At 67.5% G+C, this 42,735-nt stretch carries 14 protein-coding genes; 5 read left to right on the top strand and 9 right to left on the bottom strand.

What is annotated here, in order from left to right; translation table 11 throughout:
* Positions 1 to 77: 77 nt before the first annotated feature.
* Both PF66_RS16730 and PF66_RS16725 read right to left on the bottom strand, forming a co-directional pair.
* Positions 78 to 1,643: a DHA2 family efflux MFS transporter permease subunit gene (locus tag PF66_RS16730; protein WP_054063309.1), complete on the bottom strand. Its 1,566-nt coding sequence runs from the start codon at positions 1,641 to 1,643 to the stop codon at positions 78 to 80.
* A complete protein-coding gene (locus tag PF66_RS16725; RefSeq protein WP_054063308.1) occupies positions 1,640 to 2,761 on the bottom strand; it encodes an HlyD family secretion protein in 1,122 nt (373 codons plus the stop codon). The genes PF66_RS16730 and PF66_RS16725 overlap by 4 nt, the downstream gene beginning before the upstream one ends.
* A gap of 214 nt (positions 2,762 to 2,975) precedes the next feature.
* Between PF66_RS16725 and PF66_RS16720 the strand changes: the two genes are divergently transcribed.
* The 5 genes from PF66_RS16720 to PF66_RS16700 all read left to right on the top strand — a co-directional run bounded on the left by PF66_RS16720 (position 2,976) and on the right by PF66_RS16700 (position 8,575).
* A complete protein-coding gene (locus PF66_RS16720; RefSeq protein WP_054063307.1) occupies positions 2,976 to 3,356 on the top strand; it encodes a RidA family protein in 381 nt (126 codons plus the stop codon).
* A gap of 80 nt (positions 3,357 to 3,436) precedes the next feature.
* On the top strand, positions 3,437 to 5,428 hold the full coding sequence (locus PF66_RS16715; RefSeq protein WP_054059238.1) for a peptidase U32 family protein: 1,992 nt from the start codon (positions 3,437 to 3,439) through the stop codon (positions 5,426 to 5,428).
* Positions 5,429 to 5,576: 148 nt separating this feature from the next.
* Complete coding sequence (locus PF66_RS16710; protein WP_054063306.1) at positions 5,577 to 6,824, top strand: MFS transporter; 1,248 nt, start codon at positions 5,577 to 5,579, stop codon at positions 6,822 to 6,824.
* 37 nt (positions 6,825 to 6,861) lie between these two features.
* The gene (locus PF66_RS16705; RefSeq protein ID WP_054063305.1) at positions 6,862 to 7,902 is read left to right on the top strand and encodes a GSCFA domain-containing protein; all 1,041 of its coding nucleotides are present in this window, start codon (positions 6,862 to 6,864) and stop codon (positions 7,900 to 7,902) included.
* Positions 7,865 to 8,575: a hypothetical protein gene (locus PF66_RS16700; protein WP_054059241.1), complete on the top strand. Its 711-nt coding sequence runs from the start codon at positions 7,865 to 7,867 to the stop codon at positions 8,573 to 8,575. The genes PF66_RS16705 and PF66_RS16700 overlap by 38 nt, the downstream gene beginning before the upstream one ends.
* Positions 8,576 to 8,633: 58 nt before the next feature.
* Here PF66_RS16700 and PF66_RS16695 read toward each other — a convergent pair whose 3' ends face one another.
* The 7 genes from PF66_RS16695 to PF66_RS16665 form a co-directional block, all read right to left on the bottom strand.
* Positions 8,634 to 9,515 carry a TauD/TfdA dioxygenase family protein gene (locus tag PF66_RS16695; RefSeq protein WP_054063304.1) on the bottom strand — a complete coding sequence of 294 codons (882 nt, stop codon included), beginning with the start codon at positions 9,513 to 9,515 and terminating at the stop codon, positions 8,634 to 8,636.
* Positions 9,516 to 9,569: 54 nt separating this feature from the next.
* Positions 9,570 to 9,764 (bottom strand): MbtH family protein, encoded by a 195-nt coding sequence (locus PF66_RS16690; RefSeq protein ID WP_054059243.1) that lies wholly within the window; start codon positions 9,762 to 9,764, stop codon positions 9,570 to 9,572.
* A complete protein-coding gene (locus PF66_RS16685; RefSeq protein WP_054063303.1) occupies positions 9,754 to 10,494 on the bottom strand; it encodes a hypothetical protein in 741 nt (246 codons plus the stop codon). The genes PF66_RS16690 and PF66_RS16685 overlap by 11 nt, the downstream gene beginning before the upstream one ends.
* Positions 10,484 to 19,633 (bottom strand): non-ribosomal peptide synthetase, encoded by a 9,150-nt coding sequence (locus tag PF66_RS16680; RefSeq protein WP_054063302.1) that lies wholly within the window; start codon positions 19,631 to 19,633, stop codon positions 10,484 to 10,486. The genes PF66_RS16685 and PF66_RS16680 overlap by 11 nt, the downstream gene beginning before the upstream one ends.
* A complete protein-coding gene (locus PF66_RS16675; protein ID WP_054063301.1) occupies positions 19,633 to 23,772 on the bottom strand; it encodes a non-ribosomal peptide synthetase in 4,140 nt (1,379 codons plus the stop codon). Before PF66_RS16675 ends, PF66_RS16680 begins: the two co-directional genes overlap by 1 nt.
* A complete protein-coding gene (locus PF66_RS16670) occupies positions 23,769 to 34,181 on the bottom strand; it encodes a non-ribosomal peptide synthetase (protein WP_081009874.1) in 10,413 nt (3,470 codons plus the stop codon). The genes PF66_RS16675 and PF66_RS16670 overlap by 4 nt, the downstream gene beginning before the upstream one ends.
* Positions 34,182 to 34,284: 103 nt before the next feature.
* Positions 34,285 to 42,579 (bottom strand): non-ribosomal peptide synthetase, encoded by an 8,295-nt coding sequence (locus tag PF66_RS16665; RefSeq protein ID WP_152973040.1) that lies wholly within the window; start codon positions 42,577 to 42,579, stop codon positions 34,285 to 34,287.
* Between the last annotated feature and the right edge of the window lie 156 nt (positions 42,580 to 42,735).

Raw genomic sequence — 42,735 nt, 5'->3', positions numbered from 1 at the left:
AAACGCGCAAACGGATATGTACCCCACCTCCCACCTCCCCCGGAAAAAGCCGAACAGACAGCAGCTCCCGCACCTGATCAATGCCCATCCGCAGAAGGCTGCTGCGGCGGCTGAACCTTGCGCATCAACGGCACCAACACCGTCGCCAGAATAAAGCAGACCATGATCACCAGAAACGCATCGGCATAAGTCAGCGTCTGGGCCTCTCGCCAGGTCAGGGCCCAGAGCTGGCGCAACGCGATCTGACTCGCATCCAGACTGTTCTGGCCAAGCGCCTGGGCACTGCTGCTCAAGTGTTCGAGCCAGAGATTCATCTCTTCGTTACGGCTGTTCAGGTGCTCCGCCAGACGCAGGAAATGCAGGTTGCTGCGGTCGTTGAGCACCGTGGCGCAGGCAGCGATACCGATCGCGCCGCCGAGGTTGCGCATCAGGTTGAACAGCCCCGAGGCGAGCTTGAGCCGGGCCGGTGCCAGGGAGCCGAGGGTCAGCGTCACCGTCGGCGCGACGGTCAGTTGCTGGGCAAACCCGCGTATCGCCTGGGGCAGCAGCAGTTCCTTGCCACCCCAGTCATGGGTGATCGGCGCAAAATTCCACATCGACAGGCCGAACAACGCCAGGCCGAGCATGAGGATCCAGCGCAGGTCGATACGGCTGGCAAGGAACGCATACACCGGAATCGCCAGCAACTGGAAGATCCCCGTGGAAAACACCGCGATACCGATATCCAGTGCCCCGTAGCCGCGCACCCGGCCGAGGAACAGCGGTGTCAGGTAGATGGTGGCGAAGATGCCGATGCCGGTGATGAAGGAAAACAGGCAGCCGAGGGCAAAGTTGCGCTCGCCCAGGGCACGCAGGTCGACGATCGGCTCGTCGATTTCCAGGCAGCGCCAGATGAACAGCACCCCGCTGGCCAACGCCACCCAGGCCGTCAGGGTGATGGTGCTGTCACTGAACCAGTTCCAGCGCGGACCTTCCTCGAGGGTATATTCCAGGCAGCCGAGGAACACCGCCATCAGCACGATGCCCAGGTAGTCGGCGCCCTTGAGCAACGCCAGGTTCGGCTGGTCGACCCGGACCAGCAGCGGCACGCTGAGGGTCACGAACAGGCCCGGCAGCAGGTTGATGTAGAACAGCCAGTGCCAGGAGGAAATGTCGGTGATCCAGCCACCGACCGCCGGGCCGAGGGTCGGCGCGAGCGAGGCGATGGCACCGATGGTCGAGGCGGCGATGATGCGCTGCTTGCCGTTGAAATAGATGAAGGCGGTGGTGAACACCAGCGGAATCATCGAACCGCCGAGGAAACCCTGCAACGCGCGAAAGGCGATCATGCTCTGGATGTTCCAGGCCACCGCGCACAGCAGGCTGGTCAGGGTGAAGCCGGCGGCGGAGGCGGCGAACAGCCAGCGGGTGCTCATCACCCGCGACAGCCAGCCGGACAGCGGGATGACGATGATCTCGGCGATCAGGTAGGCGGTCTGCACCCAGGCGGTGTCATCGGCGCCCGCCGACAGGCCGCCGCCGATATCGCGCAGCGAGGCGGACACGATCTGGATGTCGATCAGGGCGATGAACATGCCCAGGCACATGCAGGCAAAGGCGGCGACCTTCTGCCGGGTGCTCAGTGTCGGCAGCCCGTCACTCATGACCGGCTGGCCTGGGCAACCGCCGGTTCGATGGCCGGTTGTTCGCGGGTGTTCACTTCGGTCTGAACCGACAGCCCCGGGCGCAAGGCACCGAAGTCGGCGTCGCTGCCGTCCAGGCGGATCCGCACCGGAACACGCTGGACGATCTTGGTGAAGTTTCCGGTGGCGTTTTCCGGCGGCAGCACGCTGAACTGGGCGCCCGTGGCGGGTGCCAGGCTTTCGATGTGCCCATGGAACTCACGACCCGGCAGGATATCGGCCTTGATGTTGACCGCTTGGCCGACCTGCATCCGCGCGAGCTGATCTTCCTTGAAGTTGGCGTCCACCCACAGGCCATGGGCCGGTACCACCGAAATCAGCTGACTGCCGGCTGCCGCATAGGCGCCGACCTTGGCCCGGCGGTTGCCGACATAGCCGTCCAGCGGTGCGCGCAGTTCGGTGTAGCCGAGGTTCAACTGTGCCTGGTCGCGCTCGGCCTGGGCCTGTTCCAGCATGGCCCGGGCCTGTTGCCGCTGGGTTTCGATCACCGCCAATTGGCGTTGCGCCGCCAGCAGTCCCGCCTCGGCCCGGGCCCGTTCGGCCTGGGCGGTTTTCCAGGTGGCATCGGCACGTTGGGCACTTTCGACGGAGACCGCTAGGCTGCGCACCAGCGTCTGGTAGCGGGCGTGGTCGTCGTGGGCGCGGCGGGCCTCGGCATCGCTGGCATCGATCTGCGAACGGGCCTGGCTGATCAGCGCCTGCTGCAACTGTTCGGTGGCATCGAGGTTGGCCAGGCTCGCCCGCTGGGCGGCCACGGCACCTTCGGCCTTGGCCAGGGCGATGCGGTAGTCACGGACATCGATGCGGGCCAGCAGGTCCCCGGCCCTGACGAACTGGTTGTCGCTCACCGCCACTTCGCTGATATAGCCCGGGACCTTGGCGCTGATCACCGTGACTTCGGCGCCGACATAGGCATCCTCGGTGTCCTCGACGAACCGTCCGGTCTGCCACCAGTGGCTGCCGTAAACGACGGCCGCGGCCACCGCTGCCGCGAGCACCGCCAGGCGCACCAGTGGCTTGCGCCGCGCCGGGGCCACAGCGGATGTACTTTCGGGGGCAATGTGGACTTGAGTGCCCATGACGGACTGACCTCTATCGCTGGCAACGAAAATTATGATCATAATATTCATGGCGGCTTTTATCATGCAAGTCTCTATTTTCCGGCAGCGAATCCACTCGTCGGGGCAATGCGGTACCGGTACCGGCGCGTCACGCCTATACTGCCGGGCTGATTCATCAACGGGCGTGCCAGGTGCGCGCCCTTCCCTGCGCAACTTTCAACAAGAGAACCCCATGGCCAATCATGACCTGACCTTCCTGCCGGATCCCGACGCGGACTCGATTTCCTCCGACGTGGCCGGCTTCGGCGGCCTGCTGGTGTCCACCCAGATCCCCACCCGTGCCGACGGCAGCCTGGAACTGGGCGATATCACCCGGCAGAGCGAATGCACCCTGCAGGCGCTCAAGGTGGCGCTGGAGAAGGCCGGCAGCTCGCTGGACCGCGTCCTGCACCTGACCATCTACCTGACCGATATCGCCGACCGTCCGGCGTTCAACGAGGTCTACAGGCGGTTCTTCGTCAAACCCTGGCCGGTACGTGCAGCCATTGGCGTGGCAGCCCTGGGGATCGAAGGCATGAAGGTGGAAGTCACGGCGATAGCGGCCAAGGCCTGACCGGTCAGCCGCAACGGGTGCCGGCGCGGCGTTTCGCCGGTACAATGCACGCCTTGACCGTGCAGCCTGACTAGAAAAACATGTCCCTACCCAAGCATCACCTGGAATTGCTCAGCCCCGCCCGCGACGTGGCCATCGCCCGCGAAGCCATCCTGCACGGGGCCGATGCCGTGTATATCGGCGGCCCGAGCTTCGGCGCCCGCCACAATGCCTGCAACGAAGTGAGCGATATCGCCCAGTTGGTGGAGTTCGCCCGCCGCTACCACGCGCGGGTCTTCACGACCATCAACACCATCCTGCACGACAACGAGCTGGAGCCGGCGCGCAAGCTGATCCATGAACTCTACGATGCCGGGGTCGACGCGCTGATCGTCCAGGACCTGGGCGTGATGGAACTGGATATCCCGCCGATCGAACTGCACGCCAGCACCCAGACCGACATCCGCACCCTGGAACGGGCCAGGTTCCTCGACCAGGCCGGCTTCTCCCAGTTGGTGCTGGCCCGCGAACTGAACCTCCAGGAAATCCGCGCCATCGCCGACGAAACCGACGCGGCGATCGAGTTCTTCATTCACGGTGCGCTGTGCGTGGCCTTTTCCGGCCAGTGCAACATCTCTCATGCGCAGACCGGCCGCAGCGCCAACCGTGGTGACTGCTCCCAGGCCTGCCGCCTGCCCTATACCCTCAAGGATGACCAGGGCCGCGTGGTCGCCTACGAAAAGCACCTGCTGTCGATGAAGGACAACAACCAGAGCGCCAACCTGCGCGCCCTGGTGGAGGCCGGCGTGCGCTCGTTCAAGATCGAGGGCCGCTACAAGGACATGGGCTATGTGAAGAACATCACCGCCTACTACCGCCAGCGCCTGGACGACATTCTCGAAGGCCGCCCGGACCTGGCCCGCGCTTCCAGCGGCCGCACCGCGCACTTCTTCGTGCCGGACCCGGAGAAGACTTTCCACCGCGGCAGCACCGACTACTTCGTCAGCGAGCGCAAGATCGATATCGGCGCCTTCGACACTCCGACCTTCACCGGCCTGCCGGTGGGCGTGGTGGAAAAAGCCGGCAAGCGCGACCTGCAGGTGGTGACCACCGAGCCCTTGTCCAACGGCGATGGCCTCAACGTGCTGATCAAGCGCGAAGTGGTCGGCTTCCGTGCCAACGTCGCCGAACCGCGCGGCGAGTTCGAGGAGGACGGTGAAAAACGCTACCGCTACCGCGTCGAACCCAACGAGATGCCGGAGGGCATGCACCGCCTGCGTCCGAACCACCCGCTGAACCGCAACCTGGATCACAACTGGCAACAGGCATTGCTCAAGACCTCCGCCGAGCGCCGTGTCGGTGTCAGCTGGAGCGCGCGCCTGCGCGAGGAGCGTCTGGAACTGACCGCCACCAGCGAGGAAGGCGTCAGCGCCAGCGTGGCCCTGGACGGCCCGTTCGGCCTGGCCAACAAGCCGGAGCAGGCCCTGGAGCAACTGCGCGACCTGCTCGGCCAGTTGGGCACCACCCAGTACCACGCCACCGCCATCGAGCTCGATGCGCCACAGGCCTACTTCATCCCCAACTCGCAGCTCAAGAGCCTGCGCCGCGAAGTGATCGAGGCGCTGACCGCAGCCCGAGTCGCCGCCCATCCGCGCGGTGGCCGCAAGGCCGAGACCAGCCCGCCGCCGGTGTACCCGGAGTCGCACCTGTCGTTCCTGGCCAACGTCTACAACCAGAAGGCCCGTGACTTCTATCACCGTCATGGGGTCAAGCTGATCGACGCGGCGTTCGAGGCCCACGAGGAAACCGGTGAAGTGCCGGTGATGATCACCAAGCACTGCCTGCGGTTCTCCTTCAATCTGTGCCCGAAACAGGCCAAGGGCGTGACCGGCGTGCGGACCAAGGTCGCGCCGATGCAACTGATCCAGGGTGACGAGGTGCTGACCCTGAAGTTCGACTGCAAGCCTTGCGAGATGCACATCATCGGCAAGATCAAGGGTCACATCCTCGACCTGCCGCAACCGGGCAGTGCGGTGGTCGGCCATATCAGCCCGGCCGATCTGCTCAAGACCATTCCCCGCGCGCCACACTGAGGTGAGCGGCCTTGACGGCCGCTTTCGCCCGCCCCGCAAATAAAGTCGTCGACCGGCTTCGCGGGGCTTGCATATCGGCGCATTGCCCTCTTCAATGAGCAGGCCCCGCCTCCAGGCGGGGCCCTGTTTCCCTGTCGAGACGAGCCAGATGGATCTGCGCCAGAAACCCGCCCTATGGAAGACCTTGTGGGCCCTGCCCGCGGCCACCCGCTGGCTGCTGCTGGGCATCGGCCTGTCGCGGGTCGCCTCGTTCATGGTCTGGCCGTTCATCGTGGTGGCGATGAACCGACGCTTCGGCACGCCGATCACCGATATCGGCGCGCAACTGGCCCTGGGTGCGCTGATCAGCATCGCCCTCTCACCGCTCAGCGGCTTTCTCGGTGACACCTTCAATGCCCGCAACCTGATGGGCTTCGGCTGCGCCCTGGGCGCCGGCTGCTTCCTGCTGATGGGGCTGGCACCCGGGCAGACCAGCTACTTCGTCGCGATCATCGGCATGGCGGTCGCCCACAGCATCCTCGAACCGCTGTTGCGGGTGCTGCTCAGCGACACCGTCGCCACCGACAACGAACGTACCTTTCTCTTCCACATCCGCTACTACGTGGTCAATTGCGCCGCTGCCAGCGGGCCGTTGCTCGGCATGTGGTTCGCCAACCGCGAGAGCGACGCGGTGTTTCCGATCGCCGCCGTCACCTACGCACTGCTGGCCCTGAGTATCTTCGGCGCCGCGCGCTATCGGCTGCAGGCGCCGCACCTGGCCGGTACCGAGCCGACCTCGCCGCCCCTGCGTGAGGTGCTGCGGGCGATGCTCGGCAATCGACTGTTCCTGACCATCATTGTCGCCAACTTCTTCCTGGTGCTGGTCTACGCCCAGGTCGACGAGTCGCTGACCTTCTACCTGCTGGCACTCAAGGTCGAGGACATCAACGCGGTGATCGCCAGCCTGAGCGTGACCAACGCCTCGGTCGTGCTGGTGTTCCACCTGTGCCTGATGGGCTGGCTGATGAACCTGGCCGACAAGCGCGCCTACATCCTCGCCCTCGCCTGCCTGATGATCGGCCACGCGATCATTGCCCTGAACACCGGCGCGCTGTGGTACGGCTGGATACTGGCGATCGGGTTCGCGACGCTGGCCGAGATCATCGTCATGCCGTTGTTCGCCACCCTGATCGATCGCCTCGCGCCGCCCGGCATGCGCGGCAGTTTCATCGGCATTTCCATGCTGGCCGGGCTCGGCTCGGCGGTGGCGCCGCTGCTCGGGGCGCTGGTGATCAGCCACTTGGGCGGCGTGGTGCTGTTTTCCGCCCTGGCGCTGGCCTGCCTGCCCATCGGCCTGCTCGGCTACCGGGCACTGGATGCCGGCCAGCCGGCCAGCGCGCTGGAACCGACGACATGATCGCCCTCAACCAGGTCCAATTCGGAGTGAACCCGGGATGAATCCTTACCAACTGTTGGCACCTCGTTCATTCTGGCGCAGTGCCGTGGCACAGCAGACGGCCGAAAGCATGAGCGAGTTGTGGCTGCCGCAATTCGGGATCGAACGCGACGATGCCATCGTCACCGCCGGTTCCTGCTTTGCCCAGCATATCGGCCGGGCACTGGTGGAGCGCGGGATGAACTGGGTCGACAGCGAACCGTCGCCGGCCGGCCTGTCGGAAGCCGAGCGCAAGGCGCGGCACTATGGCGTGTTCTCCTTTCGCACCGGCAACCTCTACACCCCGGCGATGTTGCGCCAGTGGCTGGAGTGGTGCCTGGACAGGCAGGCCATGCCCGACGAGCTCTGGAGCCGCGATGGACGTTTCTTCGACCCCATGCGGCCGGTGGTCGAACCCGAAGGCCATGCCAGCCGGCAGGCGCTGCTGGAGGCCCGACAGGTCACGCTGGCGGCGATGAAGACGGCGTTGCAGCGGGCCAGGGTCTTCGTTTTCACCCTGGGGCTGACCGAGGCCTGGGTGAATCGACGCAACGGCCTGGTGTACCCGCTCTGCCCCGGTACGCTGCAGGGGACGTTCGATCCGCAGGTCCATGCCCTGCACAACTTCGGCTTCGTCGACAGCCACCGTGAAATGCACACGGCACTCGAACTGTTGCGCTCGGTGAATCCGCGGATCCGGGTGCTGCTGACCGTGTCGCCGGTGCCGCTGACCGCTACCGCGACCGGCCAGCATGTGTTGACCGCCACCACCTACTCCAAATCGGTGTTGCGCGCGGTGGCCGGCCAGTTGTGCGAGGAACAGCCGGAAGTCGACTACTTCCCCTCCTACGAGATCATCACCGGCACGCCGTTCAAGGCCGCCTTCTACCAGGACAACCAACGCGAAGTCACGGCCGCCGGGGTGGCGTTCGTCATGCGCCAGTTCTTCAGCGCCCTGAACGGCCAACCGCCGGTGGCACCAGCCAACCCGATCGCTCATCTGCCCAGCGAGGACCTTGTTTGTGAAGACGCCGTACTCGACTACTACGCCAAGCCCTAGCTTCCTGCTGCTGGGCGACTCCAACGCCGGGCCGATCGGCAAGGCGGCGCAGGCCCGCGGGTTGATGGCCTGCGGCGGCCCGCTGGGGGCCGGACGGGATTTCAACGTCGATTTCCTGGTAGCGCAGCCGGGGGACGTGGGGTTTCGTGATACGGAAATGGACCAGCGTTATCGCCAGGCGCTGGAGCTGGCCGGGGTGGCCCGGCTGGAAGAACTGTCGGTTCCGCTGGTCAGTACGCTCGGCATGAGCGTGCACTTTCTCGCCAGTCGGCCGAACTGGCACTGCTATCAGGATGAAAGTGGCGAGTTCGACGCCGGGTTTCTGGGCGGGCCCCTGTTCGAGTCGATCATAGAAGAAATGAGCCGGTATGCCCTGGCGTTCTACGAAAGGGTGCTGGGACTGGGCATCAGGGTGCTGGTGGTCCTGCCACCGCAGCGGGTGCCGGAGTTTTCCGATGCGCGGGTATTCATCGCGGCGCAGGAGGTGCTGATTCGACGCTTGCGCGAGTTGGGCGTCGAGCTGATCGATGTGCGGGACGCCGCCAACGGTGAGGATGGCTGGCAGGCCCCGCGGTTCTGCGAGATCGATGACCCGTTGCACGGCAACCTGGCCTTCGGCGAGCTGATCGTCGAGGCGCTGCTTCCCCGACTCGCCCAGCCACAGTGGGCCTGACCCACCCCCATCCCGCTCCATTCGGTGGATGAGCGCAGGCCTGCGGGCCCACAGGATTTCAGGTTTCGGTATAGGGCTGCGGCTGCTCACCGAGGATCGTCACCCGTTCGCCATACCGCGAATGCGGGAAGTAGTCCCACACCGCATGGTGCTGGGTGCAGCGGTTGTCCCAGAACACCAGGGTATTGGGCTCCCAGCGTACCCGGCAGGTGAGAATCGGCTCGCGGGCCACCAGGCCGAACAACAGGTCCAGCAGCACCCGGCTTTCCCCCTCGGACAGTTGCACGATATGCGAGGTGAACCCGGAGTTGACGAACAACGTCTTGCGCCCGGTCTCCGGATGGCGCACCACCACCGGGTGTTCGGTCCTGGGCAACCCCTCCGGCGCCGGGTAGCCCTTCCACGGAATCGCCCCATCATGGATGGCCGTCAGCCCCTGCAGAAAACCCTGCAGGGTCGGCGACAGCATGTCCAACGCCAGGTGCATGTTGGCGAACAAGGTGTCGCCACCGCTACCGATGGCCGGGGTCTCCTTGATGTACAGCATCGAACCCATCGACGGTGCCAGGTCCGCGGTACCGTCGGTGTGCCAGGCCTCCCCGGCGACGAAGCGCGATTGCGCCGTGGCACGGATGACCACCAGTTCCGCATCGTCGCCGTCGATATCCTCCAGCGGCAAGGCGCGCAACTCACCGAACAGTCGACCAAAGGCCTTGTGCTGCTCGACGCTCAGGTGCTGGTCGCGAAACACCAGCACGTGGTTTTCCAGAAAGGCCCGGCGAATTTCCGCCAGTTGCCCGGGCGCCAGTTCCCTGGACAGGTCGACCCCGCCGATCTGCGCGCCGATGATCGGAGTCAACCGATCGACGGTGATGTGCTGGTACGGCGCCCGACGTTCGCCGGCGATCCTCTCGACGGCCTTCAATGCCCACTGATCCATGTTCCCTCACCTTTTTGTTGAGTTATTGCCGCCATCTGCCCGGTCAGGCCGCCTTCAGTCCCTGGCCTGACGCAGGGAGCGCGGGCGCATGTCGGTCCAGTGCTCGGCGATATAGTCCAGGCAGGCCTGACGCTCGCCCCGGGCCCCGACAGCCACCCAGCCGATGGCCATGTCCTTGCCCTGGGGCCAGATGGAGTACTGGCCCTGATGATTGATCACCACGTCGAACATTTCCGTTTCATTGTTCATGCTGCTCTCCAGAGAAATAACCCCGTGCGGCCGGAGCCGCCTCGATCAGGCAGCGGCTCAAGCCTTCTGCCAGGTGCCTGAATACCTGTCGTCCGGCATCGGCTTGCCGCTCACCGCTACCGGCGCGCACCAGCGCGCAGATCCGCGTGGCCCCGGCACAGATGCCGGCGTAGGCCTGGGCATCGTTGTCGGCATAGGCCGCGGCGGCGATTCGTGCGTAGGCCCGGCTGTTGGCATCGGCAAACGCGGCGGCGTTGGCATCGGTGCTGAGCTGGGCGTAGTAGTCCGCGTAGGCCTGGGCATCGCCGAAGTGCTCGGCGATCATTGCCGTATTGGCCGGCGCGCTGGCGTAGACCATGGCGATCTCATGGGCCCGGGCATAGCCGGTGGCATAGGGAAAGGCTCGCCGGTACAGCGCCGGCAATACCGGCTTGAGGGCCGCCAGCCACTCGCCCCGCCGGCCGTTGAGGCCCAGGGCCGCACGCCGATGCAATTGCCGCAGGACATTCAGCTGCGCCACGCTGGTGCCCTCGACGTCGGCCTCGAGCAACACCGGCAACACCGTCTCGGCCTGCCAGGCGTGCAACAGGCGAAACGGCGGCGGTTCGCCAAACCCGGCCAGGGCCGCCTGCAACTCGTTGCTCCAGCGCAGTGCCCAGTCCTTGGCCTGCCCGGCCAGCAGCACCGGTATCAACGCCTGCAGCCAGTCCGCGTTGCGCTCATGCCGCATGTTCGCCTCCCTGGCCGATCGTTTCGCCAATCAGCCGTGCCCAGTGACCGGCGACGATGCCGTAATGGTCGGTATCCAGCGCTTGCCAGTCGCACAGCCGCGGCAGCAGCGCCTGCCAGGCCGCCTTGAGCTGGTCGGCCGGCCAGGCGCGACCGACACCATAGGGGTTGGCCTGGGTGGCGACCAGCAACCGGGCCTGGGTGTTCGGCAGAACCGGTGGTGTGAAGGCGGCCATGCTCGCCATGTTGTGTTTGCAGCAGGCGGTGAGGCGTTGCAGGTAGCCGCGCATTTCCTCGGACAGCCCCTGCCCGCTCGCCTGGGGCCAGCGCTGGACGAACTCGCGTTGGAACACCTGCTCGATATGCCCCTCGTCCATCCCTGCCAGCTCGGCACCGGCATCCGGCGCCGGCGGGTCGATCAGGTACAGCAGCGGTTGTTCCAGGCCCATGGCTTGCGCCTGCGCGCACATGGCCTGGGCGACCCAGGCGCCGAACGACCAGCCCGCCAGCCGCCAGTGGCAGGACTGCCGAGGGAAACGGCTCTGCAGCGCCTCCAGGTAACGTGCGGCGCGCTGCTCGATCGCGATCGGCGGCAACTGCGGATGCTGCAGCAGCGGATCGGCGATCACGCAGACCCCCAGCGCCTCGGGCAAGGCCGCCGCCATCTCGCGATAGGCCTGGACATCGCCCCCCACCGGGTGCACCAGGCATAGCCAGTCGCGGCCGTTGCCGCTGTTCCAGACATCCAGTTGCACCGCCTGGGCCCAATCGACGACAGCCGTCCTGGCGCCACTGCCCTCGATCAGCGTGAGAATTTCCCGCAGGCTGACCTTGTGGCTCAATTGCGACAGTTGCAGGCCGATGCCCAGCCGCGACTGCACCTCGTCGATCAGGTCGAGCAGGGTCAACGAGTCGGCGCCCAGTTCATACAGCGAGTCCTCGTCGTCCAGGGTGTCGACCCCCAGCCACTGGCACAGGCACTCGCCCAGATGTGCCGCCGGGTCCGGCCCGCGTTCGACGGAGGGAGCTACGACCTCGGGCACCCGCGCAGTGTGCCGCCGCGGGTAGAACCCGCGCGACGCCTCGATCGCAGTGGTCGAGATCAGGCACTGCGGCAGTTGCAGGGCCAACGCAAGGTCGAACACCTTTGCCCCCTCCTCGACGGACAAACCGACCGCCAGGTGGCGCTGGTGAGCCTCGTCACCGGCACTCACGGCGGTGGCCATGCCGCGTTCGCGCCAGATATCCCAGTTGATGCCCAGCCTTACGCAACGACTGGCCGCCTCCGGCTGGTAATGGGCAAAACCGTCCATGACCCCGCTGGCAGCGGCATAGTCCAGGTGCCCGGCACCGCCGAGCAGCGCCGACATCGACGAGCAGTACAGCACGAACCCCGGCGACAACCGTGTGATCAGCATTTCCACCGCCAGCATGCCGAGGGTCTTGGCGGCCATGGCGCTGTCCATCTGCCGGGCATCGCGATGGCGAATCAGGCTGCCGGCACCGATGCCCGCGGCGTGAATGACGCCGACCAGTTCGCCGTAACGCCGCGCCAACTGCTCGACGACACTCGGCCAGCGCGCCAGATCGGCAATATCGGCCTGCACGACCTCGACCCGATCGCCGTAGTCGCGCAGATTCTGCGGCCGCTCACCGCGACGGGAAAGCACGATCACCCGCCGTCCCGGCGCCTGCAGCAGGTGCTCGCACAGGCTGCTGCCGATGCCGCCGTTACCCCCCAGCACCAGGAAGGTGCCGGTTGCCGGCAACAAGGGCGAGGCCGGCAGGGACGCCGGTGCCGGGCTGGCAATCAGGCGTGGCTGCCACAGGTAGTCGCCGCGAATCGCCAGACGCCGTGGCAATGCCGCCGAGTCGCCCAGCAGTGCCGCCAAGGTGCCGGCCTGGTCCGCCCACTGCGAACCCGGCAGGTCCAGCCAGTGAACCCGCAGCGGATACTCCTGCGGCGCCACCTCACAGACCCCGGCCAGGGCGCCCAGCTCCGGACGCCGCACCTCGCCGTTGACTGCACAGGCCTGCCAGGACAGCAACCAGAGCCGCAGCTTCAGCGCCCCCGAGACCTCGCCCCAGGCCTGGAGCAAGGCGCTCGGCGTGTCGAGGCAGGCCCATTGCGCAGCGGCCAGGCTCTGCTCGTTCACCGCGCCACCGACCGACAGCGGCAACGCGTGCAGCCAGTCCAACTCCTCCACCTGCGCCGCGATCAGTTCGGCCAACAGCGCCGTCAGTGCCTGGGAATCACCCGGATCCAGTTCGAAACGATCGGCAGCCAGGCGCCGCAGGCCGTTGCCGGCGCGGACCTGGACCACCCGTCGATAGACGCGGCCCAAGGCGTCCAGCAGGCCGCCGTCCAGTGCCTCGTTGGCACATACCACCAGGGTGCCGCGACGTTCGTGGGGGCTGCCGCTGCCCAATCGGCGCAGGCGTACCCATTGGCGTTGGTGGAACCAGTCCGGCAAGGCATTGCGAGTCGATTGCGCTGCGCTGTCGAGCGGCACCGCCGGCAACGCGGCCGCCGGCTGGAACCGGCACGGCTCGAGATCGAATGCCGACGGCGGCAGGTCCCATGGCGGAGGGGCCGAGCGCGTCGGCCAGGTGAGCCGCGTACCGTCGTACCAGGCCCGGAGGATGGCCTGCGGTTCTGCATCCCCGACCGACCAGGTGCGGGTCGACGGCGGCACTTCGCGGATCAGTGCCTCGTCCACCTGCCAGGTCTCCCCGGCCGCCAGGCACACGCCATAACGCCAGCGCTGCTGGCGGCGACCCGCTTGCAGGAAACGCAGCAGCGCCTCATGCCGCTGTGGGAACGCCTCCCGATAGGCCTTGATCGCCGCCATGTTGCGCAACAGTGCACTGCGGCTGTGGGCGCTGAGCAGCAGGCAGGCCGCGCCCGCTGCCGAAACCGGCTCGGGCGTGGGGCTGGCGGCGACGAGCGCATGGGCATTGGTGCCGCCGATGCCGAAGCTGCTCACCCCGGCCACGCGCCGGCGCCCTGGCGGCCAGGCGCGCGGTTGGGTCGGGATGTAGAACGGCGTGCCTTGCAGATCGATCTGCGGGTTGAGCCGATTGAAGCCCAGGTTCGCCGGCACCACCGCGTGATACACCGCCAGGGTCGCACGAATCAACCCGACCACCCCGGCCGCCGCCCCCAGGTGACCGATCTGGCTCTTCACCGAGGCCAGTGCGCAACTGTCCGCCGGGGCCGTGCCGAAGGCCTTGCCCAGCGCCGCCACCTCGATCGGATCCCCCAGCAGCGTGCCGGTGCCATGGGCCTCGACATAACCGATGTCGGCACCGCGCAGGCCAGCCTTGTCCAGCGCCTCGCGGATCACTGCGCTCTGGCCGGCCACCGACGGTGCGGTATAGCTCATCTTGGCATGGCCGTCGTTGTTCAGCGCCGAGGCTTCGATGACCCCGTAGATCCGGTCGCCATCGCGTTGTGCCCGGGCCAGCGGCTTGAGCACCACCACCCCGTAGCCACTGGCGCCGAGGGTACCGCTGGCATCATCGCTGAAAGGTCGGCACTGGCCGTCCCGGGAGAAGATGTGCTGCGGCCGGTAGCGGTAACCCTCGGTCAGCGTCGGGTCCACCAGCACCCCGGCGGCCAGCATCACATCGGCATCGCCCTGGCGCAGCAGCGCACAGGCCAGGTGCACGGCGATCAGCGAGCTGCCGCAGGCGGCCTGCACGCTCATGGCCGGCCCGCCGAGGTTCAGGTGATAGGCGGCCTTGGTCGCGAGGAAGTCCTTGTCGTGGTGCAAGGCCATCTGGAAGGTGTCCGGCAGCTCGCTGTCGCCGGCCTGGCGCAGCAGTTGCTGGAAATAGGTGGTTTCGCCGCAACTGGCGAGCAGTCCGATCCGCGGCCCGTCCGCCGACGGCACCAGTGCCGCGTGCTCCAGTGCCTGGACACAGGCCATCAGCAGGTGGCGTTGCTGCGGGTCCATCAGCCGTGCTTCCTGGCGGCTGATGCCGAAGTACTCGGGGTCGAAGTCGAACAACCCGGCCAGTTGGCTACGGGCGCCGACCAGCCCCTCTTCGGCCGCGAACAGCTCGATACCCGACTCGCCCGCCTGGACCATCGACCAGAACGCGCCCAGGTCGGGCGCGCCGGCGACATTCACCGCCATGCCGATGATCGCCACCGGCGAATGGCTGTTGTCCCCACCGCGCAGTGGCTGCTGCGCCTCGACCGGTGTGCTGGCCAGATGGGCCGCCAGGCGACGGATGCTGACCTGCTCGAACAGATCGGCCATGCTCACCTTGAGGTCGCTTTCCTGGTTGTAGCGGGCGTGCAGGCGCATCAGCCCGAGGCTGGTCGCGCCGGCTTCGAAGAAGCTCTGGTCGAGCCCGATCGGCCGGCCGATCACCGCTTCGAACAGTTCGCGCAGACGCTGCTGCAACGGGTTGGCCGGTTCCGCGGATGCGTCTGCCGCCTCCCGTGGAAGCGGCTCCCCCAGGCCCTGGAGCGCCTTGCGGTCGACCTTGCCACTCGGCGTGCGGGGCCACTCCCCGACCTGCCAGTAGGCATCGATGCGCACCTGGGCCGGCAACTCGCGGGCCAGTCGCCGGTCCAGCGCCTGCGGTACCGGCGGCGGCCCGTCGAGTTGCAGGTAGGCGTTCAGCTTCGCCGAGTCGGCGTCCAGGGTGACGACGGCGCCGCTCACCTCGGGCAGTTGCATCAGGGCGGCCTCGATCTGGCCAAGCTCCAGGCGATGGCCGCTCAGCTTGACCTGCTGATCGTCGCGCCCCAGGTAGTGCAGGCAGCCCTGGGCATCGACCCGGGCCAGATCGCCGGTGCGATAGAACAGCCGCGTGGCTCCGCTATCATCGGGCAGTTCGACGAAGCGGCTGGCATTGAGCGCCGCATCCCCCAGGTAGCAGCGGGCGACCATCGGCCCCGCCACCAGCAGGTAACCCGGCATGCCGGCGGGCAGCGGCCGGTCCTGTTCATCCACCAGCAGCAGACAGGCATTGTTCACCGCCCGGCCGATCGACGCGCGCAACGGCCAGTCCCGTGGTTCTGGCGCAAGACGCAGGGCGCAGACCACATGGGTCTCGGTCGGACCGTAATGATTGAACAGACTGGCCTGGGGCATGCCGGCGAACCATTCACGCAGGGTGTCGTTGCACAGCAGTTGTTCCCCCGCCGTCACCACCTCGCGCAATTGCGTCGGATAGATCCCCCGCCGCACGGCGGTTTCGGCCAGGTGCTGCAGGGCCACGCAGGGCATGAACAGCCGCTCGATGTCCGCCTTCAGCAGGTAATCCAGCAGCGCCGGAGCATCCTGACGCCAGGCCGGGACGATCAGGTGATAGCAGCCGCCGCCGCACAGGGTGCTGAAAATCTCCTGGAACGACACATCGAACGACAGCATGGAGAACTGCAGGGTCCGCGCCCGTGGGGCCAGCTCACCCGCACCGCGCTGCCAGTGCAGCAGGTTGCACAGGGTCCGGTCCGTGACCTGGACGCCCTTGGGAATGCCGGTCGAGCCGGAGGTGAACAGCATGTACAGCGGCCGCTCGCCCTGGTGCGGCGTCCGGGAAAACGGCCGCGGCGGCGCATCGAGTGCCACCCGATGCCGCGCGATGGCGTGCTCGCTCAGGCGTTCGAGGGCGGCTTCGGTGGCGTCGCTGTACAGCAGGCCATGGGCGCGGCACTGGCTCATCACCTGGCGCAGCACCGCCTGCGGATAGGCCGGATCGAGCGGCACGGCGGTGAGATTGAGCTTGGCCAGGGCCAGCAGGGCGACGATATGCTCCACCGAGGTATCGAGGAACAGCAGTACCGGGCCCGGTTCACCGTCCAACGCTGGCAGGCTCGCGCCATCGCCGAGAGTCGCCGCCAGGGTATCGGCCAGTTCGTTCAGGCGCCGGTAGCTCACCCGCCGCTCGCCGGCCACCAGGGCGGTGGCCTCCGGGGTACAGCGCACCTGATGTTCGAACCAGTCGGCCAGGGTGGCGAACGGCGGCTGTACCCGTTCGCCCAGGCTGGCCGGCGGCAGGCGGTGCCGGTAGGGTAGCAGCAGCCGGTCCAGCGGGCTGTCCGGAGCCTGCAGCAACAGATCCAGACCGGCGCGAAACAACTCGGCGGCCGCCTCGATACGTTGCAGGTCGAAAGGGTCGCACTGGTACTCCCACCAGGCCGCAAGCCCGTCGGGGCTGTCCACCAGGGACAGGGTCAACGCGCACTTGGCCTGCACGGGACCGCTGAATTCGAGTTGGGCCCCCAGCCCGTCCAGCTTGCTGAAATCGGTGTTTTCCAGCACGAACATGAAGTCGAACAGCGCCTGCTGGCCCGACAGCCGCAGGTCCTCGACCACATCGGCCAGGGCCACGTCCTGCAACGCCAGGACCTGGCGAACCCGATCCGTCTGCGCGTGCAGCAGTGCCTCCAGCGACTGCCGGCCATCCAGTTCGGTCGGGATCAGCACGGTGTTGGCGAACATGCCCACGGCCTCCTCGAACTCCCCCAGCGGCCGGTTGGACACCGGGCTGGCGATGCGCGGATGTGACAGGCCGGTCAGCGCATGCAGGCTCCAGGCGAAGACGCTGAACAGCACCTCGAAACGGGTCAGGCGCTGCTGCGTGCAGAACTGCTCCAGAGCCCTGGATTGCGACGGCGCAAGCCTCTGCCGGAATTGTCGGGCCTGGGCGCCGCCAACGCGGCGCTGTGGGGCCAGGGCCGGCGAAGCTGGCGGCTGTTCGCGGTAGAACTGCGCCAGGGCACGGCGCTGCTGGCGATAGTACGGCGCGACACTCCATTGCCCCTGCCACTGGCCAAATTCCAGCGGCGTCAGGCGAGCGGGCGGTTCAGGCAGGTGGCGCCCCTGCCGATTGGCCTGGTAGAGGGCCAGCAGGTCGTCGAACAACAGGTTCAGCGACCAGCCATCGACCACGCAGTGATGCAGATGCAGCAACAGTCGGGCGCTACCGTCGGCGAACTGCAGCAGCCAGGACTGGAACAGCGTCGCCGTGCCCAGGTCGAACGGGGTGGCGAACACCAGTTCGGCAAAAGCCTGCCAGTTGTCTTCGGTAAATCGCCCGGGGGGCATGCGCAGGCAGCGCGTGCCCTGCTCGGCGACCCATTGATCGAGACCGTCCGGTCCGGATACGAAACGCGTGCGCAACGCGGCATGGCGCTCGACCAGTTGGTCCACGGCCGCACCCAACGCGTCCGGGTCGACCCCGACCGGCAGGCGCAGCACCAACGGCACGTTATAGGCCGTCGAGTCCGGCTCGCGCTGTTGCAGCAACCACAACCGACGTTGCTCGGCGGTGGCCGGCAGGCGCCAGGCGGCGCTCGGCAGCGGTGCCGGCGGGTATGCCGCCGCGGACACCTGCGGTGTCGCCAGCCTGGCCGCCACTGCGGCGAAGTCCTCGCCCAGCAGTTGCGCCAGGTTCAACTCCACCTGCCATTGCCGGCGGATCGCCGAGCGCAGGCGCAAGGCCTTGAGCGAATCGCCGCCGCTGCCCAGCCAGTCATCCTGGGCGCCAAGCCATGGCTGGCCGAGCAAGCTCCGCACCTGCGCCAACAGCCAGGACAGTTCCGCGCCCTGCTCACTGGCGGCCGGCAGCTCGCCCGTCGGTGTGGCGCGCCAGGGTTGCCGGTCCTGTTCCAGCAACCGGGCGCGATCGACCTTGCCGTTGGCGGTCAGGGGCAGGCGGTCGAGCAGGAACAGATGGTGCGGGCGCATGTAGCCCGGCAACTGCGCCCGCAGGTAGGCGTCGAAGTCGGCCTGTTCCAGGGTGCCTCGCGGCACGATGAACGCCAGCAACTGGTGATCCTCGGCGGACTGGCGGCGCGTGCAGACATAGGCCTGGGCGACCCCGGGATGCTCGAGGAGGCGCTGCTCGACTTCACCCGGCTCGATCCGAAAACCGCGGATCTTGACCTGGCGGTCGGCCCGGCCGATGTACTCGACCAGGCCGGCCTCGTTCTCCCGGACCAGATCGCCAGTCCGGTAATGGCGCCTTGGCTGGCCAGCGTCGTCCGCCAGTATGAGAAAGCTGCGCGCGGTTTCCTCCGGACGGTGGCGGTAGCCACGGGCGACCCCGCTGCCGCTCAGGTACAGCTCGCCCACCGTGCCCGGCGTGACCGGGCGCTGCTGCTCATCGAGGATGCGCAGGCCGGTATCGGGCAAGGCACGTCCGATCGGCACCGAGGCGCCCATGAAATCACGGGCAATCGGTTGGCACAGGGCGAAGGTGGTGCATTCGGTCGGGCCGTAGACGTTGAAGATCCGGCAGGCGCTGTCCGGGTTGGCCCGGTACCAGTCGCGCACCGCCACGGCGCTGATCTGTTCGCCGCCGATCAGGACCTGGCGCAGGCTGGCAAAACAACGCGGGTACTCCTGGGCCAGGGTGTTGAACAGCGACACAGTCATGAACAGGCTGTCGACCCGCTGCGTCTCCAGCACCTGTGCCAGTTGCCGGGCATCGAGCAGGTCGTCGTCGGCGATGATGACGCAGGCACCACCGTTGAGCAGTGGCGCCCAGAGTTCGAAGCTGATCGCGTCGAAGGCCGGGTTGGCCAGGCAGGCAAAGCGGTCGCCGGGGCGAATGTCGATGTAGCCATCCGGCTGCACCAGGCGCAACAGGCCACGCTCGCCGACTTCCACCGCCTTCGGTGTACCGGTCGAGCCCGAGGTATAGAACAGGAAGCTCACATCGGCCGGTTCGCCGGGCAGCGCCAACCGGCTCGGCGCCTCGTGTTCCAGCAGCGCCGTGACGTCGGCCTGCCACAGGTTGGCCAATGGTTCGGCGCTGGGTTCGTCCAGCAGCAGGCCGACGCAACCGCCGTCCTCCAGCATGCGGGCCTGGCGCGCCAATGGGCTGGCACGGTCCAGCGGTACCAGCACGGCGCCGACCTTGAGTGCGCCGAGGATTGCCGCCAGCCAGCGCCAGGAGCGCGGCATGCGCAACGCCAGGGATTGGCCGGGCAGTACGCCCCGCGCCAGCAACCCGTGGGCGATGCGTTCGCTGGCAGCGGCCAGTTCGTGGTAGTTCAGTTGCGTCTGCCGGTCGAGCACCGCGAGGGCCAGGGGCGTTGCCCGCACCTGTTCGGCAAAGCGTCCGAGCAGGGTCGGCGATGGGACCAGGGTAGTAGCTTGCTGAGCGTTGTCCATTACGCCTCCTGCGGCAAGGAATCGGCGGGCGCGGCAACATCGAAGCGCCGCAGTTCCTGTTCCAGGGCCCTGGCGACGCGGCGCAGCTCGACGGTCTCGAGCATGTCCCAGTGGCCGCCATTGACCAGCCGGGCGAGGTAACCGTCCCCGGCGCGACGCCGCCAGAAACCGCGCAGGCCACGCAGTTGTGCACGACTGAAGCCCTCGCGGGCCTGGATCAGCACCACCCGCCCGGCCCTGGGGGCACAGACGTAGTCGGCCACGGCCATGCGGTTGTGGTTGTAGATATGGAAGTAACGTTCGACCTGGGCATCGTCGATGCCCGGATACATGCCGTTGAAACGCACCAGCTTGTCGCGGAACTCGGCCATGTCCACCGGTGCCATCTGCTGGCGGTAGGCGGCGTTGTCCGAGCCCTGGGTATCGAGCAGCACCACGGTGACCTGGCGGTACCCCGCTTCGGTCAGGCGCCGGGCCATCTCATAGGCCACCAGCCCACCGAACGACAGCCCGGTGAGAATCAGCGGCTGGGCCAGCATCGGTTCGATCAGTCGCAGATAGGCTATGGCCATCGCTTCGACCGTAGGCTCCGTGGGCTCGCCCGGGTTGATCCCCGGCGACTGCACGCCATACACCCCGACCGATTCGTCGAGGACCTTGGCCAGCGACAGGTAGCAGAACGCCGTGCCCCCCGCCGGATGAATGCACACCACATTGCGCTGGCCGGCACCCGGCCGGAACTCGATCAGGTTGCCTTGCGCCGCGGCCGGCCCCGCTCCCGAGCGGATCCAGCCGCCCAGGGCCTCGATGGTCGGATGGCCGATCACCACGCGGATCGGCAGCTCGATGCCGAACACCTCGCGGACCTGATGGGCCATCTTGATCGCGGCGATCGAGGTGCCGCCGACATTGAAGAAGTTGTCGCGAATACCGATCTGCGGCGCCAGCAGCAGGCCTTTCCAGATCTGGTAGAGCGCCAGTTCGATGTGGTCGCGCGGGCTCGACAGGTTGACCTGGCGGTTGGCCAGGTCCTGGTCGGCCATGACCCGCAACGCGTCGCGGTCGATCTTGCCGTTGGCGGTCAGCGGCAGTTCTTCCAGCCACAGGTAGGCGCTGGGCAGGACCTGCGCCGGCACGGTCAGCGCCAGATGCTCGTGCACCGCTGTCTCCTCGGGCCGGGCCTGCGCCATGAAGCTGCAGCAGGCCACCAGGCGCTGGTGCTGTGCGCCGTCGCCGACCATCAGCACCACGGCGCGGCGCACGCCGGCGAAGGCCTCCAGGCGCGCCTCGATCTCGCCAAGTTCCACCCGCACGCCGCGCAGCTTGACCTGGAAGTCGTTGCGGCCAAGGAACTCCAGCTGGCCGTCGGCGCGGTAGCGCGCCAGGTCGCCGCTGCGGTACAAACGCTCACCGGGCACGAACGGGCTGTCGATGAAACGCTCGGCCGTCAGCGCCGCCAGGCCCAGGTAGCCACGGGCCACGCCGACACCACCGATATGCAGGTGGCCGCTGACGCCGACCGGCACCGGCGCATCATGCTCGTCGAGCACATACAGGCGGTTGCCGGCAATCGGCCGGCCGATCGGCAACTGTCGCTCTGGCACGTCGGCACCGGGCTGCAGGGTCCAGATGCTGTTGATCACCGTGGTTTCGGTGGGGCCGTAGACGTTGTGCAGGCGCGCAGCGGGCAATACCTGCCGGAAGCGCCGGGCAATCGCCGGAGTCAGTTCGCCGCCACCGCAGAAGACGTTGCGCAGGTCCCGGCACTGCCCCAGCTCGTCGACGTCGAGGAACAGTTGCAGCATGGCCGGTACGAAGACCAGCGCGGACACCCGCTGCTCGCGTACGGTGCGGACCAGATAGTCCGGTTCCAGATGGCCACCAGGCCGGGCCAGCACCAGGCGTCCGCCCATGGCCAGGGGCCAGAGCAGTTCCCAGGCCGAGGCGTCGAAGCCGAACGGAATCTTCTGCAGCATGCTCGCCTGCCGGCCGTCGCCACAGACCTGCTGGCACCACAGCAACAGGTTGCTCAGCCCGCGATGGGCAACCATTGCGCCCTTGGGCAACCCGGTGGTGCCGGAGGTATAGATCACATAGGCCAGGTGCTCGGGGGTCAGGCCGATGACCTGCGGATCGGGATTGTCCACCGCCTGCCCAGCCCATTGCCCCGCGTCCGTGTCGAGATCCAGCACCGGCACCTCGTGGTGCGCCATGCCCTGGGCCTCGCGCAGCAACGGGCGGGTCGCCCTATGGACCAGGGCGACACGGGGTCCGCTGTCGGCCAGCATATGGCCCAGGCGCCCGACCGGATAGGTCGGGTCCAGCGGCACGTAGGCGCCGCCGGCCTTGAGCACTGCGAGGATCGCCACCGGCAGTTCCAGCGAGCGCTCCAGGCACACCGCCACCCGCACGTCCGGGCCGACACCAAGGCTGCGCAGGTGATGGGCCAGGCGATTGGCGCGACGGTTGAGTTCGGCGTAGCTCAGTGATTCGCCCTCGAACACCACGGCGCAATCGTCCGCTGCCGCCGCCGCCCGCGCCTCGATCAGCTGTTGCACGCAGCCCGGCTCCCGGGCCAGCGGCGCACTGCGGTTCCAGTCGACGACGATCTGCTCGCGCTCGGCCCCGGTCAACAGGTGCAAGGTACCGATCGGCTGCTTGGCGTCCGCGGCGACCTGTTCGAGCAGTTGCCGGTAGTGGCCGCTCAGCCGCTCCACGGTGCCCGCATCGAACAGGTCGGTGTTGTATTCGACCACCAGTTGCAGGCCCTGGGTCTGTTCCACCAGCTCGAAGGCCAGGTCGAACTTGGCGGTGGCACTGCTGGTACCGTAGGACGCCAGGCTCAGCCCGGGCATGTCCACGGCCGCGCCGGGGGTGTTCTGCAACACCAGCATCACCTGGAACAGCGGCGAATAGGACGTATCGCGCTCGGGATTGACCGCCTCCACCACCCGCTCGAACGGCACGTCCTGGTGGGCGTGGACTTCCAGCATGCGGGCGCGAACTTCGCGCAGCAGCTCGGCGAAGGTCCATTGCGGTTGCAAGCGGTTGCGGATCACCAGGGTATTGACGAAATGGCCGATCAGCGGCTCGATCTCGGCCTGCCCGCGGTTGGCGAATGGGGTACCGATGCACACGTCCTGCTGGCCGCTGTGGCGCCACAGCAGCACCGCCAGTGCCGCCAGCAACACGTTGAACAGCGAACCCTGGGTCTGCCGCGCGAGGTCCTGCAGTTCCCGCAGGGTACGGCTGTCGAGACAGCTGGTGACGGTGGCACCGGCATAACGCTGCACCCGTGGCCGTGGCCGATCGGTGGGCAGCGTCAACAACGGTGGTGCGTCGGCCAGCGTCCGGCGCCAGTAGTCGAGCTGCTCCTGCAGGGCCGCGCCGCCCAGCCGCTGCTGTTGCCAGCAGGCATAGTCGGCGTACTGCACCGGCAGCGCCGCCAGGCTCGATGGCTGGCCCCTGAGGTAGTCACCATAGAGGGTCACCACTTCACGCAGGACGATGCCCATCGACCAGCCATCGGCGATGATGTGGTGCACGTTGTACAGCCACAGGTGTTCGTCGTCCGCCAGGCGCAGCAACGAGGTGCGCAACAGCGGGCCATTGGCCAGGTCGAACGCAGCCCGGGCTTCCTCGGCCACCCGTGCCTGTGCCAGCGACTCGCGTTCGGCGGCCGGCAGCTGGCTCAGGTCGGTGACCGCCAGTGCCAGCGGACGGTACTCGTGAATCACCTGGCACGGCTCGCCGTCGTGATCGTCGAAGGTCGTGCGCAGGACTTCGTGGCGGCGTACCAGTTCGTTCAGTGCCCGCTCCAGCACGCTGACGTTCAGGCGCCCCTTGAGCACCAGGGCATTGGGGATGTTGTAGAACGGATTGCCCGGCTCCAACTGGTCGAGAAACCACAACTGCCGCTGGGAGAACGACAGCGGCAACGGTGCCGTGCCGACTGCGCGCGGGCGCAGGCCGTCATTGACCGTCAACCGGCCGAGCAATGCCTGCTTGTGCCGCTTGAGTGCCTGCAGCAGGTCTTCGGTGAGAAAACCCTTGGGTGCCTTGCAACGCAATTTGTCGCCATCGGCTTCCAGCACCACACCGTGACGGTCGAAAAAGGCCAGCAACTGTTCGGCATTCATAGCTCAATTTCCTCCATGTCGCTGTCGTCATCCGTGTGCGTGCGGTTGAACGCCTCCACCTCGACGCTGCGCTGCTCGCCTTCGGCCCGCAGGCCGCCCACCATCGAATAAATCAACTGATGACTCGGCCCCAGGTCGAACAGCGCCGGCAGTGCCTGTTCGTCGATCGAGCCCATGCCGCACAGTCCCAGGCCGTGACTGGCGGCGGTCATGGTCAGCAGTTGGGTCATGGCGCCGGCCTCGATATGGCAGAAGTCCCGGCTGCGCTCGCCATAGAGCGGACGGATCGCCGCCATGTCGGCGATGAGGAACAGCGAAAACGCGGCGTTCTCATAGACCGGGCGGTTGACGAAGTAGTCGTAGGTGTCGGGGTCGAGCCGGGATTGCTCGCCGATGGCCAGCAACTGGTGGCGTACCGGGTCGTAGTAGAAGGCCCCACCGGGCACGCCTTCGACCCGCTGCGGCTTGATGTACAGGTAGGCCTGCAGCGGATAGAGACCGCCGGCCGAGGGGAACTGGTATTTCACCTCGCCCTCCAGTTGCCCGCGCGACAGACCGGCCAGCCAGTGGGCGAATGCCAGGGTCGCAATAGGCCGCTGGTCGTAGCGACGCACCGAACGACAGTCCCGGAAACGCTGGGCGAAGCCGGCCTCGCCCGGCAGGGACAGGGCCACCGCCGGCAACGGCCGGGCGAAACGTCGCCGCCCGCGTTCGTCGGCCTTGAACTGCTGGCGCAGTTGCGGGTCCTCGATCACCGCCTCCGCTTGCAGCGCTGGCGGTTGTGGCACACGGCCGGCCGGAAGCGGGGTCGCCCGGTGGCGACGGTACAGTTCCAGCAGGTTGGCCAGGGTCGGCTGAGCCAGCAGTTGCGCCAGGTGCGGACGGAACTGCAGTTCGGCGGCCAGGGCGTTGCTGATCCGCACGATATCGATGGACGTGGCGCCCAGGCTGAGCAGATTGGCGTTGCCGGCAATCGTCTCGCGCTTGAGCAGTTGCCGGACGATCTCCACCAGGCGTTGTTCCTCGGGCCCGTCAGCGACCAGCAAGGGTCCCGCGTCCGCCTCCTCCTGCGGCTGCGGCAGGCGGTTCTTGTCGACCTTGCCATTGGTCGAGAGTGGCCAGGTTTCAAGAAACGTGAATGACGTCGGCACCATGTAGGCCGGCAGCTTGTCCACCAGATACAGGGCAAAATCCGCGGACTGCAACTGTGCATCGCTCTTGATCACGTAGGCTGCCAGGCGTTTTTCACCCAGTTGCTCGCCGAGAATCCGTACGACCGCGCTCTGCACGCCGGGGTGACGGTTGAGCACGGCTTCGATCTCGCCCAGCTCGATGCGGTAGCCCTGGACCTTGACCTGGTTGTCTTCGCGCCCGAGGAATTCGATGTTGCCGTCCGGCAGCAGGCGGCCCAGGTCGCCGGTGCGATACAGCCGGGCACCGGTCGCCGGGTGGGCGAAGAAACTCGCGGCGCTCTGTTTCTCGTCGCGCCAGTAGCCCTTCGCCAGGCCGATGCCGCCGATATACAGCTGGCCAGGCACCCAGGTCGGCCGCGGTTGCAGCGCCTCGTCGAGGACATGGAAGCTCTGCTGGTCCAGGGCCTTGCCGTAGGGAATGCTGCGCCAGTCGGGATCGACCTGGCCGATCGGGTAGCAGATCGACCAGATCGAGGCTTCGGTCGCGCCGCCGAGGCTGATCACTTCGATCGCCGGCTGCAGCGCCCGCGCCCGGTCCGGCAGGTTCAGCGCGATCCAGTCGCCGGAGAGCATCGCCAGGCGCAGGCAGGTCGGCAACTGGCCGCCCTGCTGCTCGACGGACTCCAGCAGCAGCCCGAACAACGCCGGCACCGAGTTCCACAGGCTGACGCGATGCCGCTCGATCAGCTCACGCCAGTGCTGCGGGTCGAGGGCCAGGCGCGGTTCGAGCAGCACCACTGCCGCACCGACCGCCAGGGTGCCGAAGAAGTCGTACACCGACAGGTCGAAGCTCAGCGACGAGATCGCCAGCACCCGGTCCTGCGGGCTGACGGCGAAGCGCCGGTTGATGTCCAGCAGGGTGTTCACTGCGCCGCGGTGGTCGATCACCACGCCCTTGGGCACGCCGGTCGAACCGGAGGTGTAGATGACGTAGGCCAGGTCTGCGGGGTTCTGCTCGACCGCCTGCAACGCCGACTCGCCCATGTCCATGGTTTCGCTCAGGGTGATGATCTCCACCCGCGACGACCAGTCGCTGTCCGCCTGCAGGCCGGGTTGCGCAAGCAGCAGGCGCGCTTCGGCGCGCTCCAGGATATGCCGTACCCGTTGTGCCGGCAGCGTCGGATCGAGCGGCAGGTAGGCACCGCCGGCATACAGGATCGCCAGGGTCGCCACCAGTTGTTCCCAGCCGCGCTCCATCATCACCGCGACCAGTTGGTTGGGCCGCACGCCCAGGGTCTGCAAGTGGGCGCCGAGCCGACGGGCCTCGTGGCGCAACTGCCCGTAGCTCAGTTGCCGGCCCGGCGCGATCAGCGCCGGGGCATCCGGCGTCGCCTGCGCCTGGCGCTCGAACAGCTCATGCATCAGCGGCGATGCCTGCGGATACGCCGGCGCTGGCGGCAGGCCGGCCTGGGGCAGCAGCCCGGGCGTGCTGGCGGCCCAGGCCGCGGGTTCGAGCAAGCGGTCGAGGATGCCGTTGTAGGCGACGAACATCGCTTCGACCAGGCCTTGCGGGAACAGCTCGTCGATGCTGTCCCAGTTGAACAGCAGGCGCCCTTCCAGCTCCAGCAGGGTATGGTCGATCCACACCTGGGGGGTCTGGGTGATGCTGTGCACGTTCTGCGCCTGCAGCGCATCGGCAAGGTTGTACTCGGCCTGTTGGGTGGCCGCCTCGGACAGGGTGCTGTTGAACACGATGGGAATCGCCGTCTGCTGGGCCCCACGGGCCTGGGACAGCTCGCGCAGCACACGCACGCCGCTGACCACCGCATGGTCGATGTCCTGCCACAGTTGCTGCTGGATCGCCCGGGCCTTGTCGGTAAAGCCGAGGTTGCCGTCGATGGCGACTTCGAGCAGCACCAGCGAGGTGAAGTCGCCGATGATCGAGTCCACCTCCGGGTGCAGCGGCAGGCGGTTGAACAGCGGCAGGCTGAGGGTGAAGCGCGGCTGACGGCTCCACAGCGCAAGCACTTCGCAGAAGGCCGTGAGCAGCACCACTGAAGGGGTCACGCCGAATTGTCTGGCCAGTTCCTTGATCCGGCTCCAGTGCTCGACCGACAACTGCCGGTCGCGCCGAGTGAAGTGCGGTGCGGCAATGCTCTGCGGCTGACACACCAGCGGCAGGTCCGGCGCCGGTGCCAGGCGGGTGACCCGTTCGCGCCAGTAGGCCAGGGCCCGTTCGTAGCGCACGCCGCTGCGCAACCGATGTTCGGCCAGCACGTAGTCGCGGAAACTCAGGCCCGGCACCGGCAACGTCCGTTGCGGTTCCAGGTAGAAGCCCATCAGTTCGCGGGCGAGGATCTGGCTGCTGGCGGCATCGACGATCAACGCATCGAGACTGATGTGCAGGTGGCTGATGCCATCGTCGAGCAGGGTCAGGCTGAACTCGAACAGCGGCCAGTGGCTGGCGTCCAGCACCTGGTGGGACAGGCGCTGGCGGTTGTGGTCCAGGGCCTGTTGCGCGGCTTCGCGGTCCAGGCCGCGCAGATCGAGCTGCGGCATGCGATAGCTCGGCACCTGGGCCAGCACCTGCTGGGTGCCGTCGCTGAGGAAAACCGCGCGCAGCATGTCGTGACGCTCGATCATCCGGTTCAGCGCACGCTCGAAGCGCGGTATGTCGAAATCGCGGATGCACAGTTCCTCGTAGCCGTGGGCACTGACGCCACCGAGGCTGACCGTGGATTCGCGGCCGAACCAGTAGGCCTGCTGGATATCGGTCAGGGGGAACGGCTCATGGCGGTTGGCCAGGTCCGGCTCGATCACCGCGAAGGCCGGTTCACGCTGGATCTGCTCGTCACGGCTGGCGCGAATCGCGGCCATCAGCTCGCCCGGGGTCGGGGTCTTGAACAGGCTGCTCAGGGACAGTTGTGCGGTCATGCGCCGGTTGATCGCATAGACCAGGCGCGTGGCCAGCAGCGAATGACCGCCCAGTTCGAAGAAGTTGTCCTGCATCCCGACCCGTTCGCAGCGCAGCACCTCGCCCCAGATGTCGGTCAACTGGATCTCGTCGGCATCCCGGGGCGCCACGTAGACGCTGCCGGACACCCGCTCCGGCGCCGGCAACGCACGGCGGTCGAGCTTGCCGTTGCGCGTCAGCGGCAGATTCGCCAGGGACACCCAGGCACTGGGGATCATATGTTCCGGCACCTGGCGGCGCAGGGCTTCGCGCAGCGTCTCGGCCGACGCCGGGCCAACGATGTAGGCCACCAGCTGTTTGTCCCCCGGGGCATCCTCGCGCAGCAGCACGGCCGCTTCCAGTACGCCCGGCTGTTGCTGCAGCAGGCTGTCGATTTCCCCCAGTTCGACACGGAAACCCCTCAGCTTGACCTGCTGGTCGATGCGTCCCAGGTACTGCAGGTTGCCGTCGGCCAGCCAGCGCACCTGGTCGCCGCTGCGGTACATGCGGGCCCCCGGCTCGCGGCTGAACGGATCGGGCAGGAAACGCTCGGCGGTCAATTCCGGCTGGTTCAGGTAACCGCGCGCCAGGCAGGCGCCGGCGATGTACAACTCGCCGACAACGCCGGGCGGCACCGGGTTCAGCGCCTCGTCGAGCACATACAGCCGGGCATTGTTGATCGGCCGGCCGATCGGCGGCGCCTCGGGCCAGTCGGCGGCTTCGGCGCAGGCCAGGCTGAACTGGCTGACCACGTGGGTTTCGGTCGGCCCGTACTGGTTGTACAGGTATGCGCCGCCCAGCCCCTGGACGAAGCGGCGCAGTTCGTCGTTGACCCGCAGGGCCTCGCCAGCGGTCACGAGGTCACAGCCGCCGGTTGGCCCGGGTGTGTCGTCGTCGCTCAGGCCGGCGACCTGCTGCAGCACCGCGAACGGCAGGAACGCCCGCTGCACGCCACTGGCCACCAGGGTCGGGCGCAGCGTGGCGAGATCCTTGCGCCCCGCCTCGTCCATCAGCACCAGGCAGCCGCCCTGGCACAGGGTGCTGAAGACTTCCTGGAACGACACGTCGAAGTTCAGCGAGGCGAACTGCAGCACCCGCCGTGGCGCCGGGGCCGGGCCGGCGGCGTCGAGCAGTTGCCAGTCGATCAGGTTGTCCAGCGCCCGGTGGGTATGCGCGACGCCCTTGGGGCGACCACTGGAACCTGAGGTGTAGAGCACATAGGCCAGGTTGTCCGGCCCGATCGCCACGCCGGGATTGTCGGTGGATTGCCCGGCCCAGCGCGATTGGTCGCTATCCAGGCAGTACAGGGGGCGTTCGCTCGCCCTGGCCGGCAGTGTTTCCCTCAGGCTCGAGTGGGTCAGCAGCAGGCTCGGCGCCGCGTCAGCGAACATGTAGGCCAGGCGCTCGGCCGGATAGGCCGGGTCGAACGGCACATAGGCGGCCCCGGCCTTGAGGATCGCCAGCAGGCCGATGACCATCTGTGGCGAGCGCTCCAGGCTCAGGCCGACACGGTCCTCGGGACCGACGCCCTGCCCGCGCAGGAAATGTGCCAGGCGGTTGGCGGCCGCATTCAGCTCGGTGTAGCTGTAGCGTTGTTCTGCATGGACCAGCGCCTCGGCCTGTGGCGTGCGTTGCGCCTGGGCTTCGAAACGGGCAAGGAAGCCACCTTGCGGAACGCGATCGGTGTGACTACGGCTCCATTCATCTAGCAGTTGCCGACGCTGCCCGGGGGTCAGCAGGTCGAGGCTGGCGACCGGCTGCTCGCTATCGGCGGCCATCTGCATCAAGACCCGGCGCAGGTACTCGCCGAAACCGGCGACCGTCGTAGCCTCGAACAGCCCCGAGGCATATTCCAGGCCACCGACGATCTGCCCGTCACGTTCACTGAGGGCCAGTTGCAGGTCGAACTTGGCGACGTGCTGGCGGCTTGCCAGCGGCTCGACAGCAAGGCCCGGCAGGGCCAGTTCACCCTGCTGCCCCTGTTCCCAGGCGAACAGCACCTGGAACAGCGGACTGTAGGCCAGGCTGCGCGGCGGGTTAAGCAGTTCCACCACCTGCTCGAACGGCAGGTCCTGGTGCTCCTGGGCCTGCAGCGCGACCTGACGGGTGTGCTGCAACCACTGGCTGACGCTGGGGTTGCCGGTCACCTTCAGGCGCAGGGCCAGGGTGTTGACGAAGAAACCGATCAGCGCCTCCAGTTCGCTGCTCGGGCGGTTGGCCGACGGCACGCCGATCACCACGTCGGCCTGCGCCGACAGCCGCGACAGCACCAGCGCCCAGCCGGCAAGCAGGGTCATGAACAGCGTCGTGCCCTGGCGCCTGCTCAGGTCCTTGAGGCGCCGGGTCAGCGCCTCGTCGAGCACCAGCGGCACCACACCGCCGCGATAGTCCTGTACCGCCGGACGCTTGTGGTCCAGCGGCAGTTCCAGCAGCACCGGCGCCTCGGCCAGGGTTTCGCGCCAATAGCGGCCCTGGCGTTCCAGTACCTCTGCGGTCAGCCACTGGCGTTGCCAGGCCGAATAATCGACATATTGCAGCGGCAGTGGCGGCAGCGGATCGTCGCGATCCTCCAGCGCTGCGGCGTACAACTGGCTGAGCTCGCGGGTCAGCACGCCCATCGACCAGCCATCGGAGACGATGTGGTGCAGGGTCAGCAACAGCAGGTGCTGGTCCTCGGCCAGACGGACCAGCCCGGCCCGGATCAGCGGCCCCTGCTCCAGGTCGAAGGCTCGTGCGCCTTCGGCCTCCACCAGACCGTCGAGGTCGGCAGTGGCCTCCAGCCGTTCGAGCTTCAGGCCCTGCCCTGGCGCGGCGATGACCTGCCAGGGCTCGCCCTCGACACTGATGAAGCGGGTGCGCAGGGCTTCATGCCGCGCCACCAGCTGATTGAGGCTGCGCTCCAGCGCCGGCACCTGCAACGGGCCGCGCAATTTCAGGTTCAGCGGCATATGGTAGGCCGCGCTGCCACCCTCCATCTGGGCGAGGAACCACAGGCGCTGCTGGGCAAACGACAACGTTTGCGCGACGCCCCTTTCGATCCGCGTGATGGGCGCCCGGACCGCCTCCCGGGCGCTTTCCAGGCTGCGGGCGAACTGTTTCAGCTGGGGGCTGGCGAACAGCGCCGAGGCCGCGACTTCGCGCTCGAGCTGGCGGCGAATCCGCGCGATCACCTGCATCACCAGCAGCGAATGCCCGCCGAGGGCGAAGAAACTGTCGTCGCGCCCTACCCGCTCGATCCCCAGCACTTCACTCCAGATGCGCGCCAGGCCGGTTTCCAGCTCGCCCTGCGGGGCAACGTAGTGACGCGGGTCGAAAGCGGCGGCATCGGGTGCCGGCAAGGCGCCACGGTCGAGCTTGCCGTTGGCGGTCAGCGGCAAGCTGTCCAGGCGCACGAAGGCAGCGGGCAGCATGTAGTCCGGCAGGCTCAGGGCCAACTGCTCGCGCAGGGCGCCGGGGCTGGTGCTCCCGGCCTCGCTTTCGACGTAGTAGGCGACCAGCCTGGGCTGCTCGGCGTCGTTGCGCAACAGCACCACGCCGTCGCGCACCCCGGCCACATCGAGCAGGCGCGCCTCGATCTCGCCCAACTCCAGGCGCAGGCCGCGCAGCTTGGCCTGGGAGTCGTTACGGCCGAGGAACTCCAGTTGATCGTCGGCGCGGTAGCGTGCCAGGTCGCCGGTACGGTACAGGCGATCGCCGGCCACGAACGGGTTGTCGATGAAGCGCTCGGCCGTCAGTTGCGGCTGGTTCAGGTAGCCGCGGGCCACACCGACGCCGCCGATGTGCAGCTCGCCGGCAACGCCGGTCGGCACCGGTGTGCCGAGGGCGTCCAGCAGGTAGATACGGGTGTTGGCCAGCGGCCGGCCGATGGGCAGGCCGGCGTCGGCCGCCGGTCGGGCCGGCAGTTCGAAGCAGGTGCTGTCGATGCTGGCTTCGGTCACGCCATAGGCATGGACGATTCGGACCGCCTCGCCGCACCGCTGGCGCAACTGGCGGGCACTGTGGGCGCTCCAGGTGTCCGAGCCGCAGACCACGGTGTCGAGGAACGCCAGTTCATGGCCGCTTTCCTCGGCCCAGGCCAGCAGCGGGTTGAGCACCGCCGGGACGAAGTCGGCGAAGTCGATCCGCGCATCCCGCAGCAGGCGGTAGAGAGCCGGTGGGTCCATCAGGGTCTGGCGCGGACACAGCACCAGCTCACCGCCGAAACACAGGGCGCGGATCAGGTCGGCACTGAACACGTCGAAAGAAAACCCGGCCATCTGCAGGTGGCGCAGGCCCGGACGCAGGGCGTACAGCTGTTCCCAGGCGGCGCTGAGCGCCAGCAGGCCACGGTGTTCGACCATCACGCCCTTGGGCTGGCCGGTGGAACCCGAGGTGTAGATGACATAGGCCAGGTGGCGTGGCGTCAGGCCCGATGCCTGGGGTGCGAGGTCCTGCGGCGGGTGCGAGGCCCAGCGTTGCGCATCCTGTTGCAGATCGAGCAACAGCGGTTGCTCTGGCAGGCCTTCGAGGGCCGCGAGCAGCGCCGGCCGGGCCGGACCATGGCTCAATAGCACCGAAGGCGCACTGTCGACCAACATGTGGCGCAGCCGCGCCGGCGGATAGCCGGGGTCCAGCGGCACGTAAGCCCCGCCGGCCTTGAGCACCGCGAGGACGGCCAGCGGCATGTCCAGGGTGCGCTCCAGGCACAGCCCGACCCGGTCGTCCGGTCCGACGCCAAGGGCGCGCAGCTCATGGGCCAGGCGATTGGCCCGGGTATTGAGTTCGCCATACGTCAGGCTGTCGTCGCCACAGCGCACGGCAATGGCCTGGGGATCGCGGCTTGCCTGGGCTTCGAACAGCTCATGCAGGCAACGCCGGGCGTCGAAAGCCTGCTCACGGCCATTCCAGTCCCGTACCAGACGGTCACGCTCCACGGCACTGAGCAGGGGCAACGCCGTGACCGGCTGCAGCGGCTGCGCGACCATGCCTTCGAGCACCTGGCGCAGATGGCCGGCAAACCGCGCGACCGTGGCCGCGTCGAACAGGGCCGTGGCGTACTCCAGGCCGCCGCCGATGCGCCCGTCCTGCTCGGCCAGCACCAGGGTCAGGTCGAACTTGGCCGCCTGGTGGCGGCTGCGTAGCGGCTGGCTGTCCAGGCCGCCCAGTCGCAGCGTGCCCGGCTCGGTGTTTTCCCAGGCGAACATCACCTGGAACAGGGGGCTGTAGGCCTGGCTGCGCGGCGGGTTGAGCCGTTCCACCACCTGTTCGAATGGCAGCTCCTGGTGTTCCTGGGCGCCCAGCGCCACGGCGCGGGCCTGTTCCAGCAACTGCGCGGTGGTCGGCGCACCGGCCAGGGACAGGCGCAGAACCAGGGTGTTGACGAAAAAGCCGATCAGCCCTTCGGTTTCCCGACGGTTACGGTTGGCCACCGGGGTGCCGATCAGGATGTCGTCCTGGCCCGACAGGCGTGCCAGGACCACCGCCCAGGCGGCCAGCAGGGTCATGAACAGCGTGGTGCCATGGCGCAGGCTCAGGGCCTTGAGTTGCTGGCTCAGGGTTTCATCCAGCAGCAGCGGTTCGAAACCGCCCTCGTAGCACTGCTGGGCCGGCCGTGGACGGTCGCCGGGCAGTTCCAGCAGGGCCGGAGCGCCGCCCAGGGTGTCGCGCCAGTAGTCGTGGTGGCCGGCCTGGCTCTGCTCCGCCAGCCAGCCGTGCTGCCATTGGGCGTAGTCGGCGTATTGCAACGACGGCGCCGGCAACGGATCGTCCAGCCCCTGGCGAAAGGCCTCGTACAGCTCGCCCAGTTCACGGGTCAGCACCGCCATCGACCAGCCGTCGCAGATGATGTGGTGCAGGGTCAGCAGCAGGACATGTTCCTGCTCGCCGAGAATCAGCAGGCACCCGCGAAACAGCGGCCCCTTGTGCAGATCGAAAGCGGCCCCCGCCTCCTCGTCCGCCAGCAACGCCACCTGCGGCTCGGGTTCAGGCTGTGCGGCCAGATCGTGGACCTGCCAGGAGAACCCGCAGTCGGCCGCGGCGATCAGTTGGACCACCTCGTCCCCCTCGGCGGCAAAGGTGGTGCGCAACGCCTCGTGGCGCGCCACCAGGCGGTCCAGCGCCTGTTTCAGCGCCGAGCGGTCGAGCGCCCCGTGCAGGCGCAGCCCGAACGGTACGTGATAGGCGTCGCCGCCCCCGGCCAACTGGGCGAGGAACCACAGCCGACGCTGCGCGAAGGAGGCCCGCGGTGCCGTGTCGCCCCGCTCTGCCGGCGTGATTTTCGACCGTTTGTGCAAGGCGGCGAACTGCGCCGGCGTCATATCACGCAACGAGGTTTTGTCGAACATGAGAGGCTTCCATCCATGACTGCATTGTTTTTGTAGGGTTCAGGGGCGTGATTGGCCCCGCACGCCGCGACCCGGCCTTGTAGGCCGGGACGTTCTCAGGGTCTCAAGGGGAAGCGCGGGTTTCCTGCGCCTGGGTAAAGAGGTAATCGAGCAGCGCCTCGATGGTCGGATGATCGAACATCACCCGCATCGGCAACTCGATGCCCAGCAGATCGTCGATACGGGCGACGATGCGGGTCGCCAGCAACGAGTGACCACCCAGTTGGAAGAAGTTGTCGGTGAGACCGACCCGCTCGCAGCGCAGCACCTCGCACCAGATCTCGGCCAGAGCCCGTTCGATCGGGGTGCTCGGCGCCACATGGGTCTGCAGCGCATAGGCGGTTTCGTCGGGCCGCGGCAGCGCCTGGCGGTCGAGCTTGCCGTTGGTGGTCAGCGGCAGGCAGTCGAGGCGTACGTAGGCGGCGGGCACCATGTGCTCCGGCAACGCTGCCGCCAACTGCGTGCGCAGCTCATGGACAGCCGGTGCGGCCCCCTCGGCCACCGTGTAGTAGGCCACCAGCCGCGGTTCGCCCGGTTGCTCATCGCGGGCGATCACCGCCGCCTCGCGCACGCCCGGACAGCCGCCCAGGCAGGCTTCGATTTCAGCCAGTTCGATACGGTAGCCGCGGATCTTCACCTGGAAGTCGTTACGCCCCAGGTACTCCAGGCTGCCATCGGCGCGGTAGCGCGCCAGGTCGCCGGTGCGGTACAGGCGATCGCCAGCGACGAAGGGGCTGTCGATGAAGCGTTCGGCGGTCAGTTGCGCGCGGTTCAGGTAGCCGCGGGCAACGCCGGCACCGCCGATGTGGATCTCGCCTTCGACACCGATCGGCACCGGTTGCCCCGCCGCATCGAGCAGATAGCAACGCAGGTCCGCCAGCGGCCGGCCAATGGCACTGGCGCCGGAACGCTCGGCATCTTCGGCGCGCAGTGCCAGGTAGGTGGCATGCACGGTGATCTCGGTGATGCCGTACATGTTCACCAGTTGCGTGTCGCTGTTGCGCGGGTCGGCGAACCACGGCTTGAGCAGAGTGGTTTCCAGCGCCTCGCCACCGAACACCACGCAACGCAGGCTGTGGGTCGCCTCGCTGCGGCCCTGGGCTTGCAGCAGGCCACGGAAGGCGCTGGGCGTCTGGTTCAGCACGGTCACCTGCTGCTCGCAGAGCAGCCGGTAGAAGTCTGCCGGAGCGCGACAGGTCGACGCCGGGACGATCACCAGGCGCCCGCCGTGCAACAGTGCGCCCCAGATTTCCCAGACCGAGAAGTCGAAGGCGAAGGAATGGAACAGGGTCCACACATCGCCGGCATTGAATGCGAACTGCGCCGCGGTGCTGGCGAACAGCCTGGCCACCTGACGGTGCTCGATCATCACGCCCTTGGGTTGGCCGGTGGAGCCGGAGGTATAGATGACATAGGCCAGGTTGGCCGGGGTCAGGCCCAGGCGCGCCGGGTCGAGGTTGTCCGCCGGGCCGTCGGCCCAGGTTTCACGATCCAGTTCCAGGCATTCGGGAGCATTCGCCAGAGCGTGAAGCGGCTCGGCCAACAGCGTGCGCGTGGCCTGATGAACGAGCACCAGCGCCACCCCACTGTCCTGCAGCAGATAGGCCAGGCGCTCGGCGGGATACGCCGGATCCAGCGGCACATAGGCGCCGCCGGCCTTGAGGATGGCGAGCAGGCCCACCAGCATCTCCAGGGAGCGCTCGACACACAGCCCGACCCGCACTTCCGGGCCCACCCCGCGCTGGCGCAGGTGATGGGCCAGGCGGTTGGCCCGGGTATTCAGCTCGCCATAGCTGAGGCTCGTGCCCTCGAAGCTCACCGCCATTGCCGCAGGCTGGCGGGCGACCTGCCGCTCGAACGCTGGGTGCAGGCAGTCGCTGACGCCGGTGTGCGGCGCGGGTGGATTCCAAGTCTGCAACAACTGCCGGCGTTCCTCCGGCGGCAGGATATCCAGCCGGTCGGCACGGCTTTGCGGTGCCTCTTCAAGGGCCCGGACCAGGCTTTCCAGCGCCTGTCGCATCATCGCGCAGGTGCGTTGCGCGTCCAGTGCCGCGCAGACCTGGGCGCCGATGCGGAAACCTTCGCCGCTGTCGTCCACGGCCAGCACCAGCGGGTAGTTGGTGCGTTCTTCGCCGCCCAGCACCTCGATACCCTTCCAGGCGCCGGAAGTCGAGTCACCGCCCTCGGTGGTCCGTTCGCTATGGCGATAGTTGAGCAGGCTGGTGAACAGCGGCGTTGGCGAGGCGATGGCACTGCACCGCTGGGCCAGGGCCAGCGAGGCGTGTTCGTGCTCGAACAGTTGAGTCAGCAGCCCATGGGTGCGGCGCACGCAGGCGGCCACGCCCTCGGCGGCCAGGTCGATGCGGATCGGCAAGGTGTTGATGAACGGCCCGAGGATGCGCTCGGCGCCCTCGCCGCCGTACAGGCGACCGAACAATACGGTGCCGAAGATCACGTCGTGGCGACTGGAAGTGTGCGCCACCACCTGGCCCCAGGCGACATGGAACAGGCTGGCCGGGCTCACTCCCAGGGCCTGAGCCGACTGCCGCAGGCGCTGGCCCAGGCCATTGTCAAGCATCAACCGGGCCTCGTTGACCCCGCTGCCATCGCCCTGGATATCGAGCAGGCCGAACGGTGCCGACGGTTGGCTGATGCCGGCCAGCATACCGCGGAAGAACTGTTCCTGGGCCTGCTGGTCGCCGCCCTTGATCCGCTGGGCGATGAAGTTGCGGTACGGCAGCGCCGGCAACAGGCTGGCCGCCTTGCCGTCAAGCACTGCCTCGACCTCGGCATTGAGCTGTTTCAGCGAAGTGTTGTCGTCAATGATGTGATGGAACAGGCGCAGGCCGAGCCAGCGGTCGTTGGCCTCGTCCCGGGCGATGACCAGGCGCATCAGCGGCGCACGGTCCAGCGGCAGGCGGAATTGCCGGGGATCGAAGCGCTGGCGCAATTGCGTGGCGATATCACCCTCGGCCGGATCCAGCTGCAGCTCCTCGACCAGGCCGTCGACCTGACGCCAGACCACCTGCACCGGCTCTTCCAGGTCATCCCAGAACACCGAGGTACGCAGGATGTCGTGGCGCTCGATCACGCTTTGCAGCGCCCGTACATAACGTTCCAGGGTCGGCCGGTCGCTGAAGCTCATCAGGCACCAGAGCAGGTAGGGATCGCCGTTGCGCGCCATCAGGTGGTGGAACAGCATGCCTTCCTGCAACGGCGACAACGGGTAGATATCCTGGACGTTGTCCGCACCGCCCTGCACCGTGGCCAGGATGGCGTCGATCTGTGCTTGCGTCAGGCTGACCAGCGGCAGGCAGTCAGGGGTGATCGGCTGGCCACGAACGATGGCATTGGCCGGAATGGGGGCGGCCAGTTCCGCCACTTCGACCCCGGCGGCCAGTTCGCGCAGCACCGGGACACTGAACATCAGTCGGGCATCGAGTTCGATGCCCTGTCGTCGCAGGCGCTCGAGGACCCGCAGGGCCGACAGCGAATGCCCGCCCAGGGCGAAGAAGTTGTCATCGCGGCCGATCCGCTCGCGACCGAGCACATGGGCCCAGGCTTCGGCCAGGGCGATTTCCACCGGACCTTGCGGAGCGCTGAAGGGGCGCGTGCCGAAGGCACTGTCGTCAGGCGCCGGCAGTGCCTTGCGGTCGAGCTTGCCGTTGGCGGTCAGCGGCAGGGCTTGCAGGCTGACATAGGCGGCCGGGACCATGTGCTCCGGCAGTGCCGCCGCCAGTTGCCCGCGCAGTTCCTGGACCGTCGGCACGGCACCGTCGACGACCGTGTAGTACGCCACCAGTCGTGGTTCGCCCGGCGGGTCCTCGCGGGCGATCACCAACGCATCGCGCACCCCGGCGCAGCGTGCCAGGCAGGCTTCGACTTCGCCCAGTTCGATCCGGAACCCGCGGATCTTCACCTGGAAATCGTTACGGCCCAGGAATTCCAGGCTGCCATCGGCACGGTAGCGCGCCAGGTCGCCGGTGCGGTACAGGCGCTCACCCGGAACGAACGGGTTGTCGATAAAACGCTCGGCCGTCAGTTGCGCGCGGTTCAGGTAACCGCGGGCAACCCCGGCTCCGCCGATGTGGATCTCGCCCTCGGCACCGATCGGCAGCAACTGTCCGGCGCTGCCGAGCAGGTAGCAGCGCAGGTCCGCCAGGGGCCGGCCGATGGGGCTGCCGGTCTGCTCGGCGTCTTCGGCCCGCAGCGCCAGGTAGGTGGCATGCACGGTGATTTCGGTAATGCCGTACATGTTGACCAGTTGCGTGTCGCTGTTGCGCGGATCGGCGAACCAGGGCTTGAGCGTGGTCATCTCCAGTGCTTCGCCGCCGAAGATCACCTGGCGCAAGCTGTGGGCCGCAGTGCTGCGCGCCTGGGCACCGAGCAGGCTGCGGAAAGCGCTCGGGGTCTGGTTGAGGACCGTCACGCCCTGCTCGCAGAGCAACTGGTAGAAATCCGCCGGGGTGCGGCTGGTCAGGGTCGGCACGATCACCAGGCGTGCGCCATGCAGCAGCGCGCCCCAGATCTCCCAGACCGAGAAATCGAAGGCGAAGGAATGGAACAGCGTCCAGACATCGTCGGCGTTGAACTCGAACTGTCGGGCGGTGCTGCTGAACAGCCGCGCCACCTGGGCGTGTTCGATCATCACGCCCTTGGGCGTGCCGGTGGAACCGGAGGTGTAGATCACGTAGGCCAGGTGGTTCGGGGTCAGGCCCTGTTCCTGCGGATCGAGATTGTCGGCGGGCCGTTCGGCCCAGCGCGTGGCATCGACTTCCAGGTCCAGCAGGCGTGGCTTGCTGGCCAGGCCCTTGCAGGCGGCGGTCAGGCTCGGCCTGGCGGCGGCGTGGGTCAGCACCACTGCCGGGCTGCTGTCGGCGAGCAACAGGTTCAGGCGCTCGCTCGGATACACCGGATCGAGCGGCACGTAGGCACCGCCGGCCTTGAGGATCGCCAGCAAGCCGACCAGCATGTCCAGAGAACGCTCGACACACAGCCCCACCAGCACATCCGGGCCGACGCCAAGGGTTCGCAAGTAGCGCGCCAGGCGGTTGGCCCGGGCGTTCAGTTCGCCATAGCCGAGGGTCTGGCCTTCGAGGCTGACCGCCGGTGCCCAGGGATCGAGCGCCACCCGCTCCTCGAACAGCTGGTGCAGGCAACGTGGCGGCGGCTCGGCAGGCGTGACCGGGTTCCATTCGGTCAGCAGCCGGTGACGTTCTTCGGCACCGATCACCGAGTCGCTGTCGAGGCGGCGTTCCGGTGCCTCCAGGCACTGCCCCAGCAACGCCAGGTAGTTGTCGCGCAAGCGGGTCATGGTTTCTTCCTTGAACAGATCAGCCGAGTAGTTCCAGAGCAGCGACAGAGTGTCGAGGTTGTCGGCCCGGGTGCCCCGGGGAATCACCACCACCTCGATGTCGAATTTCGCCGTCTGGTTGCTGTAGGCCTCGAACAGCGAGAGGTCGAAGCCCGGTCCCTTGAGTTGCGGGGTCTGCGAGTTGTGGAAACTGAAGGCCACCTGGAACAGCGGGTTGCGCGACAGCGAGCGGCTGGGCTGGAACTCGCGCACCAGGCGTTCGAAAGGCAGGCTTTCGTGGTCGTAGACATCGAGCATGCGCTCGGCAGTACGCCCCAGCAGCTCGCGGAAGGTCGGCGCACCGCCGAGATCGGCACGGATCACCACGCTGTTGACGAACATCCCCAGGCAACGCTCGTAGGCCACCGACTTGCGGTTGGCCACGGCCGAGCCGACCAGGAAGTCCTCGATACCGCAGCGCCGTCCCAGCCACAGCTGGAACACGGTGAACAGCGTGGTGAAGACCGTCACCCCTTCGGCATCACTGAACTGACGCAGCCTGGCAGCCAGTTCGGCCGGCAGTTCGAAGCGCAACTGCCGGCCCCGCCCGCTGCGTTGCGCCGGCCTGGGATAATCGGTGGGCAGCGGCAGGGTGAACGGCGCGTCCTGCAGTTGCTGCCTCCAGAAGCACATCTGCCGTTCGTATTCGGCCTCGGCCGCCTCACTCTGTTGCCAGCGGGCGTATTCGCCGTATTGCGCCCCGGGTAACGGCAGCGGGTCGCTGCGATCACCGTGATGGTACTGGTAGAGATGCAGCAGTTCTTCGAGGAACAGGTTGGCGCTCCAGCCGTCGTGCACGAAATGGTGCTCGATATGCACCAGGGCATAGGCCTCGGCCCCCCGTCGGACCAGCAGCCAGCGCACCAGTGGCAGGCATGCGACGTCGATGGCGCGGTGCACCTCCTGCTCGACCCGTTCGATGAACGCCTGTTCATCCTCCGCCGGGATATCGATGCAGGCCAGCGCGGCCCGGGCCTGGTCATGTACACGCTGATACGGCACGCCTTCGCCGTCGTCATGGAAGGTGGTGCGCAAGATCTCGTGACGGCTGACGATCTCGTCGAGGCAACGTTGCAGCAACGGTTCGTCGAGCCGGCCATGGATGCTGATCACGCTCTGGGCGTGATAGGCCCGGGCGTCGGACACCTTGTTCAGCCACCAGACGCCGCTCTGCTGGTAGGACAGCGGGGCGATAGGCGACGCTTCGGTGACAACGGCCGGGCCAGCGGCCAGGGGTTCGCTCAGTTGCCGTGCCACCTGGCGCAACGTGCCCTCGAGAAACAGGCTCTTGAGCGGCAGGTGCCGACCGCCCTGTTCGCGTACCCTGACAGTGATCTGCAAGGCACTCAGGGAGTCGCCGCCCAGGGCCAGGAAATTGTCCTCGCGCCCTACCCGATCAACCTTCAACACTTGCGCCCAGATATCCGCCAGCCACTGTTCCAGCCCGTCTGCCGGCGCGACATATTCGCGACTGATCAGCGCAGTGGCATCCGGCACCGGCAAGGCCTGGCGATCGAGCTTGCCGTTGGCATTCAGCGGCCAGTGCGTCAGGCGTACACAGGCCGCCGGCAGCATGTGTTCGGGCAGGCTCTGCCGGGCGTGCTCACGCAACCGCTGCGGGCTGATGTCGTCCGCCGCCCGGTAGTAGGCCACCAGCCGGCGTTCCCCCGGTGTGTCTTCGCGGACGATCACCAGGGACTCTTCGACACCCGGCAAGCTGTCCAGGCAGGCCTCGATTTCGCCAGGCTCGATACGGAAACCGCGCACCTTGACCTGGAAATCGCTGCGGCCGAGGAACAGCAATTGGCCGTCGGCGTCGAAACGCGCCAGGTCGCCGGTGCGGTACAGGCGTTCGCCGGGGGCGAAAGGGCTGTCGACAAAACGTTCGGCGGTCAATTGCGGACGATTCAGGTAGCCCCGGGCGACGCCGATACCGCCGATGAACAGCTCACCCACCTCGCCCGGGCGCACCGGCGTGCCCGCCTCGTCCAGCAGGATGGCGCTGGCCTGGCCGATCGGTTCGCCGATCGGCACGGGCGATTGCGGGTCGTGGTGTTCGTCGCAACGATAGACCGTGGCCCAGATGGTGGTTTCGGTCGGGCCATAGGCGTTGAACAGCCGCCGCCCCTTGGCCCAGGTGGCCGCCAGGGCCGGGTTCGGCGCCTCGCCCGCGAGCACCAGGGTTACCAGCTCGGGCAATGCGGCGGGGTCGCCGAGCCCGGCCAGCACCAGCGGTGGCAGGGTCGCATGGCTGATGTGCCGCTCGCGCAGCACCTGCGCCAGGTTGTCGCCGAGCAACAATGTGCCCGGCTCGACGATCTCCAGGCAGGCGCCATGGCTCAGGGCCATGACCCATTCGAACACCGAGGCATCGAAACTGAAGGAAGCGAATTGCAGCACCCGGTCGCCGGGCCCGACGGCGAACAGCGGGCCCTGGACCCGGGCCAGGTTGACCAGTCCGCGATGTTCGAGCAGCACACCCTTGGGCAGGCCGGTGGAACCCGAGGTGTAGATGACGTAGGCCAGGTGACGATCGTTCAGGCCAAGGGCCTGGGCCGGCAGGTTGTCCGCCGGACAGTCGGCCCAGGCGGCCTCGTCGGCCAGGTCGAGCACCACGGGCTGTTCGGCCAGGCCGGCCAGCGCCGGGTTCAGGCCGACGAGCGCCGGGGCATGGGTCAGCACCAGCCGCGGCGTGCAGTCGGCCAGCATGTGTGCGAGGCGTTGTGCGGGGTATGTGGGGTCCAGCGGGACATAGGCGCCGCCGGCCTTGAGCACGGCCAGCACGGCGACCAGCATCTGCGGCGAACGCTGCAGGCACAGGGCGACCCGTGTATCGGGCCCGACACCGGCTGAACGCAGGTGGTGTGCCAGGCGATTGGCCCGGGTGTTGAGTTGCTGGTAACTCAGCACCTGCCCCCTGAAACCCAGCGCCGGGGCCGAGGGATCACGCAGGACCCGGGATTCGAACAATTGCTGTATAAGCGCGGCGTTCGGTTCTCTGACCAATTCAAGCCTCTCATTCCCTGGAGGATTCACGATCAGTGACGAGGCCTGCGCAGGGATGACAGCGCTAGGGTCGACCCGATCGGCTGCGACTGCCTGGACTGTGCTGTCCGTAGCAATCTTCTTACACTGGAGGGGATTCTGTCCCACAGCGCGGAT

The organism is Pseudomonas asplenii, assembly GCF_001293465.1.
GTDB classification, from domain to species: Bacteria; Pseudomonadota; Gammaproteobacteria; order Pseudomonadales; family Pseudomonadaceae; genus Aquipseudomonas; species Aquipseudomonas fuscovaginae_B.
Note: the sequence above shows the minus strand (reverse complement) of the source record. Positions and strands in the feature narration are given on the sequence as shown.

What these genes read in the sequence shown, in the direction of transcription:
- PF66_RS16720 (WP_054063307.1), top strand. Translation starts at nt 2,976, where the DNA reads ATGGCCAATCATGACCTGACCTTCCTGCCGGATCCCGACGCGGACTCG.
- PF66_RS16715 (WP_054059238.1), top strand. Translation starts at nt 3,437, where the DNA reads ATGTCCCTACCCAAGCATCACCTGGAATTGCTCAGCCCCGCCCGCGAC.
- PF66_RS16680 (WP_054063302.1), bottom strand. Translation starts at nt 19,633, where the DNA reads ATGGACAACGCTCAGCAAGCTACTACCCTGGTCCCATCGCCGACCCTG.
- PF66_RS16685 (WP_054063303.1), bottom strand. Translation starts at nt 10,494, where the DNA reads ATGCGGCATGAGCGCAACGCGGACTGGCTGCAGGCGTTGATACCGGTG.
- PF66_RS16695 (WP_054063304.1), bottom strand. Translation starts at nt 9,515, where the DNA reads ATGGATCAGTGGGCATTGAAGGCCGTCGAGAGGATCGCCGGCGAACGT.
- PF66_RS16710 (WP_054063306.1), top strand. Translation starts at nt 5,577, where the DNA reads ATGGATCTGCGCCAGAAACCCGCCCTATGGAAGACCTTGTGGGCCCTG.
- PF66_RS16725 (WP_054063308.1), bottom strand. Translation starts at nt 2,761, where the DNA reads ATGGGCACTCAAGTCCACATTGCCCCCGAAAGTACATCCGCTGTGGCC.
- PF66_RS16670 (WP_081009874.1), bottom strand. Translation starts at nt 34,181, where the DNA reads ATGTTCGACAAAACCTCGTTGCGTGATATGACGCCGGCGCAGTTCGCC.
- PF66_RS16675 (WP_054063301.1), bottom strand. Translation starts at nt 23,772, where the DNA reads ATGAATGCCGAACAGTTGCTGGCCTTTTTCGACCGTCACGGTGTGGTG.
- PF66_RS16690 (WP_054059243.1), bottom strand. Translation starts at nt 9,764, where the DNA reads ATGAACAATGAAACGGAAATGTTCGACGTGGTGATCAATCATCAGGGC.
- PF66_RS16730 (WP_054063309.1), bottom strand. Translation starts at nt 1,643, where the DNA reads ATGAGTGACGGGCTGCCGACACTGAGCACCCGGCAGAAGGTCGCCGCC.
- PF66_RS16705 (WP_054063305.1), top strand. Translation starts at nt 6,862, where the DNA reads ATGAATCCTTACCAACTGTTGGCACCTCGTTCATTCTGGCGCAGTGCC.